Source organism: Paenibacillus sp. GYB004 (genome assembly GCF_036577605.1).
GTDB lineage: Bacteria > Bacillota > Bacilli > Paenibacillales > NBRC-103111 > Paenibacillus_AB > Paenibacillus_AB oceani.
Genome location: NZ_JARBDB010000008.1, coordinates 230,687 through 288,357, shown reverse-complemented (window position 1 = coordinate 288,357; position 57,671 = coordinate 230,687). Strand labels below are relative to the sequence as shown.

Annotated in this window: 58 protein-coding genes and 1 riboswitch (1 of these 59 cut by a window edge); of the genes, 49 read left to right on the top strand and 9 right to left on the bottom strand. The window is 53.6% G+C overall.

All coding sequences use genetic code 11. From position 1 onward, the window contains the following. Positions 1-721 precede the first annotated feature (721 nt). Positions 722-1,159, bottom strand: a complete 438-nt coding sequence (locus PV433_RS05330) for a peptidylprolyl isomerase (RefSeq protein WP_190925305.1) — start codon at positions 1,157-1,159, stop codon at positions 722-724. A 718-nt stretch (positions 1,160-1,877) separates the two neighbouring features. Between PV433_RS05330 and PV433_RS05325 the strand changes: the two genes are divergently transcribed. The 10 genes from PV433_RS05325 (at position 1,878) to ytfJ (ending at position 12,216) form a co-directional block, all read left to right on the top strand. Next, a complete protein-coding gene (locus PV433_RS05325; protein WP_332071135.1) occupies positions 1,878-3,545 on the top strand; it encodes a glycosyl hydrolase family 28-related protein in 1,668 nt (555 codons plus the stop codon). A gap of 84 nt (positions 3,546-3,629) precedes the next feature. After that, positions 3,630-4,685, top strand: coding sequence for an acyltransferase family protein (locus PV433_RS05320; protein WP_332071134.1), 1,056 nt, complete (start codon positions 3,630-3,632; stop codon positions 4,683-4,685). 467 nt (positions 4,686-5,152) lie between these two features. Continuing rightward, a riboswitch (FMN riboswitch) is annotated at positions 5,153-5,323 on the top strand. A gap of 271 nt (positions 5,324-5,594) precedes the next feature. Continuing rightward, positions 5,595-6,764 (top strand): bifunctional diaminohydroxyphosphoribosylaminopyrimidine deaminase/5-amino-6-(5-phosphoribosylamino)uracil reductase RibD, encoded by a 1,170-nt coding sequence (ribD, locus tag PV433_RS05315; RefSeq protein WP_332071133.1) that lies wholly within the window; start codon positions 5,595-5,597, stop codon positions 6,762-6,764. Next, positions 6,746-7,420, top strand: a complete 675-nt coding sequence (gene ribE, locus PV433_RS05310) for a riboflavin synthase (RefSeq protein WP_332071132.1) — start codon at positions 6,746-6,748, stop codon at positions 7,418-7,420. The genes ribD and ribE overlap by 19 nt, the downstream gene beginning before the upstream one ends. A gap of 61 nt (positions 7,421-7,481) precedes the next feature. Next, positions 7,482-8,714: a bifunctional 3,4-dihydroxy-2-butanone-4-phosphate synthase/GTP cyclohydrolase II gene (locus PV433_RS05305; protein WP_332071131.1), complete on the top strand. Its 1,233-nt coding sequence runs from the start codon at positions 7,482-7,484 to the stop codon at positions 8,712-8,714. Between the two features lie 72 nt (positions 8,715-8,786). Next, positions 8,787-9,254, top strand: coding sequence for a 6,7-dimethyl-8-ribityllumazine synthase (gene ribH / locus PV433_RS05300; protein ID WP_332071130.1), 468 nt, complete (start codon positions 8,787-8,789; stop codon positions 9,252-9,254). An 84-nt stretch (positions 9,255-9,338) separates the two neighbouring features. Further along, positions 9,339-10,121 carry a segregation and condensation protein A gene (locus PV433_RS05295; protein WP_332071129.1) on the top strand — a complete coding sequence of 261 codons (783 nt, stop codon included), beginning with the start codon at positions 9,339-9,341 and terminating at the stop codon, positions 10,119-10,121. Continuing rightward, positions 10,090-10,701 carry an SMC-Scp complex subunit ScpB gene (scpB, locus tag PV433_RS05290; protein ID WP_332071128.1) on the top strand — a complete coding sequence of 204 codons (612 nt, stop codon included), beginning with the start codon at positions 10,090-10,092 and terminating at the stop codon, positions 10,699-10,701. The genes PV433_RS05295 and scpB overlap by 32 nt, the downstream gene beginning before the upstream one ends. A 169-nt stretch (positions 10,702-10,870) precedes the next feature. After that, positions 10,871-11,545, top strand: a complete 675-nt coding sequence (locus PV433_RS05285) for a DUF2953 domain-containing protein (protein WP_332071127.1) — start codon at positions 10,871-10,873, stop codon at positions 11,543-11,545. 146 nt (positions 11,546-11,691) lie between these two features. Then, positions 11,692-12,216 (top strand): GerW family sporulation protein, encoded by a 525-nt coding sequence (gene ytfJ / locus PV433_RS05280; RefSeq protein WP_332071126.1) that lies wholly within the window; start codon positions 11,692-11,694, stop codon positions 12,214-12,216. A 54-nt stretch (positions 12,217-12,270) separates the two neighbouring features. Here ytfJ and PV433_RS05275 read toward each other — a convergent pair whose 3' ends face one another. Further along, positions 12,271-13,698, bottom strand: a complete 1,428-nt coding sequence (locus PV433_RS05275; RefSeq protein WP_442951478.1) for a (Fe-S)-binding protein — start codon at positions 13,696-13,698, stop codon at positions 12,271-12,273. Beyond that, positions 13,685-15,109: an FAD-binding oxidoreductase gene (locus PV433_RS05270; protein WP_332071125.1), complete on the bottom strand. Its 1,425-nt coding sequence runs from the start codon at positions 15,107-15,109 to the stop codon at positions 13,685-13,687. Before PV433_RS05270 ends, PV433_RS05275 begins: the two co-directional genes overlap by 14 nt. Before the next feature lie 254 nt (positions 15,110-15,363). Here PV433_RS05270 and PV433_RS05265 point away from each other — a divergent pair, with 254 nt between their 5' ends. Next, entirely contained in the window at positions 15,364-16,086 is a 723-nt protein-coding gene (locus tag PV433_RS05265) for a FadR/GntR family transcriptional regulator (protein WP_332071124.1), read from the top strand. A 135-nt stretch (positions 16,087-16,221) separates the two neighbouring features. Here the strand turns inward: PV433_RS05265 and murA are convergent, their stop codons facing one another. Further along, positions 16,222-17,526: a UDP-N-acetylglucosamine 1-carboxyvinyltransferase gene (gene murA, locus PV433_RS05260; protein WP_332071123.1), complete on the bottom strand. Its 1,305-nt coding sequence runs from the start codon at positions 17,524-17,526 to the stop codon at positions 16,222-16,224. A 390-nt stretch (positions 17,527-17,916) separates the two neighbouring features. On the opposite strand from murA, the gene PV433_RS05255 reads away from it, so the two are divergent. The 10 genes from PV433_RS05255 (at position 17,917) to PV433_RS05210 (ending at position 27,779) form a co-directional block, all read left to right on the top strand. Further along, complete coding sequence (locus tag PV433_RS05255; RefSeq protein WP_442951477.1) at positions 17,917-19,077, top strand: D-alanyl-D-alanine carboxypeptidase family protein; 1,161 nt, start codon at positions 17,917-17,919, stop codon at positions 19,075-19,077. A gap of 31 nt (positions 19,078-19,108) precedes the next feature. Continuing rightward, positions 19,109-19,708 carry a nucleoside recognition domain-containing protein gene (locus PV433_RS05250; protein WP_332071195.1) on the top strand — a complete coding sequence of 200 codons (600 nt, stop codon included), beginning with the start codon at positions 19,109-19,111 and terminating at the stop codon, positions 19,706-19,708. A gap of 6 nt (positions 19,709-19,714) precedes the next feature. Continuing rightward, on the top strand, positions 19,715-20,257 hold the full coding sequence (locus tag PV433_RS05245; protein ID WP_332071122.1) for a spore maturation protein: 543 nt from the start codon (positions 19,715-19,717) through the stop codon (positions 20,255-20,257). Between the two features lie 289 nt (positions 20,258-20,546). Continuing rightward, positions 20,547-20,888: a peptidoglycan recognition protein family protein gene (locus PV433_RS05240; protein ID WP_332071121.1), complete on the top strand. Its 342-nt coding sequence runs from the start codon at positions 20,547-20,549 to the stop codon at positions 20,886-20,888. Positions 20,889-20,907: 19 nt separating this feature from the next. Continuing rightward, positions 20,908-21,657 (top strand): pseudouridine synthase, encoded by a 750-nt coding sequence (locus tag PV433_RS05235; protein WP_332071120.1) that lies wholly within the window; start codon positions 20,908-20,910, stop codon positions 21,655-21,657. 75 nt (positions 21,658-21,732) lie between these two features. Then, entirely contained in the window at positions 21,733-22,257 is a 525-nt protein-coding gene (gene resA, locus PV433_RS05230; RefSeq protein WP_332071119.1) for a thiol-disulfide oxidoreductase ResA, read from the top strand. A 15-nt stretch (positions 22,258-22,272) separates the two neighbouring features. Further along, positions 22,273-23,958 carry a cytochrome c biogenesis protein ResB gene (gene resB / locus PV433_RS05225; RefSeq protein ID WP_332071118.1) on the top strand — a complete coding sequence of 562 codons (1,686 nt, stop codon included), beginning with the start codon at positions 22,273-22,275 and terminating at the stop codon, positions 23,956-23,958. Between the two features lies 1 nt (position 23,959). After that, on the top strand, positions 23,960-25,213 hold the full coding sequence (ccsA, locus tag PV433_RS05220) for a cytochrome c biogenesis protein CcsA (RefSeq protein ID WP_332071117.1): 1,254 nt from the start codon (positions 23,960-23,962) through the stop codon (positions 25,211-25,213). Positions 25,214-25,252: 39 nt separating this feature from the next. Continuing rightward, a complete protein-coding gene (locus PV433_RS05215; protein WP_317891146.1) occupies positions 25,253-25,972 on the top strand; it encodes a response regulator transcription factor in 720 nt (239 codons plus the stop codon). A gap of 1 nt (position 25,973) precedes the next feature. Beyond that, complete coding sequence (locus tag PV433_RS05210; RefSeq protein WP_332071116.1) at positions 25,974-27,779, top strand: ATP-binding protein; 1,806 nt, start codon at positions 25,974-25,976, stop codon at positions 27,777-27,779. A gap of 179 nt (positions 27,780-27,958) precedes the next feature. On the opposite strand, the gene serA is transcribed toward PV433_RS05210, so the two are convergent. Together serA and PV433_RS05200 are read right to left on the bottom strand one after the other, a co-directional pair. Then, entirely contained in the window at positions 27,959-29,551 is a 1,593-nt protein-coding gene (serA, locus tag PV433_RS05205) for a phosphoglycerate dehydrogenase (RefSeq protein ID WP_332071115.1), read from the bottom strand. 552 nt (positions 29,552-30,103) lie between these two features. Then, the gene (locus PV433_RS05200; RefSeq protein ID WP_332071114.1) at positions 30,104-31,024 is read right to left on the bottom strand and encodes a hypothetical protein; all 921 of its coding nucleotides are present in this window, start codon (positions 31,022-31,024) and stop codon (positions 30,104-30,106) included. 80 nt (positions 31,025-31,104) lie between these two features. Between PV433_RS05200 and PV433_RS05195 the strand changes: the two genes are divergently transcribed. Together PV433_RS05195 and PV433_RS05190 are read left to right on the top strand one after the other, a co-directional pair. After that, the gene (locus PV433_RS05195) at positions 31,105-31,713 is read left to right on the top strand and encodes a CPBP family intramembrane glutamic endopeptidase (protein ID WP_332071113.1); all 609 of its coding nucleotides are present in this window, start codon (positions 31,105-31,107) and stop codon (positions 31,711-31,713) included. After that, positions 31,700-31,894, top strand: coding sequence for a hypothetical protein (locus tag PV433_RS05190; protein WP_190925262.1), 195 nt, complete (start codon positions 31,700-31,702; stop codon positions 31,892-31,894). Before PV433_RS05195 ends, PV433_RS05190 begins: the two co-directional genes overlap by 14 nt. A gap of 91 nt (positions 31,895-31,985) precedes the next feature. On the opposite strand, the gene PV433_RS05185 is transcribed toward PV433_RS05190, so the two are convergent. Then, positions 31,986-32,882 carry a polysaccharide deacetylase family protein gene (locus tag PV433_RS05185; RefSeq protein ID WP_332071112.1) on the bottom strand — a complete coding sequence of 299 codons (897 nt, stop codon included), beginning with the start codon at positions 32,880-32,882 and terminating at the stop codon, positions 31,986-31,988. Positions 32,883-33,113: 231 nt separating this feature from the next. Between PV433_RS05185 and PV433_RS05180 the strand changes: the two genes are divergently transcribed. The 21 genes from PV433_RS05180 (at position 33,114) to PV433_RS05080 (ending at position 49,619) form a co-directional block, all read left to right on the top strand. Next, on the top strand, positions 33,114-33,428 hold the full coding sequence (locus tag PV433_RS05180) for a hypothetical protein (protein ID WP_332071111.1): 315 nt from the start codon (positions 33,114-33,116) through the stop codon (positions 33,426-33,428). A 396-nt stretch (positions 33,429-33,824) separates the two neighbouring features. Beyond that, a complete protein-coding gene (locus PV433_RS05175) occupies positions 33,825-34,424 on the top strand; it encodes a genetic competence negative regulator (protein WP_190925258.1) in 600 nt (199 codons plus the stop codon). A 130-nt stretch (positions 34,425-34,554) separates the two neighbouring features. Beyond that, the gene (gene prsW / locus PV433_RS05170; RefSeq protein ID WP_332071110.1) at positions 34,555-35,250 is read left to right on the top strand and encodes a glutamic-type intramembrane protease PrsW; all 696 of its coding nucleotides are present in this window, start codon (positions 34,555-34,557) and stop codon (positions 35,248-35,250) included. Between the two features lie 48 nt (positions 35,251-35,298). Then, positions 35,299-35,451 (top strand): hypothetical protein, encoded by a 153-nt coding sequence (locus PV433_RS05165; protein WP_190925254.1) that lies wholly within the window; start codon positions 35,299-35,301, stop codon positions 35,449-35,451. A 127-nt stretch (positions 35,452-35,578) separates the two neighbouring features. Next, positions 35,579-36,931 carry a germination protein YpeB gene (ypeB, locus tag PV433_RS05160; RefSeq protein ID WP_332071109.1) on the top strand — a complete coding sequence of 451 codons (1,353 nt, stop codon included), beginning with the start codon at positions 35,579-35,581 and terminating at the stop codon, positions 36,929-36,931. Positions 36,932-37,164: 233 nt separating this feature from the next. Continuing rightward, entirely contained in the window at positions 37,165-37,818 is a 654-nt protein-coding gene (locus PV433_RS05155) for a flagellar brake protein (protein WP_332071108.1), read from the top strand. 116 nt (positions 37,819-37,934) lie between these two features. Continuing rightward, positions 37,935-38,192: a hypothetical protein gene (locus tag PV433_RS05150; protein ID WP_332071107.1), complete on the top strand. Its 258-nt coding sequence runs from the start codon at positions 37,935-37,937 to the stop codon at positions 38,190-38,192. A 169-nt stretch (positions 38,193-38,361) separates the two neighbouring features. Continuing rightward, positions 38,362-39,045 carry a (d)CMP kinase gene (gene cmk, locus PV433_RS05145; protein WP_190925248.1) on the top strand — a complete coding sequence of 228 codons (684 nt, stop codon included), beginning with the start codon at positions 38,362-38,364 and terminating at the stop codon, positions 39,043-39,045. Between the two features lies 1 nt (position 39,046). Then, positions 39,047-39,622: a lysophospholipid acyltransferase family protein gene (locus PV433_RS05140; RefSeq protein ID WP_332071106.1), complete on the top strand. Its 576-nt coding sequence runs from the start codon at positions 39,047-39,049 to the stop codon at positions 39,620-39,622. Between the two features lie 122 nt (positions 39,623-39,744). Next, positions 39,745-40,971 (top strand): 30S ribosomal protein S1, encoded by a 1,227-nt coding sequence (gene rpsA / locus PV433_RS05135; RefSeq protein WP_332071105.1) that lies wholly within the window; start codon positions 39,745-39,747, stop codon positions 40,969-40,971. A 247-nt stretch (positions 40,972-41,218) separates the two neighbouring features. Beyond that, complete coding sequence (locus PV433_RS05130; protein WP_332071104.1) at positions 41,219-41,848, top strand: YphA family membrane protein; 630 nt, start codon at positions 41,219-41,221, stop codon at positions 41,846-41,848. Positions 41,849-41,972: 124 nt separating this feature from the next. After that, complete coding sequence (gene der, locus PV433_RS05125) at positions 41,973-43,295, top strand: ribosome biogenesis GTPase Der (RefSeq protein ID WP_332071103.1); 1,323 nt, start codon at positions 41,973-41,975, stop codon at positions 43,293-43,295. Positions 43,296-43,454: 159 nt separating this feature from the next. Then, complete coding sequence (plsY, locus tag PV433_RS05120) at positions 43,455-44,090, top strand: glycerol-3-phosphate 1-O-acyltransferase PlsY (protein WP_190925239.1); 636 nt, start codon at positions 43,455-43,457, stop codon at positions 44,088-44,090. After that, a complete protein-coding gene (locus PV433_RS05115) occupies positions 44,087-45,133 on the top strand; it encodes an NAD(P)H-dependent glycerol-3-phosphate dehydrogenase (RefSeq protein WP_332071102.1) in 1,047 nt (348 codons plus the stop codon). Before plsY ends, PV433_RS05115 begins: the two co-directional genes overlap by 4 nt. A 75-nt stretch (positions 45,134-45,208) precedes the next feature. After that, positions 45,209-45,490 (top strand): stage VI sporulation protein F, encoded by a 282-nt coding sequence (locus PV433_RS05110; protein ID WP_190925237.1) that lies wholly within the window; start codon positions 45,209-45,211, stop codon positions 45,488-45,490. 472 nt (positions 45,491-45,962) lie between these two features. Beyond that, positions 45,963-47,192: a fibronectin type III domain-containing protein gene (locus PV433_RS05105; protein ID WP_332071101.1), complete on the top strand. Its 1,230-nt coding sequence runs from the start codon at positions 45,963-45,965 to the stop codon at positions 47,190-47,192. A 191-nt stretch (positions 47,193-47,383) separates the two neighbouring features. Further along, positions 47,384-47,554, top strand: a complete 171-nt coding sequence (locus PV433_RS05100) for a DUF2768 family protein (protein WP_317891148.1) — start codon at positions 47,384-47,386, stop codon at positions 47,552-47,554. A gap of 19 nt (positions 47,555-47,573) precedes the next feature. Then, positions 47,574-47,867 (top strand): 2Fe-2S iron-sulfur cluster-binding protein, encoded by a 294-nt coding sequence (locus PV433_RS05095; protein WP_190925230.1) that lies wholly within the window; start codon positions 47,574-47,576, stop codon positions 47,865-47,867. Then, positions 47,830-48,483, top strand: a complete 654-nt coding sequence (locus tag PV433_RS05090) for a hypothetical protein (protein WP_332071100.1) — start codon at positions 47,830-47,832, stop codon at positions 48,481-48,483. The genes PV433_RS05095 and PV433_RS05090 overlap by 38 nt, the downstream gene beginning before the upstream one ends. After that, positions 48,480-48,821, top strand: a complete 342-nt coding sequence (locus PV433_RS05085; RefSeq protein WP_332071099.1) for a 2Fe-2S iron-sulfur cluster-binding protein — start codon at positions 48,480-48,482, stop codon at positions 48,819-48,821. Before PV433_RS05090 ends, PV433_RS05085 begins: the two co-directional genes overlap by 4 nt. Before the next feature lie 39 nt (positions 48,822-48,860). Then, entirely contained in the window at positions 48,861-49,619 is a 759-nt protein-coding gene (locus PV433_RS05080; RefSeq protein WP_332071098.1) for a hypothetical protein, read from the top strand. A 139-nt stretch (positions 49,620-49,758) separates the two neighbouring features. Here PV433_RS05080 and PV433_RS05075 read toward each other — a convergent pair whose 3' ends face one another. Beyond that, positions 49,759-50,661 carry a helix-turn-helix transcriptional regulator gene (locus PV433_RS05075; protein WP_332071097.1) on the bottom strand — a complete coding sequence of 301 codons (903 nt, stop codon included), beginning with the start codon at positions 50,659-50,661 and terminating at the stop codon, positions 49,759-49,761. Positions 50,662-50,932: 271 nt separating this feature from the next. On the opposite strand from PV433_RS05075, the gene PV433_RS05070 reads away from it, so the two are divergent. The 3 genes from PV433_RS05070 (at position 50,933) to PV433_RS05060 (ending at position 54,674) form a co-directional block, all read left to right on the top strand. Further along, a complete protein-coding gene (locus tag PV433_RS05070; protein WP_332071096.1) occupies positions 50,933-52,246 on the top strand; it encodes an ABC transporter substrate-binding protein in 1,314 nt (437 codons plus the stop codon). Between the two features lie 501 nt (positions 52,247-52,747). Beyond that, the gene (spoIVA, locus tag PV433_RS05065; RefSeq protein WP_190925221.1) at positions 52,748-54,226 is read left to right on the top strand and encodes a stage IV sporulation protein A; all 1,479 of its coding nucleotides are present in this window, start codon (positions 52,748-52,750) and stop codon (positions 54,224-54,226) included. A gap of 172 nt (positions 54,227-54,398) precedes the next feature. Then, positions 54,399-54,674 (top strand): HU family DNA-binding protein, encoded by a 276-nt coding sequence (locus PV433_RS05060; protein WP_332071095.1) that lies wholly within the window; start codon positions 54,399-54,401, stop codon positions 54,672-54,674. 145 nt (positions 54,675-54,819) lie between these two features. On the opposite strand, the gene PV433_RS05055 is transcribed toward PV433_RS05060, so the two are convergent. After that, complete coding sequence (locus tag PV433_RS05055; RefSeq protein WP_332071094.1) at positions 54,820-56,067, bottom strand: ROK family transcriptional regulator; 1,248 nt, start codon at positions 56,065-56,067, stop codon at positions 54,820-54,822. Between the two features lie 220 nt (positions 56,068-56,287). Between PV433_RS05055 and galT the strand changes: the two genes are divergently transcribed. Both galT and PV433_RS05045 read left to right on the top strand, forming a co-directional pair. Next, positions 56,288-57,271, top strand: a complete 984-nt coding sequence (galT, locus tag PV433_RS05050) for a galactose-1-phosphate uridylyltransferase (RefSeq protein ID WP_332071093.1) — start codon at positions 56,288-56,290, stop codon at positions 57,269-57,271. Then, on the top strand, positions 57,268-57,671 hold the beginning of the coding sequence (locus PV433_RS05045; protein ID WP_332071092.1) for a galactokinase. Its footprint extends 787 nt past the window's final position; 404 of the gene's 1,191 nt are visible here — the first part of the coding sequence; the start codon lies at positions 57,268-57,270; the stop codon falls past the right edge of the window. The genes galT and PV433_RS05045 overlap by 4 nt, the downstream gene beginning before the upstream one ends.

The following is a 57,671-nucleotide window of genomic DNA, read 5'->3' as shown; positions in this document are numbered from 1 at the left end:
GGGAGGCTTTTTTAAGTTCCTGCGGGCGAGCTGAGCTGGCTAGCTGCTTGGGTAGCTGTTTTACTAAGCTGTGCTAGACGCATATGGTCAGAAATCCTGAGTTAGCCGCAGACAAGCAGACATAACGGAAGAGTCATTTCCTCTATTCCAGCCGTGTACGTCATGATCGTGCGATAGCGGAAGATTGGTTTCCTTTATTTTGGATTTTTTAGAGGTTAGAAGGGGGATTGCTGGAAATAACGGCACAAAAACTTCCGCTATATGCCCATTTCCCGCTGATAGCAACAAATAACGGAAGTGAAACTTCCGCAAGAGCTTCACAGGCGGTATGGGAAGCCGGACATTGCGGCAGCTGGCGTAAGACGGTGCAGTCCATCATCGAACAGCAGGTACGGCTGATTGATTGGCGTTCACCTGCAAAGACCATCTCTTGCCGGACGGAGTACAACGTAATGGTAATTTGTACGGCAAGGAAGCTCCCGTCCTCGCATGCGATCGATCAACAGCGAGATAAGAGTTGTCCCCATAGGGTTCGCCTGATGCGGGAACGGCCCGATTTCCAAACGAAAAAACCTCAACTTCCACTGCAAAGCGGAGATTGAGGTTTTTTTCACAAGGAAAACGGTTGAAGCGGGGCTCAAACAAATAGAAAAACGGTTGGGACCGCCCCTCTATGATAAGAAAGAGCCGGGGAAACCGGCCCTTTCCTGAACTTGTGATTCTACTCGTCCCAAACTTTTACTTCTTTCATTTTGTCGCCCGGCTTGACCGCATCGATGAATTCCATCCCTTTGGCGACTTTGCCGAATACCGTATGTCCGCCGTCCAGATGAGGCTGCGGCTGGTAACAGATGAAGAACTGGCTGCCGCCTGTATTCCGGCCGGCATGGGCCATCGACAGCGTGCCGCGCTCGTGCTTGCTGACGTTCGTGGCCGTTTCGCAATCGATCGTGTAACCAGGTCCGCCGGTGCCTGTTCCGCTAGGGCAGCCGCCTTGGGCTACGAAACCCTTAATGACACGATGGAACGTCAAACCGTTGTAGAATCCGGAGTTTGCCAGCTTCTCGAAGTTGGCTACCGTGTTCGGCGCTTCCTCCGGGAAAAAATCGATCAACACTTTCTCGCCGTTTTCCAGCTCGATGCTTCCTTTTTTTGTCATGTCTAATGTTCCTCCCTTATCATGTCCAAGTGCTTTATCCATTGTACTGGAAAACTTGCCAATTATCAAAGCCGGATGGACGGAAACTCCCGATCGTGTTCACGGATGAACTGGGAAAACGGACAGGAGTAGGGGAATTCATTGATCAAAGCATCCGAGAAATCGTGATTGGTCTTTCCCCTATTCCCGGTTCCACATTGGATTTTTTGCTTTCGCGCCCTGTGCTTGAGTTAAGCAAGTGGCTAGAAGGTTCGAAACAGTCGAAAAACAAAGTCGGAAGCCTCAGCCAAACCCGAAAGGGAAGAGTGGAAAGGTGCGTAGATAATGGCTAAAAAGGTGTATAACATTTAAAATCAACGGACAGCTAAGTCCGACTTGTAGTAAAGTGACAAAACAAGCAGAACAGAGCGCTGTTTGCATGATGCCGCAAGTGATATCGGTAACGGAACACTTTTTGATGTTGCTGAATATAAAATAATAACCATCGAAATTACGGGGACGAGCACTTGCCGGACAATCCGTTTTTTAAAGGGGCAAGTGTGGACGGCACATACTATCCCATAATGGGTGTTAAGATGTCCGATTTTACAATGGGGACCAGCATGAACGGAAACGGAGAGGAATGGCGGTTCAGTGTTATTGGGTTTGTAAGCTTCCGCACCCGAATATCTGCTGTGGTAGATGGAAACGTGACAATAATAGGAGAGGCGGTGGCGTAATGTCAGATATGGATGTAGCAGCGATGGCAATGGCAATATCAGCCAAAATGGGGCAAGTGAGCGTTAAAGATTTCGGGGCAAAGGGTGACAAGGCGACGGATGATGCGAGGGCCATTCAAGCTGCTATCGATAATATTGCAGAGAACGGCGGCGGGGATATCGTTGTACCTCCCGGAGATTACACGGTAGGTGCTACCATACGCATAAAACCTAAAGTTCACCTAAAATTATCAAACGGAACAATTATTCGGCCAAAGTCTGACATAAACGTGGTGCAACTTAGCAAAGATGCGAAAATAAGCGGAGGAAGAATTGACACAAACAACTTGGCTGAATTTACAAAAGGCTGTATCTATCTCGACGGTGCAGATAGATTTGCCATGGACCATAATACATCAATTTCTGGAATTATTCTATACGGGAAAAAGGTAAGGAAGTCAGGAAAAGCCATACATTTCTTGGCAGATGGAACAGGGAACAATGTATGCTGGGTGCATGTTAAGGATGTTGTAATTTCATACTTTGATAAGGGTATACATCTACAAGCTATTAAAAATTACGAATCAGATGTTACTTTTGTAAATGGAAATCAATTTAGCCAAATTGGACTAAATGGAAACAACTATGACATCTACGTAGAAGGTGTTCAAGGAACTACAAATACGTCTGGAGGCATAGTTGAATCATCAGGCAATATGTTCAGTGACATACAATCTGAACCAGCAAAAAATACAACTCACTTTTATCTATCTTGCAGTTACAATAGGATAACGAGTAAATGTTGGGACTTAAAGGTTATTGAGTCTGGCGTCGCCGGACAATTTGCTCCATTATCAAGACAAAATATCGTAAGTTCCAATATAGGAACGGGATATATAATCGATCAAGGAACAAATAACCGTATTGACGCAATATATGATGCTCAAGCTAACTTGAATGAATGGATACATGGAGTAATACCCCCATCTGTTGTCGATGGAAAACTTTTTGTAGGAAATCAAGACGACTATTTAGCATTCGCAAACAAAAGATTTACCGTTAGTGTTAGTGGACCTTCATTGATAGGTGGTCAGATATCAAACATATTCGATCTAAACGGCGATCTGTCAGCTAAATGGAATGGTGACACGGCTACTAAAGAAAACCCTATAGTAGTAGAGATATTATTTCCATCGGCAATAACATATTTCAGCAATCTCGGAATAATGTTCGGACCTTGGAACGAAAGTGCCACTGCTATTAAAATAGAGGCAAAAGCACGCGGAACATGGTCTGTCGTGAAAAATAATGAGAATTTAACGGCTCCAAGAGAAATCTTTATTCACAATACTTTTCCATTCTACACAGAAGGCATAAGGATAATAATGAGTGGGTCGGCAAATAGCGTTAGTAAAATATTGAGGGTCGTAAGAATATTCGGTCAATCATCAACGTATTCCGGAGCAGCCTATCTACAAACCGGTGGCGGGAAAATGTACGGCAACTTAGATATGGGTAACTATTATCTAAGGATCGGGAACACCAACTCTTTACCCGTTGCTTCTGAGGGTAATCGTGGGCAAACCATAATTGTTCGTGGTGGGGCAGGGGTATCGGATATCGCGTATATTTGCGTAAAAACTGAAACCGATGTGTATCGGTGGAAAAAAATAAATTTGACCGATTGAATCGGAATGTATCGATCATTGTGGAAATGATACGAAAGGTATCATATAATGGGCTTAACACATTTTTACAGGAGGGAAATCGTTTTGAAATTGAAGGAAAGGATTCTTGAGCTTGATGCACTACGGGGAATAGCTGCTTTGGTTGTTATCCTGTACCACTACACAACAAGATACCAAGAAATATTTCAACACAAAGAACCAATGTTGTTCAGTTTTCCTATTGGGAATTTTGGAGTACAGTTGTTTTTTATCATCAGCGGCTTTGCGATCTACATGACGCTTAGTAATACAAAATCTCTAAAAGATTTTGCGATAAAGCGGATCATCAGACTGTACCCAGCCTACATCATAGCCGTTGTTTTAACTTTCACGCTGACTCATTTATATCAGTTACAAGGCAGGATGGTAAGTCTTATAAACGGAATCGTTAATATCACAATGCTGGGTGGCTTGCTAGGTGTACCCTACGTTGACGGGGTATACTGGAGCTTGCTGGTTGAAATGATTTTTTATGTACTAATCGGCATTCTGATGTTAATCGGGCTGTTAAAGAAAATAGAATATGCATCTATAGCATGGCTGGCTGTATGTGCGATAATAAATGTTGCTCAACTAATAACAGGTGGAATTAAGGGCGGTAATTTAATTGGAATGCTAGCGATTACGCAATTTTGCAATTTGTTTATCGCAGGAATTATGTTTTATAAGATTAAGCAGAGTATTTCCAAGCCCTTACATCATTTAATCGTCGGGGCGTGCCTGGTATACCAGTTTCTATTTCAAGGCATCTCTTCAGGATTGATTGTTGCGTTATTCTTCCTGGTGTTCTATTTGGTGGTGTATAACAAGCTGCAATTTATAGCAATCAATCCATTAACCTTTTTAGGGTTTATATCCTACGCTCTATACCTTGTGCATCAAAATATTGGATATATAGTCATCAACGCGCTCGAAAAAAATGGATTTACAAATCAAATATTTATCCTTGTTCCGATCACTGTATCAATCGTGCTCGCGTATTTGATCACTAGGTTTATCGAAAAGCCGGTACAAAGTTTTGCATTGAAGGCATATAACAATGTAAAATTCAGACCTTCCGTTGCAAAACCAGCAACGACCGAGAACAGCCTTGCAAAATAGTATAAGATTCGCGAAGCCCCGAGCCAATCGGGGCTATTTTATTGCCGAGTAATTGAAGGTAATTTAACCTGACCGTCGACCAACATCGGCGGGAGGGATTTTGTATGTATTTGGAATATATTGAAGAAAGACACAATTTGTTTGGAAGACGTGTTCGATTACATCAATCATGTTGGAATTAACATAATCACCAAGATTCGTTTATTAATTTGTTCGAGGGGCAAGATGCCGAGAAACAGGGATGATTATCCTTGCTTTTTTCATTTTTACTGTGGTACTATTCATATCAACGTTGATGTTTTCTTCACCTCAAAATCGGCAGGATTTTGGTAGGAAACTTGTTGTCACTTGAGGATACGAGTTGGCCACCAGATTAAACAAAAGATCGCCGAGTTCCCAATAGAATCAAGGTTTGGGGACATTTCAGGGAATGAAACGAGCATCAACGGAAACGAAAGGTTTCAGCGATTTTCCTTCGGGGCAGGGTGAAAATCCCGACCGGCGGTGATTCCGCGTCGATTGCGTTATAATCGACAGCTTGCGGATCAGTCCGTGACCCGTGCTAAAGCGCGTGCTTGGCCGGTGGACCTGGTGTGAATCCGGGACCGACAGTATAGTCTGGATGGGAGAAGGAATCGGGCAAATGGAATAACAGAACTGCCGCATTTGGCGTCGCTAACATGTGCATTTTTTCACATAAATCGACACCGGTTTGCTGCGCCCATTTCGTATGGATCGTTGCTGGAATAAGCTGCGGCTTTCCTTTCGCGTCCTGTTTGCGCTCGTGCGCGACCTCCGCCGAAAAGACGAGATTGGGTCGTCTGTTTGCGCATGTCTTCATGACGCATTACGCCCGTACTATCCGACTTCCCGCCCCTTTACGCTTGCGTAGAGGGCTTTTTGTTTGGAATGCACGTACGAAACGGGATAGGCGGTGAGATCGAGTTGGACCTGTTGAACGACGAATATTACATGCGGCTGGCGCTTCAGCTCGCGGAGAAATCATTGGGGCAGACCGGGATCAACCCTGTCGTAGGCTGCGTCATCGTCAAGGACGGCCGGATCGTCGGGTTAGGCTCGCATCTTCAGCGGGGCTCCCATCATGCCGAGGTGCATGCTTTGCTGATGGCCGGGGCGGAAGCCGAGGGCAGTACCGCTTATGTAACGCTGGAGCCATGCAGCCATTTCGGCCGGACGCCTCCTTGCGCGGACCGTCTCGTGACGGAGAAGGTGAAGCGGGTCGTCGTCGCCTGCACGGACCCGAACCCCCAGGTGGCCGGCACAGGGATCGAGAAGCTGAGGAGCCACGGGATTCAAGTCGACGTTGGCGTCCTGGAGCAGGAAGCGCGCGCGCTTAATGAAATATTCAATTCGTTTATTTCGACGCGCTTGCCATTCGTTACGATGAAATCGGCGACGACCCTGGACGGTAAAATTGCCACCAAAACCGGAGACAGCAAATGGATTAGCGGTACGGAATCCCGTTCGTACGTGCATATGCTGCGTCACCGTCACCAGGGCATCATGGTCGGCGTGGATACCGTTATCGCAGACGATCCGCAGCTCACCGCCAGACTCGACGTTCCTTCTATCCAGCCTGTGCGGATCGTCATCGATTCGAAGCTTCGCCTTCCGCTCGAGGCGCGTGTCGTGCAGGATAAGGAAGCGAAGACCGTCGTATTCACGACGAACCAGGCATCGATTGAGCAAATGATGCGGCTGAACGCCTTCGGCGTGGAAGTGATCCGATGCGGGGAAGGGCCGCGCGTAGATTTGCGTAAAGCGATGGGTATGCTGGCCGAGCGGGAGATCGGATCGGTGCTGCTCGAAGGCGGTGGCAAGCTGAACGGAGCGATGCTGGAAGCCGGACTGATCGATAAGATCGTACTGTTTCTGGCTCCGAAAATCGTCGGCGGCGCAGATGCGCCCGGCGCCTTCTCCATGGACGGTTTTGCCAAGATGTCGGAGGCCGTCATGCTGGAGCGTGTAAGCATCGAAAGATTCGGCGATGATTGTTGTATTACCGGATATCCGAAGCGGACGGAAGGGAGGAAGACCGAATGTTCACCGGAATTGTAGAAGAGATCGGACGGATGAAGCGGATCGGCAAGCAAGGGCAAGCGATGGTGCTGACGGTTGAGGCGTCAAAGGTGCTGGAAGACGTTCATCTTGGGGACAGTATCGCGATTAACGGCGTTTGTCTGACCGTTATCGCTTTTGACGGGGCTTCCTTTACCGTCGATGTCATGCCGGAGACGTTCCGGAAAACGACGCTGCGCCATATGCAGCCCGGAACGAGCGTTAACCTGGAGAGAGCGATGCCGGCGACCGGCCGGTTCGGCGGACATATCGTGCAGGGCCATGTCGATACGCCGGGGCGGATCGTATCTCGTCACAACGAAGAAAATGCGGTTGTGTTCCGGTTGGAGCCGGAGGATCAGGGCCAGATGAAGTTCGTAATTCCGCACGGCTCGATTACGCTCGACGGAATCAGCCTGACTGTAGTTCGGGTCGACGATCGCTCGTTTACGGTATCGATTATCCCGCATACGCTCGCGCAAACTGTTATGCAGCACAAACAGCCGGGCGATCTGGTCAATATCGAATACGATCTGCTGGGCAAATATATCGACCGTCTGCTGTCGTTCCGCGGTCAAGAAGCGGACGGTTCGCCGCAAGGAAAAAACGGCGGCGGGATGACGATGGAATTTTTGGCGAAGAACGGGTTTATGTGACGGACAGGCGGACAGACAGCGGAGTGTTATAGACTACGATGTATATAATGAGGTGAAAGCGATGCAGCAACCCGTAAAGATGCATACGATCGAAGAAGCGATCTATGATTTGATGATGGGGAAAGTGATTATCGTAGTGGACGACGAGGATCGCGAGAACGAGGGCGACTTTATCGCATTGGCCGATAAGGCGACTCCCGATGTGATCAATTTTATGATCAAGGAAGGCCGCGGGCTGGTCTGCGTTCCGATTACCGAAGAGCGTGCCGGGGAGCTCGACCTGCCGCCGATGGTCGCCAAAAATACGGATTATCACGGAACGGCGTTTACCGTATCGATCGACCATGCCGGAACGTCGACGGGGATATCCGCCTTTGAACGGGCGCATACGATCCGCGCGATGATCGATCCGCAGACGGGACCTGATGATTTCCGGCGTCCGGGTCATATTTTCCCGCTAATCGCGAAAAAAGGCGGCGTCCTGCGCCGGGCGGGTCATACGGAAGCGGCCGTTGATCTCGCCCGGATGTGCGGTTCTTATCCGGCAGCGGTCATTTGCGAAGTGATCAAGGAAGACGGTACAATGGCACGTGTGCCCGATCTCGCCGATATTGCCGCAAAACATGAGCTGAAGATGATCACGATCAAAGATCTGATCCATTACCGCAACGAGAAGGAGAAGCTCGTCAAGCGGGAGGTCGAGATCAAGCTGCCGACCGACTTCGGCAATTTCGCCGCTATCGCTTACTCCAACGAAGTGAACAGCCAGGAGCATGTGGCGCTGGTGAAAGGAACGATCGATCAAGACCGTCCCGTCCTCGTCCGGATGCACTCCGAATGCTTAACCGGCGATGTCTTCCACTCGCACCGCTGCGATTGCGGTCCTCAGCTGGCCGCTGCGCTCCAGCAGATCAGCGACGAAGGCAACGGGGTTCTTGTCTACTTGCGTCAAGAGGGACGCGGCATCGGCCTGATCAACAAATTAAAAGCTTATGTGCTCCAGGAGCAGGGATTCGACACGGTTGAGGCGAATATACAATTAGGATTTGCCCCGGACCTACGGGATTACGGAATCGGCGCACAGATTTTAAAAGATTTGGGCGTCCGGAAAATCCGCCTGTTGACGAACAATCCGAGAAAAATCCGCGGGCTCGAAGGCTACGGCATGGAAATCGTCGAACGCGTCCCGATCCAGATGGAAGCCAACGAGGACAACCGGCGCTATTTGCGGACCAAACAGGAGAAGCTTGGGCATATGCTGAACATCCAGCAGGATACCGGAGCCGGAATCTAATAGATTAGCCTATACCGAACCATACTACCGAACCGCCATCGGACCAACTTAACTTAAAGGAGATAACAGATCATGGCACATTTTGAAGGACACTTAATCTCGCAAGGATTAAAATACGGAATCGTAGTAGGCCGTTTCAACGAATTCATTACGTCCAAACTGCTTGGAGGCGCGCTGGATGCGTTTAAGCGTCACGGGGCGGCGGAAGACGATATCGATATCGCATGGGTTCCGGGAGCGTTTGAAATCCCTCTGATCGCGCAAAAAATGGCCGCAAGCGGCAAATACGACGCCGTAGTCACGCTCGGCGCAGTCATCCGCGGCTCGACGCCCCACTTCGATTACGTGTGCAACGAAGCCGCCAAGGGAGTAGCAGCGATCGGACTGAAAACGGGCGTACCGACGGTATTCGGCGTGCTGACGACCGATTCGATCGAGCAGGCGATCGAGCGTGCGGGAACGAAGGCCGGCAATAAAGGCTGGGAGTCTGCCGTAACCGCAATCGAGATGGCCAACCTGACGAAGCAGCTGGAAGGATAAGCAGAAGCGCGTAACACCGCTTCCGGAAGCCGGCGGCCGGTATTAGACTGAGATTCGTATTCGCAAGATGAGGTGGACCCGGGAATGAAGCCGCATTACAAATTGGAGACGTTCGAAGGTCCCCTCGACCTGCTGCTCCATCTGATCGATAAGTCGGAGATCGATATTTATAACATTCCGATCAGCGAAATAACCGAACAATATATGGAAGTGCTAGCCGCGATGCAAGAGCTGGAGCTGGAAGTAACGAGCGAATTTCTAGTGATGGCCGCTACGTTGCTTGCGATCAAAAGCCATATGCTGCTGCCCAAACCGCCGCCTCTCGAGCTGGAGGACGACTTCTACGACGACGAAAACTACGATCCGAGGGCTGAACTCGTGCAGAAGCTGCTCGAATACCGCAAGTACAAAGCGATCGCCGAGGAACTGCGGGATAAGGAGCTGGCACGCAGCCTGGTTTATACGCGGGAGCCGGAGGACTTGACCCCTTTTGTCCGGGAGGTCGAAGTGAATCCGGTGGAGGGGCTCGATATCGCCGATCTCGTAATCGCCTTCCAGCGTGCGCTGCGCAAGGCGAAGTCCCGCAGCACGGTCGCCAAGATCAGGCGCGACGAAGTATCGGTCAAGGAACGGATGCGCGAGGTGCTGACGCTGCTCGTTGATCGCGGAGGGAAAGTGCTGTTCTCCAGACTGTTCGATCATAGCGCGGAGCGGGAAGAGATCGTCGTTACGTTTCTGGCGCTGCTCGAGCTGATGAAGACCAAGCGGATCGTATGTTTTCAAAACCGGCTGTTCGACGACATTGTGATCCAGGCGAAAGAGGAGGGAGCGGCGGTTGAATTACCGTCAGATGAAATCGGTTATTGAAGGGCTGCTGTTTGCGGCAGGAGACGAAGGACTGGATGTGAAGCAGATCGCCGAGGTTGTCGAGCTGCAGACTCAGGCGGTGTCCGGCTTGCTTAAGGAAATGACCGAAGATTTCCGCCGCGAGGAGCGCGGCGTGCAAATCGTCGAAATCGCCGGGGCTTACCAGTTGACGACGCTTCCTGCGCACGCCCCGTATTTCGAACGATTGGCGCAATCGCCTACCCGTTCGAGCTTGTCTCAGGCGGCGCTCGAGACACTTGCTATCGTCGCCTACAAGCAGCCGCTCACCCGTATCGAGGTGGAGGAAATCCGCGGGGTGAAAGCGGATCGGGCGCTGCAGACGCTCGTAGCCAAAAATCTGATTATGGAAGTCGGCCGCGCCGATGCGGTAGGCCGGCCGATTTTATACGGAACGACCAAATCGTTTCTCGATTATTTCGGGCTGGCGGGCCTCCAGGAGCTGCCGGAAGCGACATTGTTCCAAAATCCGGACGATCTCGAGGAAGAAACGCGCATGCTGTTCGAGAAGCTGGACAATCATCAGCAGCTTACGATCGACGATGTGGAGCGCAACGGCTGATCGTAAACGGGCTGTCTGTTGCTGCATGACCGACGGAGGCGCAAACCCTGATTCGGCCATACCGGCAATCCGTCGTTCGACGCATACGGTCCGATGGAAAGGTCATACTAAACTTTGACACGGGCGCATTTGACGCCCAGAGTTTTAGGATGACGGGGGATCGGGCGCCATGTTATGGATATGGCTTGTCGCGGGCATTCTCGTTGCGGGAATGCTCTTGTTCGTTTTCAGCGATATTCATATTCGATTCCGGTATTCGCGGGTGGAAAACGACGATACGCTGGCCGTCGATATCCGGGGAATGTTCGGCCTGCTCCGGCTGCATTACAAAGTCCCGTTGATCGAATGGGAAGGCAGAGGCTTCAGACTGCGCTTGGAGCAAATGAACCGCAAATTAAACGAACTGCTGGACGAACACAAAACCGTTATTACCCGGGAGAAAATCGAACAATTTTTTCATAAAACGAAAATACTGCTCGCTCATACCGCCGAACTTGTGGAATGGACCAAATCCGTATTGTCCCGTACCGTTTGCACCGAGTTAAGCTGGGTGACGCGGATCGGACTCGGAGACGCGGCGGATACCGCCGTGACGACCGGCGTCGTATGGGGAATCAAAACGTCGATACTCGGCTATTTGCTGCGTTTTGTCCGTCTCGAAGCCAGACCGTCGTTAAACGTTCAGCCCCAGTTCAACCGGACGATGTTCTCGACGGAGGCGGTATGCAAATTCAAGCTGAAGGCGCTGTATGCCGTATATGCGGCATTCCGGCTGCTGGTGCGTATATTGCGGGCTAAGGGCGGGCTGCGGACTTGGAGGAAGATCTGGTTCAAGCCGTCTTGATGGAAGGCCGCGGTCTGGCCATAATGTCGGAAGAGGAATGAATTAATAAGGTTTCCGGGTACATAACCGTTACTCCATTGGGTAACCTATACCTGTATGAGAAGTCGTCATCCATCAGCATAGAGCCAACCGGAGGAGGAATACGTGTGAGTGAACATCCGATTCAAGGTCTAATGAAGACCGCGATGGAAAATATCAAAGAAATGGTCGACGTGAATACGATCGTCGGCGATCCGGTCGAAACCCCCGACGGCAGCGTCATAATGCCGATCAGCAAGGTTGGATTCGGCTTTGCCGCAGGCGGAAGCGAGTTTTCCGTCGAACCCACCGACAACCAGGATCATCACCATGCAGGCGGACAACACCAAAATGGCGGCCAAGGCCAGCAGCACCGCACCGATTCGTACGGGCAGCCGGCGCTTCCGTTCGGCGGCGGTAGCGGCGGCGGCGTATCGATTACGCCAATCGCGTTTCTTGTCGTCGGCAAGCACGGAGTGAAGGTCGTTCCGCTGGATAACCAGACTCACCTGTATGAACGGCTGATCGATTCGGCTCCGCACGTAGTGGACAAAATCCAGAGCATGCTAAAAGCGAACAAAAACACGATGAGCGGCGTAATTCCGCAAAGCGACAACGGAATCATTTCCAACGAGACGAACGTGATCGTGTAATTCATGGCTAATTAGTAGCAAAAAAAAGCTGCCCGCAGTGGGCAGCTTTTTAGTTTATTTCGTAGAGGAGTCCGTAGAGCGGTCATCCGATTTCAACCGGTCATACAAAAAGTCGACGATATGAACGGCTTCCATCTGATCCGACAGCTTCTCGCGTTCGATCCCGAGCTTCATCTGCAGCAGACAGCCGGGATTGCTCGTAATCATAAGATGGGCGTTCGTTTCCTTGACATGCTCCATCTTGTGCTCCAGAATCTGGTTGGCCATCTCGGTCTGCACAATGTTATAGATGCCTGCAGAGCCGCAGCAGCGGTCGGAGCCCTGGAGCTCGACGAATTTGACGTTGGCGACCCGGTTCATCAGGTTGCGGGGAGCTCCCGATGACCGCATCACGTTGCGCAGATGACAGGAATCCTGGTACGTGATCGTAAGCGGCTTGCCGTCGTCTTGTGCCGTTTTGGGTTCCTCGAACGAAGGGAGCCGGCCTTTTTCGAGCAGCAGCAAGCTGATGTCCTTCACACGCGAAGCAAACCATTTGCCGTCGTCGGCATATTCAGGCTCGTCATGCAGCAGGTGATCGTATTCGACCAGCAGCGCTCCGCAGCCTCCCGCATTGGACGCGATATAATCGACGTTCGCTTCGCGGAATGCGCGCACGTTTTTTTTCGCCAATTCCTTGGCCTGGCTCATCTCGCCGGCATGAGCGTGAAGCGCGCCGCAGCAGTTTTGCGTCTCCGGAATAATGACCTCGAACCCGGCTTCGGTCAGCAGACGAACGGTGTTCAGATTCGTTTCCGTGAACAACACGTCCATCAGACAGCCGCGGAACATGCCTACAGTGCCGATTTTCTCGCCTTTGGCAGGGACGCGCGTTCCGAACGTCTCGAATACGCCGCGGCCGGACGCTACCGGCAAGATCGGCTCCATTTCTCTCATATTTTTCGGGAACAGCTTCATGACCCCGACGCCGTGCGCGACTTTTTGCAGACCGGACGTTTGGTACGTCCGCAGCAGCTTGCCTACCAGCTTCATCCGGTTTTGTTTCGGGAATACTTGCTTGAAGGCAACTTTGCGGGCTGCCTTAATGAACCAGCGGTGTTCGACGTGCTGCTCCACCGAATCGCGCGTCGCCTCCAGCAGATGGCCGTATTTGACGTCGGCGGGACATACCGGCTCACAGGCGCGGCAGCCGAGACACAGATCCATCTGATTCTGGAACTTCTGGTCCGGCTCCATAATGCCGTCGACGACCGCCTTCATCAGCGCAATCCGGCCGCGCGGCGAAGCCGCCTCAAGCCCTGTCTCGATAAAGGTCGGGCAGGCCGCCTGGCAGAAGCCACAGCGCATACAGTTGGTCAGTTCGTCATAGCTGAGCTGCATTTTCATCGTTTGGGCAAGCGGGTTTAACGGCTTTATCTCAGGGGTCGAACCGGACGGCGCCGGATGATGGGAATGATTAGCGGTTTCTTTAACGGCTGCCATTGTCAATCACCACTCTTTTCCGGGTATGTTTGGCAAATATTTTGCCTGGATTCATGATGTTGTTCGGGTCGAAGGCATGCTTGATCGCCTTCATCACCTCGATGCCTGCCGCACCGACCTTCCATTCGAGATAAGGCGCCTTAACGACGCCTACGCCGTGCTCTCCGGTAATCGTGCCGCCGAGCCGGATCGCAGCTTCGAAAATTTCTTCGAACGCCTGCTCTACGCGATGTATCTCCTCGGTGTCGCGAGCGTCGGTCGTGCAGGTCGGATGCAGATTGCCGTCTCCGGCGTGGCCGAACGTACAAATTTGCACATTGTATTTTTTGGCGATCTCGTTAATGGCGATAACCATGTCGGCGATTTTGGAACGAGGGACGGTGGCGTCCTCCAAAATCGTCGTCGGACGGATGCGCGCACAAGTAGACAAGGCGCTTCGGCGGGCAAGCATCAGCTTCTCGGCTTCGGATGCGTCAGCCGCCATCTTCACTTCTACAGCGCCCTGCTCCTTGCAGATCCGCACGATTTCTTTAATGTCGTTCTCGACGACGTTTTCGTCCAAGCCGTCCTGCTCGATCAGCAGAATCGCTTCCATGTCGATGGGCAGTCCGATTTTGTTAAAGCCTTCTACGACCCGGATCGTGGCGTTATCCAAAAATTCGAGCGTAGCCGGGATGATCCGGTTGCCGACGATCGCCGATACGGAGCGGGCGGCCGCATAGATGTCGCTGTACATCGCAACCATCGTTTTCCGGTACTTGGGCGCAGGCATCAGCTTCACCGTCGCTTCCGTGACGATCGCAAGCGTCCCTTCCGAGCCGACCAGCAGCTTGGTTAAGTCGTATCCCGCAACGTCCTTGTACAGCTTCCCGCCGGTACGGATAATCTCGCCGTTCGGAAGTACCGCCTCGAGGCCGATGACGTGATCTTTGGTCGTCCCGTATTTCAGACCGCGCAGCCCTCCGGCGCACTCCATTATATTACCGCCAAGTGTCGAGATGATCATGCTGCTCGGATCAGGCGGGTAAAACAGGCCGAGCTTCTCGACCTCCATATGGAACATTTTCGTATTCAGACCGGCCTGAAACGTTGCCGTCAAATTTTCGGTATCGATCTCGATCAGCTTGTTCATCCGGTTCATCACCATGACGATCCCGCCCTCCAGCGGCACGGTGCCGGCGCACAGGTTGCTTCCCGCGCCGCGGCCCACGATCGGAATGCGATGCTCGTTGGCAACTTTCAGAATGCCGGATACTTGCTCGGTAGTCGAAGGGAAAATAACGCCGTCCGGCAGCGCCTGCTGCATCGGCGTAGCGTCGTAAGAATAGCTGACCAGCGCTTCCATATCGTCCTTAAACCACGATTCACCGACGATCTCGATAAGCTTGGCGCGGATTGATTGATTCAGCATTCCGAATCCTCCTATTAATGTTAAATTGATCAGGTCATCAGATGACTTTTCTCTCATTATAGCTTACTATAGAATGTGTGTATATCCTTTTTCGTCATGAAGTGAAGGGAAACACCGAATTTTTCGCTGTATCAGCTTTGCAACGTTTCCTGTGAGACTGTTTGCAGCGATTGCCCAATAGATGTGGAAGTTTCCCCTTTTGACTCCGAACCGGACACGGGCCGTATAGTCAAAGGAACAGGAGGACCGGACCGATGGCATTTGACCAGGTAAAACCGCTTAAAGGTTATGAGCTCGTCATGGAGCAAATCAAATCGAGAATTAGAAACGGGGAATTCGCACCCGGCACGAAGCTGTCTTCGGTCGTTGATCTGGCGGCGAGCTTTGGGGTCGGTCGATCGACGATCCGCGAAGCGTTAAGCGCATTAAAGGCGATGGGACTTGTGGAAATCCGCCAGGGTGGGGGGACGTACGTCAGTACCGAGCTTCCGAAGGAACAGACGGCGGGCGAAGGCAACTCTTTATTTGCCAGTGCGGAATCGATTCAGGAGCTGCTGGAGGTCCGCAAAATATTGGAGACCGGCTGTGCTTCGCTAGCCGCCCGCAACCGGAGCGCCGAGGACTTGCAGGCGATCGGGCACGAGCTGAAGCTGATGGAGCTGTACCTGAACGACGAAGCGAAAGGCGAAGAGGCGGACGTCCGGTTTCATCTCAAGTTGGCGGAAGCTACGCACAATTCGCTGCTGATCCCGATGATGGAATCGTTGTCGCAGCGTCTTCACGACAGTATGAGAGAATCGAGAAAGCTGTGGTTTTACGGGGAGCGGGCGGAAGCAAACCGGCTGCTGAGGGAACATTCCGATATTTACGAGGCGGTGCGGGAGCAGGACGAGAAGAGGGCGCATGAGGTGATGCGGACCCATCTGCTTAAGGTTGAAAATGTCGTGCGCCGGGCGTTATCCGAATCGAGTATATAAGAGCGCACTGCATTAAGGCTGGCCGCCTTGAGCAGTTCGATGCGAAACCCAAAAAGAACCTTGCATGTTCCCTTTCGAAGCCGAAAGGAGCACGAAGGTTCTTTATTTCGTATGAAGCGGTAAAAAGGAATCGCGTTACAGCTTGGCATTGCCGATGCGAAGCTTCTCTTCGGCGTGGGCAGCGTCGACTTGCTCCAGACTCATAAGCGCGCCGAGTGAGCGGAACGCGGTGAGCGCATCCTCATAACCCCGCTCGATATGATCGACACCGGTAAGGAACGTCGTTCCTTCGGCGGCCATTCCGGCCAGCAGCAGACAGGTTCCGGCCCGGATGTCGGTAGCGTGCACCCAGCTCCCGGATAACGGCGCACCTCCGCGAATATAAGCCGTGTTGCCGCGCACGTCGATGTCGGCTCCCATCCGGCGCAGCTGAGCTACGTGCTGGAACCGCTTCGGATAAATTTTCTCGGCGATTATGCTTCTGCCCGAAGCTTGGGTAAGCAGAGCGGTCAAAGGCTGCTGCAGGTCGGTGGCGAAACCGGGGTACATAGCTGTACGCACGCGAACCGCCTTCAGCTTGCCGGCTGAACTCGCGGTAATGCTCTGATCCCGGTAGTCGATCTCCATGCCGATTTCCGTCAGCTTGGCGAGGCACGAGCCCAGATGGTCCGGAATTACGTCGGTGACGGTAACGGACCCGCCGGCGACCCCCGCCGACATGAGAAAAGCGCCGGCGATCAACCGGTCCGGAATGACCGTATGGTGCCCGCCTTCGAGCGACCGCACCCCGTCGATGCGGATCGTATCCGTGCCGGCTCCGGATATTTTGGCGCCCAACTCGTTAAGAAGAATAGCCGTATCTACGACTTCCGGATCTTTGGCCGCTCCGCGCAGTACGGTGCGTCCTTCGGCAAGCACGGCGGCAAGCATGCAGTTAATCGTGGCGCCGGATGTGATCATATCGAAATAAATATCGGCGCCCTTCAGCTTCTTCGCTTCTACGGTGTAATGATCTTCATGAAACGAGAACTCGGCGCCCATCGCTTTCAAGCCTTTAATATGCTGGTCGATCGGGCGGGAGACGAAATTGTCGCCCCCGGGAAACCCGATGCTTACTTTGCCGAACTTGGCGAGCAGCGCGCCGACGAAGTAATAGGAAGCCCGGTAGGACGAAGCTTTGTCCTTGTCGATGTTGGCGTTATGGATCGTTCCGGGATGAAGCCGGATATCGCCGTTCGCAAGCCGCGCCGTACCCATCCCGATGTCGCTGGCGATGTCGCAAATGATTCGGATGTCGTAGATGTCGGGAATGCCCGATAAAGTAATCGGCTGGTCGGATAAGCAGCACGCGGCCATCAGGGCGAGAGAGCTGTTTTTGGAGCCTTGTATTTTGACGGAGCCGCTTAACGGCCCGGAGCGTTCGATGCGTATGATGTTCAATGGGGTTCCCACTTTCCGGTAAAGTCGTCACCATACTATTTATTCATGTTTGGGGAGGAAAGTCAATAAGTAGAAGGATGTGAAACCATTATTTTTCATCTGACAGAATATACTCTGTCGGAACGTGCCGGAAAGCGCGTAATCACGCATAAACAAGTCCGATTGAACCGTTTTTACATCGGTTTCGAAAGGTGTCTTTTCTCCGGGACATGATTCATTTTAACTATTATAAGCCGCGCCGGGCGGTTGTGTGCCTCCGTCTCACCATACCTTTCCCGTGATTGTCCGGACAATCCGTTCATATCCGAATCGGATAAGCATATACTTGTACCAACCGGCGGATAACGCCAAGATCGGGGTGAGAAACGGAAGATGGAGGGGTATTGCAAAATGTTGCGGCGTTTCGCCTTAGGGTCGCTCGCGCTGCTGCTTATATGGCCGCAATGGACCATGGCCGCGCCGACCGGCGTGCAGACGAGTGCGGAAGCGGCGGCGCTGGTCGACGTGACGTCGGGCCGGTTGATCGTATCCAAAAACGGTGACAAGCAGATGCGGATCGCAAGCTTGACGAAGATTATGACGGCAATCGTAGCGATCGAGCACGGAACGTTGTCCGATCAGGTCGAGGTCAGCGGCAGAGCCGCCGGCAAGGAGGGCTCGTCGATCTACCTGAGGGCCGGGGAGAAGATGAGTCTGGAAAATATGCTGTACGGGCTTATGCTCCGTTCGGGCAACGATGCGGCTACGGCGATTGCCGAACATGTCGGCGGGTCGCTCGAGGGGTTCGTTTATCTAATGAACGAGACAGCGGAGCTGGCCGGTATGACCCGGTCGCAGTTCAAAAATCCGAGCGGCCTGGACGAGGAAGGCCACTACTCGACAGCGTCCGATATGGCCAAACTGACCGCTTATGCGCTCCGCAATCCCGTATTTCGCGATATCGTCAAAACGAAAACGAAATCGGCGCCGAACCCGCACGAGGATTGGGACTATACATGGATGAACAAAAACAAGATGCTGTCGATTTATGAAGGCGCGGACGGGGTGAAGACCGGGTATACGAAGCTGGCCAAAAGGTGTCTCGTCTCCTCCGCTACCCGCGACGGCCAGCAGATTGCAGTCGTCACCTTAAACGATCCGAACGATTGGCTCGACCATAAGAAGCTGCTGGACTACGGATTTGCGAATTATCCTTTGCGCGATCTCGTTCGCAGAGGGGATAAGATCGAGAATCTGCCTGTGGCGGTCGGCCGGACGTTCTCCTATCCGCTGTACGAGGAAGAGTCCGGCTTGATCCGCAAAGAGGCGGTATTGCTCGATCCGGCGGCGTCTGAGTACCGGCTTGGAGAGCGCGGAACGTTGTTCTTTTATTTGTCGGGCACGCCGATCGGATCGGTTCCGCTGTATGCGGAAGGCAGCCCGCGCCTGGAAGCGAAAGACCGGTCGGCCTTCAGCTTCAGGGAAAGCGACAAGTACAGGGTCACCCGGCTTGGGTTGTGGCAGCAGACGCTGAAGGAGACGGTGCGTCGGCTGTTCGTCTTATCGGAATAAAGGTGGCCGTCTCTACTGGGAGGGGATCGGTATCGTTAACTGGATATGGCTCTTTTTTATAGCTGCCGGGTTTGCCGTCGCCGCTGCGCAGGGTAACGTCGAAGCGGTCACGAAAGCGGTGTTTGACGGGGCCAAAAGCGGAGTGACGATCAGCTTCGGTCTGATCAGCATTTTAGTGTTCTGGCTCGGCATGATGCGGATCGCCGAAGACTCCGGCCTGCTGCGCAAAATCGCCGTGCTGCTTCGTCCTGTCGTGCGCCTGCTGTTTCCGGACGTTCCTAAAGATCATCCGGCTGTCGGCTACATCATGTCCAATATGAGCGCCAATCTGTTGGGACTGGGCAATGCTGCGACTCCGATGGGAATCAAAGCGATGCAGGAGCTGCAGACGCTGAATCCGGACAAGGACACGGCGAGCCCGGCCATGTGCACGCTGCTTGCGCTCAATACGGCGAGCATAACACTCATTCCGACTACTTTGATCGCCATCCGGATGAACTACAATTCCGCCAATCCGGCTGAAATTGTAGGGACGACGCTTCTCGCTACGGCGATCGCCACACTGGCTGCGATCGTCGCCGACAGATGGTGCCGAAGGCGGCTGCTCGCCAAAACTGTCCCGAAAGGGTGAATGCGCTTGTATACGTTCGTCTCCGTATTGTCCGCCTGGGCGATTCCGGTATTGATTGTACTCATTCCGCTGTATGCGGTATACAAAAAAGTGCCCGTCTACGAATCGTTCGTCGAGGGGGCCAAGGACGGATTCGATACGGCGGTCAAAATCATTCCGCACCTGGTCGGGATGATGGTGGCCATCGGCGTCTTTCGCGCTTCCGGGGCTATGGACGTCATGCTCAACTGGATGAAGCCGATGCTTCAATATATAGGGGTTCCCGGGGAGGTGCTGCCTCTCGCGATTTTGCGCCCCATTACCGGCTCCGGCTCGCTCGCCTTTACGGCTGACCTGATCGGCGAGTACGGGCCCGACTCGATGATCGGCAGAATCGCCTCGACGATCCAGGGCAGCACGGATACGACCTTGTACGTCCTGACGGTTTACTTCGGTGCCGTAGGCGTACGGAAGGGACGATATGCGTTAAAGGTCGGTTTGTTTTCCGATCTGGTCGGTTTTGTGGCGGCCGTCGCCATCTGTTTGATTATTTTCGGTACGGCGGGGTAACAAGCAGGGGGATTCCGGGCTCGTCTGCGAAGCGGAGATTTCCGTTTCAGCGGCGGGCTTTTTTAGAGCTCTAGAATCAAAAATCCATCACCTCCCCGCGCTAACGTGCGGGTTTGCACGCGATAAGGACCTTCCGGACGTTACCGGACGGTTTCGCTTAATAGCTTTTTCAATAAAAAGTTTGCTGCCGGAAGGTTTCCCTCATCCACCCTGTCCCGGGCCGCATCCGCGCACCCCTTCCTTCCGCCTACATATAATAAGGTAGCACGAGAAGGCGAGGTGAGGCCGGATGCGGCCGACCGGCATTACGATTCATCATTCCGTTTGCTCCGCGATTAACGGAAAGGGGTACGACTTTTATATTACGCGCCGTGGAACGATTATCCCGGCATCCGAGGCGACCGATCCGGCGATGATTCATATTTGCGTAGAGGGGGACTTCTCCCGACCGGAGGAAGCGATGTCGGGACTGATGGAGGAACAGTTTTTCGTTTTGCAGAAGCTGGTGCTCCGACTCGCCGAAACGTTCGGGTTCGATCCGAACCATTCGCTGTCGCACAGCGACGTTTGTCCCGGCTCGTTTTTTCCATGGTCCGAGCTTGTGATTTCGCCAAAGGATGGTTATCATTAGGTTTGAGGTGACCATTATAATGGAACGATTGCAAAAAGTGCTGGCCCAAGCGGGCGTAGCATCGCGCCGGAAGTGCGAAGAGATCATTACGGCGGGTCGAGTGGAAGTGAACGACGAGACGGTAACGACGCTCGGGGTGAAGGTCGACCCCGCCGTCGATGTCATAAAAGTGGACGGGCGTCCGATCAACCGTCAGCAGATGACGTATTTGCTGTTCAACAAGCCGAAGGGCGTCATTACGAGCGCCTCCGATCCGGAAGGCCGCAAGGTCGTCAGCGATTACATACATGACGTGAAGGAACGGATCTATCCGGTCGGAAGGCTCGACTACGACAGCGAGGGCGTGCTGCTGCTGACCAACGACGGGGAGCTGGCCAACCTGCTCACCCATCCGAGGCATCATGTGGCGAAAACGTACCATGCGACCGTCAAAGGCGTGCCGCACGGAGACTCGCTGGACAAGCTGCGCCAGGGCATTCAGCTGGAGGACGGGATGACGGCGCCGGCGGAAGTCGAATATGTAGATATCAACCCCGACAAAAACGAGACGATCGTATCGATCACGATCCATGAAGGCCGGAACCGGCAAGTGCGCCGGATGTTCGAGGCGATTCATTTTCCGGTGGAACGGTTGAAGCGGGTTCAATTCGGGTCCATTCAGCTGGACGGATTGATGCGAGGGAAATACAGGAAGCTGACGAATGCGGAAGTGGAGGAGCTTCGCAGAACCGCTCTCCAGTCACATAATGTTCAAAAAGGGCGGCCATGACGCCCCTTTTTCAGCGTCAAGTTTCGCTATAATGTGAGTAGTTGGATTGACAATACGAAGCGAAGGTGATCCGCGATGAAACAACATAGGAGATGGATTCAGGCCATCATATTAACCGCGGTTCTACTGGTCGGCGGGTACACGATCGGGAGCAGCCTGTTCGCCGAGGACGAGATTCCGCGGGAAGGGAGCGCTGCTCCTGATTTTACGTTAACAGGGCTTGACGGCACATCGTACACGCTATCCGATTTCAAGGGTCAGCCGGTCGTGGTCAACTTTTGGGGGACCTGGTGCGAGCCGTGCGTTCGGGAAATGCCGGCGATCCAGCGGCAATACGACAAGTGGAAAGACAAAGGGCTCGTCGTGCTCGCTCTGAATCTGGATGAAAGCAAAGTGACGGTGCAAAGTTTCGTCCGTCAGTACAACATGACGTTTCCCGTCCTGTTCGACAAGGAGCTTCGTATGCGGGACCGCTATGCCGTTCGTTCGTATCCGACGACATTTTTCGTTGACTCGGCAGGAAAGATCGTGAAAATTGCCTCCATTGAGATGGACGACAATTTTATCGAACAGACGATCCAGCCGATGCTGAAGCAATAAAGGAGCGATAACCCCGTGATTGCGAACACAAAATGCGAGTGCGGTCACCAAAATCATGTGGGGACTGTCTTGTGCGAGGCGTGCGGGAAACCGCTGTTTGAGAACGGCGCCGACAATGAGCCGTTAGAGATGCGGTACGACGGAGTAGCGAGGCGTTCCCAGAAGGCGAATCCGTCGATTCTCGACAAAGTGTGGAATTTCTTCTCTTCGGTCAAGATTGCGATTTATTTGATCCTGGCCACCTTGCTCGGCTCGATGCTGGGCACGATTTACCCGCAGGAGAACACGTTCGTCAACGTCGACCCGGCGAAATATTACAAGAGTACGTACGGCTGGTCCGGCGATCTGTATTATAAGCTCGGATTGTCCGACACGTACGGCTCGTGGTGGTTTATCGCCCTGCTGGTGATGATCGGCACGTCGCTCGTCATATGCAGTCTCGACCGCGTGCTGCCGCTGTACCGTGCGCTTAGCAAGCAGCAGATCCGCAAACATCTGAGCTTCCTGCGCAGGCAAAAGGTCGTCTATGAAGGAACCGTCCCGATGGGAGAAGGGCAAGCCGCTTCCGATCCGGAGGCTTGGGTCGCCGGCAGCGCCGAGAAGCTGCGGAAGAAGGGCTACAAGGTGCATACCGACGGTTCGGCTCTGCTGGCCGAGAAGCACCGGTTCAGCCGATGGGGACCGTACGTCAACCATATCGGGCTGATTATTTTTTTACTGGCGCTGCTGATGAGAGGGCTTCCGGGCTGGCATTTGGATCAGTATTCCGAATTTCTCGAAGGCGAGCCTACCAAAATTCCGAAGACGAACTACTACTTAATGAACGAACAGTTCAACGTGTCGTTTTACGACGAGACGGAGATGACGGAATCGTTCCGCGAACAAGGCAAAATCGTCGCCAAACTGTACGAAACGAAAGCCATTTTGTACGAATGCGAAAGCAATTGTGACAGTCCGGACAAGCCGCCTCAGCTCAAGGAAGTGTCGAGGCAAAATATTACGGTCAACCATCCGTTATCCTACAAAGGTCTGCTCGTCTACCAGTTCGATTATGCGGAGACGCCCAAGCTGCTCGCCGTTAATCCGAAGCTCAAAAACAAACAGACCGGGGAATCGTACGGGCCTTTTGAAGTGAGGATGAAAAATCCCGCGTTGTCATACGAGGCCGGGCCGTACAAGCTGGAGCTGAAGGAGTATTTCCCCGACTTCTCCGTTAATGACAAAGGAATGCCGATTACCGTATCGAACGAACCGAATGCGCCGGCATTTTTGTTTATGATTACCGGGCCGCAACTGCCGGAGAGCGGACAGCCTTACTTCTATTTCCCGAAGGAAATCGATAAGGTGAAGTTCAGCCAGGACAAAATTAACGGCGCTTTCGCCGAAGCCTGGGACATCTCGGTTGACTCGATGGAAGACGTCGAGATTGCCGCCTACACCAGCTATTTGAATATTCGCAAAGACATTGCGCTGCCTTACATTTTTACGGGAGCAGCTATCTTCATGATCGGTGTCGTCATGGGCATCTATTGGCAGCACCGGCGCATCTGGCTCCGATTTGACGAAGGCAACCGGTTGACGCTCGGCGCACATACGAATAAAAACTGGTACGGGCTGCGCGGCGAAACGGCGGGAATGCTCAAACAGATGGGCATCGACGTCGAACCCAAGCAGCTGGCCAATGAGGTGAGCAAAGCTTAATATGGAAACTGTCAGCGGAACTTTTTTATTGATCGCCCTAATCTTGTACACCTTGTCGTTTTTCGGCTTCGTTATCGCGGTCACCGGGAAGAAGTGGAGCGAGCGCGACCCGGAAGGACATACGAAGCGATGGGGGAAGATCGGTCTAGCGACGACCATTACCGGATTTGCCGCTCAGCTGGTTTTCTTCATTACAAGATGGTATGCGGCCGGATATATTCCGACGAGCAACATGTTTGAATTCATGACCTTTTTGGCGATGATGATTGTACTTGCATTTATCATCGTCTATCTGATCTACCGTACAGCGATTCTCGGCATGTTCGCCATGCCGGTCGGCGTAATCATCCTCTCTTACGCGCTCGTATTTCCTCCGGATATTCAGCCGCTCATTCCGGCTCTGCAGAGCTACTGGCTGAAAATTCACGTGACGACAGCGGCGCTCGGAGAGGCGTTCTTCGCGGTCGGCTTTGCTGCCGGTCTGATGTACCTGATCCGTGTCATCAATTATTCCGGGCAGTCCAAGTCGGACCGCCGGGAGCGGCGGGGAGTCGAAATCGTCATCTTCGTCGTTTTGATGATCGTTTCGTTTATCGTCAGTGTGTATGTATTTAAAGGAATCAATTACGAAGCGTCCTTCATGCAGGAAGTAACGAAGGTCGACCAGACCGGCAAGGAATATGTCGAAACGAACAAGGTCGATTATGTGTTGCCTCCGATCGTGAAACCGTTCAACAGTACGACTGAGAGCATGCAGCCGTTCCTCGGCATGAAAGAACCGTTATTTACGGCGCCGTCCTGGATGAACGGGGTTAATGCGGGAAGGAAATTGAATACGTTCGTCTGGGCGCTGCTGGCCGGATTCATCGTATACATGCTGCTCCGGCTTATTCTCCGCAAGCAGATCGGTGCGGCGATTCATCCGGCCATGAGCGGAATGGATGCCGAAGATTTGGATGAGATCAGCTACAGGGCGATTGCGATCGGATTTCCGATCTTTACGCTGGGCGCGCTTATCTTCGCCATGATCTGGGCGCACGAGGCATGGGGCCGGTTCTGGGGCTGGGACCCGAAGGAAGTATGGGCTCTGATCACCTGGCTGTTTTATACCGCTTACTTGCATTTCCGTCTGTCCCGCGGATGGCAGGGTCGCAAATCAGCCTGGATGGCGGTTATCGGATTCGTCGTCGTGATGTTTACGCTGATCGGCGTCAATCTGATCATAGCCGGTCTTCATTCGTATGCAGGCGTGTAATGGTTTCAATCGATGCTCCCAAAGGAGAGTGAACGGTTCATGATGGATATGAAAGCGAGCATTCTGGTAGTTGACGATGAGGAGCGGATTCGCAGACTGCTGCGGATGTACCTGGAGAAGGAAGGGTACACGATCGACGAAGCGGAAGACGGGGAGACGGCGCTTGTGAAAGCGCTGGAGGGCGATTACGACCTGATCCTTCTGGACGTCATGCTGCCAGGCATCGACGGGACCGAGGTGTGCGCGAGACTGCGTCAAGTGAAAGCGACCCCTGTCATCATGCTGACGGCCAAAGGGGAAGAGGCCAACCGGGTGCAAGGCTTCGAGGTCGGAGCGGACGACTATGTCGTCAAGCCGTTCAGCCCGCGGGAAGTGATCTACCGGGTGAAGGCGATTCTGCGCCGTTCGTCCGCGACCGCTTATCTGGCCAAGGATGCGATTCATGCGAGCAACAACATCGTATTCCCGCATCTCGTCATCGAACATGACGCTCACCGCGTAACGGCGGGCGGACAAGAGGTGGCGCTGACGCCCAAGGAGTACGAGCTCCTTCACTACTTGGCGACTTCGCCGGACAAAGTGTTTTCGCGGGAAGATTTGTTAAAAGACGTTTGGAATTACGAATTTTTCGGCGATCTCCGCACCGTCGACACCCACGTCAAGCGGCTGCGTGAGAAGCTGAACAAAGTTTCGCCGGAGGCGGCCTCGATGATTACTACGGTCTGGGGCGTAGGCTACAAGCTCGAGGTGCCGAAATAAAGTGAAACTGTGGAAAAGCGTCGTCGGCAAGCTGTGGATGACCATTATCGGATTAGTCGCCGTTGTTCTTTTGATCAACGGCGTTTTTATGGGGCAGTTTCTCACTACCAACTTCGCCAACTCGAAGGATCAGGAACGAAGCCTTCAGAAGATGGCTTACAAAGTATCGGCCGACCTGTCGCTGCATCGCGAAGACATCCATTATATTACGGCGGTGGCGGAGCTGCTGGACGCCCAGGATGCGGCGGTGCTATCGTTAAATTCCAGGTTCGAGGAGAGCCTTCCGCCAGCTTCGGGCACCCAGGTTCCAAAGCTGCAGGCGTTCGACCTGTTCGGCAAAGATAAGCTGGAGCAGGTTTTGCAGGGAGGAACGTTTCCTTCCATTTATTACGATCCGCAGTCGGGCAAACGATTTTTGGCCGTAGCCGTCCCGCAGCGCGAGAAAAACACCGAGACGATTAACGGTGTCATCATTTTGTACCAAGCCCAAATCGCGCTCGATTATACGCAGGCGTATTTTCAAAATCTGTTCGTCATCGCCGGCGTAATCGGTTTTCTGCTGACGACACTGTTCGCCTTTTTCCTGTCGAGCCGAATTACGCAGCCGCTGCTGCAGATGAAGAAGGCGGCGGATTTCATTACGCTCGGCGAATACAAAAACCGGGTGCCGGTCACTTCCTCCGACGAGATCGGCGAGCTGGCCGTCGCCTTCAATCATATGACCGGCCGGCTGGACGAGACGATTCATGCGTTGAATCATCAGAAAGAGCATCTGTCGAGCGTGCTGCGAAGTATGACCGACGCCGTTATCACTCTGGATGCCGACGGCCGGCTGCTGCTGGCCAACCCGCAGGGCGAGAAGCTGGTGGCCGAATGGAGCGAGATCGGCTGGGATCAGGCCGGGAGAGATGAAGGAGCGACGGTTCCGCAGCCGCTTCAGCCGCTGTTCGAAGAAGTGGTTAAAGGCAACAAGGACATGATCTCCAATATTCACGTCCGCAACAACGTGTATTCCGTCGTTATGGCTCCCCTGTATTCGCCGGAGGGGTTAAGGGGAACGGTTGCGGTATTGCGGAATGTGACGGAGGAGCACCGGCTGGACAAGCTGCGCAAAGATTTCGTGGCGAATGTATCGCATGAGCTGCGGACGCCGCTGTCGATGCTGCAGGGTTACAGCGAAGCGCTGCTCGACGATATCGCGGCGACGCCGGAAGAACGCCGCGAGCTGGCGCAGGTCATTCATGACGAGTCGTTGCGGATGGGGCGGCTGGTCAAAGATTTGCTCGACCTCGCCCGGATGGAAGCGGGACATATCGAGCTCAGCTTCCGGGAGTTCGAGCTGGAGCCGCTGATCCAGCGGGTACACCGCAAGTTTTCAGCGTTGTGCAAAGACCGGGGCCTCGCCTTGAAGCTGGAGATGCCGGCGGAGCCGATCACGCTTTATCTCGCCGATGAAGACAGACTCGAACAAGTTTTGACGAATTTGCTCGACAATGCGGTGCGCCATACGCCTTCCGGCTCGTGGATCGCTATCTGCGTGTCCCGGGCAGGCGGTAGGAAGGACGAGATCGTGCAGATCGAGATCCAGGACGGAGGGCAAGGCATTCCGCGCGAAGATTTGCCTTACATTTTCGAGCGGTTTTACAAAGCCGACAAAGCGAGAACCCGCGGCCCTTCCGGCGGAACGGGACTCGGTCTCGCGATCGTCAAAAATATTGTGGATGCTCATCAGGGCACGATTTCTGCCGAAAGCGAGCTTGGAGAAGGCACGACTTTTACTATAAAACTGCCCAATAAGCACGTATAAGACGCACAAAAGGCTATCCTCGGTGAAGAGGATAGCCTTTTGTGCGTGAAGCGGTATGGATCGAACGGAGGCGAATCGTACCGAATCGGCGGACCCGACTTTCCGCGCTTTTCAGTAGAACGTGTTGAATGACCGCGACAAATCTTGTTGTACGTGAAACAATCACGAATATACGGCGATTATACGAGGCCGATCTCACGCACCCGTTTAATTTCGGGCAAGTTCGACAATTGCTCGAGAACGGTCTTCGGCGCCTTCTTGTCGATCGTCAGCACCATAATCGCCGAGCCGCCGATATCGGTACGTCCCACCTGCATCGTAGCGATGTTGACATCGTTGCTGCCGAGCAGCGTGCCGACGCGGCCGATGATTCCCGGTTTATCCGAGTGCGAGATAAGGAGCAGATGGCCTTCTGTAGGCACGTCGACCGGGTAAGGTCCAATCTGCACGATCCGTTCGCCGAACCCGGCCAGCAGCGTACCCGACACCCAGCGCTCCTCGTCTTTCGTCTTCATGCTGAGCGTGATCCGGTTTGTAAAACCTTTGGTTGCGGACGACTTCTGAATGACGATGTTGACGTCACGTTGTTTGGCCAGATGCATCGAGTTGACGGCGTTCACCTGCTCGGCCCCGAGGTGGTGGGACAAGATGCCCTTCAGCACGTAACGGGTGAGCGGATTCGTATCCAGATCCGCCAGCTCGCCGGAGTAGTTGATCGTAATCTCGCGTACGGCGCCTTCGGTCATCTGGGCGAGCGAGCTGCCGAGCTTCTCGCACAGCTTGAAGTAAGGCTGGATCTTATTCAGAAGTTCAGCCGGAATCGGCGGCATATTCACTGCGTTTTTGAACGGCTCGTTGCGCAAAATATTAATGACTTGCTCCGAAACGTCGATCGCTACATTTTCCTGCGCTTCGATCGTCGATGCGCCCAGGTGCGGAGTCACGATAATTTTAGGATGCTTCAGGAACGGATGGTCCGGATTCGGCGGCTCGTGCTCGAATACGTCGAACGCGGCGCCGGCCACGATCCCTTCGTCGATCGCTTCTACGAGGGCAAGCTCGTCGATGATGCCGCCGCGGGCGCAGTTCACGATACGCATCCCTTTTTTCATAACCTCGAATTGAGGTTTTGCGATCATATGATGAGTTTCTTTCGTCAGCGGCGTATGAACCGTCATGAAGTCGGCGCTGCGAACGATCTCGTCGACCGATGCCAGCTTAATGCCGAGCTTCTCGGCACGATCTTCCGTCATAAACGGATCGTACCCGAGGACGTTCATGCCGAAGGCGATCGCACGTTTGGCAACTTCCGTGCCGATGCGGCCGAGTCCGAGGACGCCGAACGTTTTGTTGCGGAGCTCGACGCCGACGAACGACTTGCGATCCCATTCGCCGGTTACGGTTTTCATATACGCTTGCGGGATATGGCGGGCGAGCGCCATCATCATTGCGAACGCATGCTCGCAAGTGGTAATCGTGTTGCCGTCAGGCGCATTGATCACGACGATACCAAGGCTGGTAGCGGCTTCCAGGTCGATGTTGTCGACGCCTACGCCGGCGCGCCCGATCACTTTCAGATTCGTCCCGGCTTCCATAATCCGGCGGGTTACCTTCGTCTGCGAACGAACGAGAAGCGCATCGAACTGGCCGATGATGGCCACGAGCTCGTCCTCGCTTAGTCCGGTATTCTTTACTACTTCAACATCGCTTGCGTCCGTCAACTGCTGCAGTCCCATATCGCTGATCGGATCGGATACTAACACCTTGTACATGTTCAGGTTCCTCCCTCTGTCTGCTTGCAAATAATGATGCAGGAAATGCAAAAAACTCCCGTCCACATACGGAAACCGTATATAGGGACGAGAGTCTGGTTCGCGGTGCCACCCTAATTCGCCGGACGCTCACGCGCCCAGCCTTGCTTGGTCGATTGACCTGGATTGATAACGGGGTCCGGCCCGGCTGCGCTTCGTTACGGCTCATTTCGCGCATCGACTCGGGAGTGGATCACATCACGACCGCCACCGGTTCGCAGCGGCCACCGGCTTTCTGAAGGGATCGTAGATGCTATTCTCCGTCATTGTCGTTCCATCATTTCATTGCTCCTAATGTATCACGACCGCCTGAGAGTGTCAATCATTTAGAGACATATTTGTGACGAGAGGGGCAGGCCGACATAAAATAGACACAACTGGCAAACAGGGTTTTCACCGCCCGATCCCTTGAACTTGCCGGTGTTTTTCGTTATCTTCTAGTAGAGACAATCCGTGCGGGCAGACGAACTGCCAGATCGCGATTGACCTGGCAGCGGAAGGGTGGAACCGGTCTTATTTGTTTTCGTAAAAGAATGGAAGCTGGGGCATCGTCTCGCCGCCGTACCATCTATCCTTGCGGGACAAGAAGTCGCCTTTGCGTGCCGCATTCGTATCGCCGAGCAGATCGACGATCGACTGGACGTCGCTTAGGTTCAGCTTCTTGACCTGACCGCTTGAGATCATCTCATCAATCCGTACCGTAAGATCCTGCGGATACAACGGCATGAAACGGATATCTTTCCACAAGATCGAGGATATGTAGCTGTTCTTCACGTTCAGGCTCATCTGCAACCAGTCCTGCGGAGTGAGGGCCGGCTGATCGAGCAGCGAGACCCCTTTCACCTGCTTATCGACGGTTTCGTTCCATTTGACGATGGCTGTATAGTATTGCTGCTGGCCTTGCAGCGAAAATTTCTTCGCTTCCCGGATGAAGGCATCCTTATCGAGCTCGGTAAGCAGCACGCTCGGGTGCATCGAATTCGCCTTGGATTGAAATTTCTTCGCGCTGTCGGCGAACAGCTTCAGCCCTTTCATCAGGTTCTGATGAGCTTCGCCGAGCAGAGGGGACGTCTCGGATGTCGTCGATTTGGCGATTTCGCCGTATTTATCGTCGGCCGCCTTGGCCAGTTCCTTCATGACCGCGGAGGCGTCCACCGAAGACTGATCGAGCTCTTTCAACTGATCGAACCAGCGGTTCGTAAATTCGCGATAAGGGGAGTAGATCGTATGATAAAACGATACGAGATGCTGCTGATCGTACGCTCCGGGTTTCTTGGAGGCTTCCTCCTGACCCGCCAGGAGCGAGGCGAACCGGGCTTCGGCACGGCTGGTTCCGATATTGACGCCGAAGAAGAAGGCGCCTGAGACGCAAACAAGTAAAAAGACGATTAAAAGCGATAAAATGTAGTCCGAGCGGTTAAGACGCTTATTCATGTCACGACTCCTTGTCCAGTTTCCTCCCTAAAGTATAGGGGAAAGTACCCAAATTGTGAACTGCATAGGCCGGAGGAACTATGAAAAAAATAAACTTCAGAAACATCCGCATCCGCAAAGTCGATCCCAGCGAATTGGACGACCGGATGCTCCTGGTCAATTTGTATATCACCCAAGCCATTACTCTCTTTATCGGCATATTGATCATTTTTTTTCAGTCCCAGACGCTTTTTCAGGTGATGAAATTTCCGGGCGGCATCTCGGTGCTGGGATGGGGTGCGGTTTTTGCCGCAGCGGTGCTCGTATTTGACTGGCTGATCGCCAGATGGGTGCCCGAGGAAGTGACCGACGACGGGGGAATTAACAAAAAACTGTTCGGCAACCGGCCTTTGTGGCATATCGGCGTTATATCGCTTATTGTCGCCATTTGCGAGGAATTGCTCTTCCGCGGAGCGATTCAGCATGCCTTCGGCCCTTACTGGACCAGCATCCTGTTCGCAGCGATCCATGTCCGTTACTTGCGTCATTGGCTGATGACGGGGATGGTTTTTCTGATCAGCTACGGTCTGGGCCATTTGTACCTGTTTACCGGATCGCTCTGGGCTCCGATCGCTGCGCATTTTATAATCGATTTTGTGATGGGATGCATCATACGTTATCGGAAGGATGAGGTAGATGGAGAACGCTAAATCTTCAAACGACACGACGCACTCGCTTCCTGATGAAGACGACATGCGGCTTCCGCCCAGACGCGTGATCCATTCGTCGGACAACGCCAAAGCGACGAAAATATTTCAGGCCAGTCTGGTCATCCTGTTAATTTTATTGACAATCGGCATCATTTTCTGGTATCAGATGTACGGCCAATAAGACGAATATTCCAAATTATACGAAAACCTTCAAGCTCCGTCCGGACGGAATTTGAAGGTTTTTTCCAAATGCGTATTGCCGCATACATGACCTACGGCTCCAGTCCGGTATTGATCTGTCCCGGATCGACAAACGAGTAACCCCGTTCCTCCAGCTTGGTTAAAAGATCGTCAAGCGCATCGGCCGTCCAAGGCAGCTCGTGCATCAGGATGTTGCTTCCCGGATGCAGCTGTTCCAAAACCCGCTTAATGACGCCTTCGGGCTTCTGGTTCGTGGAGAGCCAATCTTCCGAGCCGTTGGACCACGTCATGAACAGCATATTTTCCTTGGCGGCCTGTTTTTTGACGTAATCGTTCGCGGAACCGAACGGCGGGCGGAAAAACGCAGGGGCCGTCCCGATCGTCTCTTTTACGATGCGCTGAACGTCTCCGATCTGGCTGTTCACCCGTTCCTCCGGTTCTTTTTTCAAATCGATATGATCCCACGAATGATTGCCGATCGTTTGCCCTCTTTGGTGAATCAGCTTCAACAGCTCCGGATTTTTCTGCACCCGGTAACCGTTGACGAAAAATATCGCTTTGGCGTGATGGTTGTCCAGCGCGCCCAGCAGCTTCTCCAACTGATCTTTGTCCTTCGGCCCGTCGTCGAATGTCAGCAGGACGACCTTTTTGTTGCTGTCAGGGCCTATCGGCACGATATCGTAATTTTTGTTCATCTTATACGTTTTGCTGACGGCGTCGGGAGCTGGTACGACAGAAGTATCCGCTTCCCCGGCCGGCTCGCCTGGAGACGGTTCGGCCGCCGGGGGAATAGACGCAGGTTCATTCGCCGGCATCCCCGTCCGGTCCTCCGTTACTGTGCCATCTGCCGAAAGAGCAGGCGAGGGCGGTTGTTCCGGACCGGGCGCCTGCCGGCAAGCGGCCGTGGACAGCAGAAGCGCGGACAAGGCCGCAATCAGCAGTGGTTTGCTCCAGATTCGTATCGTCATGGTGCGTATCGACTCCCTGTTTTGGATTGTGCAGCATAACGCTGCCCGTCAAGCCTTCCTGAGACAATATGGACAAGCCCGGCCGAATGTCGAATACAGATGTACTGACTTATTGTACCATAGCGGATTCGTTCCTAAACGGAGCGGTCTTCCTATTTTTTCACGGATGCCGGCGAAGCGGTTCGGACAACCTATAAACGATTCTTCATCACAACAACGGGAGGGACAGCAATGAGAATGGGCGCATTCCTGCTGGGCGGCGTAGTCGGGGCAGCAGCCGTCGTTTATTATATGCGGGGCAAACATATGCCGTTTGCCGGTCTTACGAGCCAGACGAGCGACATGTTCAGCAAACCGACCTCGTCCAAGCCGGTTAAATTTGCCTCAAGCAGCAGTCATTCGGATAAGTTTTCGTCTTCGTCCAATTCCAGCCGCAGCGAGTCGGGTCTCGGTCAGGTCGAGGAACTGATCGCGCAAGATGTGGCCGTAAAAAGCCAAGTGGACGAAATTCTGAACAAATCCGAGAGCAGCTACATGACCCAATAACACTTTCGGACAGGCAGGCACATCGCTTTTATAAATTAAAGCAAACAGAAGAAAAGTCCGGCGTCCCAGAGGGAGCCGGATTTTTCACTATATTCGGTTTACCGGATGGAACTGTAAGCGCTTCTTTCCAATATACATAAGAAAACTTCTATTCAGGGCGATGAAAAGTGTGAAAAACGGGGTTATTTTACTCCGTCTCCGACTATATTGATAGTAGCCGAAAACGGCTTCCAGCAAGCCCGGAACGATTGCATAAAGCCAACTTTATAGTGCATCCTCCTTGAAAACATGGTAACATGATGATACAAGCCAGCATTCGAGGTTCACCATTCGTTGCAAGGCGTCATACTCTGTTATCACAGAAGTGGAAGTGGGAGTGGAAGGGGAGGTCCTGTCATGAAAATTGAGCGCTTGAGTTTAGATAAGATTAGGATTTTCCTGACATTCGACGATCTGACGGAACGCGGCATACAGAAGGAAGATATGTGGCGCGAAATTCCGAAAGTCCATGAACTGTTTAGCGAAATGATGGAGCAAGCCTATACGGAACTCGGATTCGACGCTTCAGGCCCTCTGGCCGTAGAAGTATTTCAGCTGCCCGCTCAGGGCATGGTCGTCATCGTGACCCGGGGCAAGGTACAAAGCACCGATGCGGTCGACGAGGAAGAGGCTGAAGAGGTATACGAGATGGAAGTGACGCTTGAGCAGAGCGACGTGATCTCGTATGCGTTTCACGATTTCGAGCACTTGTTGAAGGCGTCTCATATAGCATTTGGAATAGGGATTACCGACGGTGCCCTCTACCACTATAAAGATAAGTATATCCTGCAAATTCTTCCGAGCGAATCGGATGAGTCGCGCGATCAGGCGCTTATCGCCATATTATCCGAATTCGGCGAAGCGACTTCGGTCACGACGGCAGTTCTGGACGAATACGGCAAACGAATCATTGCCGAGTCCGCGGTAAAGAGTCTGTGTGAACATTTCCGCCAATGAGACGACCGGATGCACAAGACGAGTTTCGTGACGCTGCCCCGGCTTCGGATAGAGCATCTTCAAAAACGGATGTTTTTGCGGATGCTTTTTCCCGTGTTCACGAAAATCGAATGGAAAGGAGGGACGCCGTATGGAATGGTTGGCGGTCATCACAGCTGCCGTAGCACCGGGCATCGCTTTGCTCGTTTATTTTTATTTGAAGGATTTATACCACTCGGAGCCGATTCATATGGTCGTACGCGTATTTTTGTACGGCGTCCTGCTCGTTTTTCCGACCATGGTCATTCAGAGAGCCATCGTCCTCGGCATAGGCGAGAATTCGTTTATTTTCGCATTTGGCATCACGGGTTTCGTCGAGGAATTTATCAAATGGTTTATCGTATATTACGCGATTTACAAGCATACCGTATTCGACGAACCGTATGACGGCATCGTGTACGCGGTATCCGTATCGCTCGGTTTTGCCACGCTCGAAAATGTCATCTATGCGCTGCTTAATCCGTTCTCGTTCTCGACACTTTTGTTCCGCGCGTTTCTTCCCGTATCGGGCCATGCGCTGTTTGCGGTCGTGATGGGGTATTATATCGGGAAGGCGAAGTTTGGAGACCCCTCCCAGGAGAGGCTGCTGCTGTTCAAGTCGCTGGCGTATCCGATCTTTTGGCACGGGTTGTTCGATTATATTTTGCTTCAGGTTAAGACCAATTGGATCTGGTTCATTTTGCCGTTAATGATCTATTTGTGGATTCAAGGCATGGGGCGGGTTAACCGGGCGAACGCCAAATCCCCGTTTCGCGCCGTGCGCCGGGAAGAAGAGATTAATTTGTAAAAGATTGGGTATACTGAAGATAGAGCTAATTTGCTATCGGAGGTTCCCATGAACGGTACGCGAGTAAAGGTAACGATTCGCTGCAGGCTTTGCGGAGAGCGGTTCGTGTTGCGCGGCAAAAAGGAGAAGGAACGGATCGAGACCGGATTTAAGCAATGTTTGTGCAGCAACAACAGCGATTTCGATATCGATACGGAGTAGAGGCGCCCTTGCCAATGCCTGACGGGGCGTCTTTTTTTTGCCGATTATTCCACAACCGGATGCATAAAGCGTTCTCCTTCAACGAAAACTAATCTCAGTTTTGGTAAAGGAAAGGAGCCGACAAAGCATGTATAGAAGGCTGAGCGCCGTTATGTTCCCGATCATGACCCTGCTGCTGATCGGAGCGGTTGTATGGGGATACCAGGTGAACCAGGAGAAAAACTCGATTCTCATTAAAGCGGAAAATCAATACCAGCGTGCGTTTCACGATTTATCGTTCCACCTAGACAAGCTGCATACGGAGCTGGGCAATACGCTGGCACTCAACACAACCTCCGAAGCGTCGCAGCGCAAAGGTCTTGTCAACGTATGGCGGCTGACCAGCCAGGCGCAGAGTGAAATCAACCAACTGCCGCTGACGCTGCTGCCGTTTAATAAGACCGAAGAATTTCTAAGCAACATGTCCAACTTCTCGTACCGGGCGGCGGTGCGCAACTTGACGAACGAACCGTTGAACGACGATGAGATGAAAACTTTAACGGCGCTGTACGAGCATTCCAAGCAAATTACAACCGACCTCCGCGACGTGCAGTCGAAAGTTATCGCCAACAGCCTGCGCTGGATGGATGTGGAGGTGGCGCTTGCTACAGAGGCGAAAGCGCTGGACAACACGATCATCGACGGCTTCCAGACGGTCGACAAAAAAGTAAGCGAATATGAGGAAGTCAACTGGGGCCCGTCGATGGCGGCGATGTTCGAGAAGCGGACCTACTCAGCGCTTGCCGGAAACGATATGACCGCGGAAGATGTGAAGCAAAAAGCGGTTCAATTTATGAGCGGACATACGTTAAACGATATTAACGTCGTCGAGAACGGTGCGGGAACCGAATACAGCTCTTTCAGCTTGTCGGCCAAAAACGAGAACGGTACCGATGTGTCGATGGACTTCGCCAAAAAGGGCGGGGGACTGATCTGGTTCATGGCGCCCCGTGACGTAGCCGAAACGAAGCTGGGACCGGAGCAAGCCCGGGATGCGGCGCAATCGTTTCTTGATTCTCACGACTATCCGGATATGACCGCAATCAACTATGACACCTATCAAAATGTGGCGAACCTGACGTTTGCGGCCAAGCAGGGGGACGTTACGATTTTCCCGGACAAGCTCACTGTTATGGTAGCGCTCGACAACGGCGAAGTGACGGGCATGCAGGCGAATGATTATTTGTTTGAGCACAGGAAGCGCGACATAAAGCCGCCGGCCTTGACGCTCGAGCAAGCGAAACAATCGTTGAATCCGAATTATGTCGTCGAAGACCAGTCGCTTGCGCTGATTAAAAACGACATCGATAAAGAAGTGTTGTGTTATCAGTTCACCGGCCGCGTCAACGGCTCCATCTACCGGATCTACATTAATGCGGATACCGGTTCCGAGGAGAAGGTCGAGCAGTTGAAGCAGGCGGACGCGAATGTCGCAACCTGAACGCGAACCAAGAGCAGACACCGAGGAGAAGGCCGCTTGACGGCTTTCTCTTTTTTGCACTATGATGATTACTGCTGTAAGAGCTGGAGCCGGTGCGCATGTTGCCGGATTGTCGGCTTTCGTCGATTAATGAACATTATTTCTTGTAATTGTTCGGTGTCTCCATGTTATAATAGGACTAATTGATATTATAATGGGTATAAAGAACTACACATGGTTGGGAGGTCCTGAATTTGCTTCCGAAAGTGAACCAGATTTTATATTTACAGGTAAATTCCATCGACCCTGAAGAAGCCATGCAAGAATACAAGTCGCGGATTGCCGATATGACTCCGAATTACATATCGCTTGAAGTTCCTATACATGCTACGACCGGCAAGCTGAAACGATTGTATGCGGGCGACCAGATCAACGCTTATTTTATGACGGAAGGCGGGGTCAAAAACTACTTTAATACCGTCGTGCTCGGATTCAAGGAAGAAGTGATCCGGCTCATTCTGATCAAAGCCCCCGAGGAAGAGCAGATTACGAAAGTGCAGCGACGCAATTTCCTGCGGGTTCCGGCCGAGCTTGAACTGGCTGTCAAGCTGAACGATCAGCTGATGTTTACGGCTTTCACCGATGACGTTGGCGGCGGAGGCGTCTCCTTTCTGTGCGATAGCCGGGTTCCGGTCAAACGGGGCGATATGGTGGGCTGCTGGCTGCTGCTTCCGCTTCGCAACGGGCAGATCGAGCATGCTGGCTTCAAAGGCGAGATCGTCCGAATCAAAACGCTGGAGAACGGCAAACTGATCATAATGGTGCAGTATACGGAAATAGCGGACAGCGAGCGGCAGCGCATCATCCGGTACTGCTTCGAGCGGCAGCTCGATGTCCGCAAAAGATAACTTCAGGCGCGGCTGCATAAAAGAGGGAGCTGTTGGACACACTTCAAGACGTCAGATCCGAATGAGCCGATTGCGACATGGTGTCGCCAACGGACTTAACAGGAAGGTGCCGGAGTATGATCAGCCGCAGCGAATCGCGCAAGCGGAAGGCAGAAGCTCAGGAACGGGACGTTACGGAATACGAGACCGTTTTCATCGAAGTGTCGAACCGGATCGAACGGCTGTTGCGCATAGCGGTATGGACAGGCTTGGCGGCGCTGCTGCTCGCGCAGCTTCTGCTGTTGTCTCCGGCGGTGCGCAAATGGGCGGTCAAGGTAGAGAAGCTGGAGGGCGTTCCTTTCGAGCGGAGCTATGGCCGCAATTCCGGATCTTGAAAGATTCCCGCTCGGGGCCGCCGGGGCGTAGTTAAGGGGCCGGAGCGTGCATCTAACTTTGCAACGTCGGATCAGCTATGGTATAATTTACAATGGATGCAGGCGCGGCCTGCTTTTTTTCACTCCCTTCACGATCGACCCGCAAAGGATACAAGGAGGACGCTTTCCGTTGGACAAATTCAATATTGCGATCGACGGTCCCGCAGGCGCAGGGAAGAGCACCGTTGCACGTCTCGTAGCAAAGGAGCTCGGCTTTATTTATATCGATACGGGAGCGATGTACCGTGCCGTTACCTGGAAAGCGCTTCAGTCGGGCATTACGGCGGAAGACCGGGAACAGCTTGTGGAGATAGCATCGAAACTGCGGATCGAGCTGCTTCCGGGCGAGCATGGCCAGCAGGTGCTGCTGGACGGAAGCGATGTGACCGGCCTTATTCGTTCTCCTGAGGTCAATCAGAACGTATCGGCGGTATCGGCAATCCCGGAGATCCGGACGCTTCTCGTAGCCAAGCAGCAGGAGATGGCGGAGGCGGAAGGAGTCGTGATGGACGGCCGCGATATCGGCACGCACGTGCTGCCTGACGCCAAAGTTAAAATATTTCTGACTGCCAGCGTGAAGGAAAGAGCGGAGCGCCGCTACTTGGAGATGAAAGCCAGGAACGAAGACGTATCGCTCGAGAAGCTGGAGCGGGAGATCGCCGAAAGGGACAGAATGGACGAGCAGCGCGAAGTATCGCCGCTTGTGCGCGCCCGTGACGCGGTCCTGCTCGACACGACCGGTATTGCTATACCACAAGTCGTGGAACGGATATTGGAGCTTACTAAATCGGCCGAAGGCAAGGGGACCCGATAATATGCAGTTGTACCGATTCGGCAGATTCGTATGCCGCGTCTTTTTCAACACGTTCTTCCGGCTGGAAGTTTCGGGCACGGAGAACGTGCCGGAGCAAGGGGCGGTCATACTGGCCTCCAACCATATAAGTACGCTTGATCCTCCGCTCGTCGGCACCCCTCTTAAGCGGGTCGTCCGTTTTATGGCGAAGGAGGAACTGTTTAAAGTTCCGGTGCTGGGTACTATTATCCGCAATGTCGGCGCTTTTCCGGTCAAACGGGGCGGCGTCAGCAAGGAGTCGATCCGGCACGCCCTGCAGCTGCTTAAAGAAGGCGGCGTAATGGGGATTTTTCCCGAAGGAACCCGGGGCGGCGGTATGGGCAAGAAAGGTGCCGCCAGTCTGGCGCTGCGTTCCGGCGCGGTTGTGATTCCGGTGGGTATTATTGGAAATTATAAGATGTTCAGCAAAATAAAAATTGTGTACGGAAAGCCGGTCGACTTGTCCGCTTACCGGGAATCGACCAGTTCGGATTCGCTCGAACAGGCTACCGAGCATATTATGTCTTCCATACGGGAGCTGCTAACCGCTCGGAAGTGAGCGTGCGGCGCTTCAAAATGACTCGCACGTTGCTTCGGGCGTATGGAAATGGTATCTTGGAATTATACTAAAGTTATGGTTTGATGATCAGTTTGTGGTTGTCAGTCGAGGAGGGTATTCAAATGTCAGAAGAGATCAACGTACAAGAAAATGCAGAAAACGTCAGCCAGGATATGTCAAGCGTAGTGGCCTACAAGAAAGGCGACGTCGTTAAAGGCAAAATCGTAAAAATTGAAGATAATCAGGCAATCGTCGATATCGGTTATAAATACGATGGCGTCGTTCCTCTGAAAGAGCTGTCCAACGTCGCTTTGGACAACGCCGCTGAAGCGGTGGAAGTCGGACAGGAAATCGAACTGAAAGTGCTGAGCCTGGACGACGGCAAAGAGAAGCTGCTTCTGTCCAAGCGCGCCGTAGACAGCGAGCAATCGTGGACTGACCTGCAGTCCAAGCTGGATCAGGGCACGGTTATCGAAGCACAGGTGAAGGAAGTTGTCAAAGGCGGTCTTGTCGTTGACGTAGGCCTTCGCGGATTCGTACCGGCTTCGATGGTAGAGCGCCACTTTGTAGAAGATTTCTCCGACTACAAAGGACGCACGCTTCGCCTGAAAGTGAAAGAACTGGATCGCGAGAAAAACAAAGTCGTCCTGTCCCAAAAAGACGTATTGGACGAAGAGTTCGAAACAAACAAGAAAAAATTGATGGGCGAACTGCAAGTTGGCCAACAGCTGGACGGAACGGTTCAACGCCTGACTCAATTCGGCGCATTCGTAGACATCGGCGGCATCGATGGTCTCGTTCATATTTCCGAGATGGCCTGGCATCATGTCCAGCAGCCTTCCGAAGTCGTAGCGGAAGGCGACAAGGTGAAGGTTCAGATCTTGAAGCTGGACCCGGAGAACGACCGGATCAGCCTCAGTATTCGCGCAACCCAGCCGGGTCCTTGGCAGCAAGCTGCCGATAAGTTCCAGACCGGCGAGATCGTTACAGGCACCGTCAAACGTCTTGTCGGCTTCGGCGCATTCGTTGAAATCGCTCCGGGCGTCGAAGGTCTCGTTCATATTTCGCAAATTGCCCACCGCCATATCGGCACTCCACATGAAGTGTTGAAGGAAGGGCAAGAAGTGAATGTGAAAGTACTGGATTTCAATCCAGCCGAGAAACGCGTTTCCCTCAGCATCAAAGAAACGGAAGAAGCTCCGGAAGCGCCTGCTAAGCCGGAACGCGAGCGCAAAGGCGATCGCGGCGGTTCCCGCGGCAGCAACCATAACGAACCGATTCCTCCTAGAGAAAGCCTCAACATGACGCTGGGCGAGCGTTTCGGCGACAAGTTGAGCAAGTTCAAGTAAGACCTGCAAAACCTGAATGAAATGACAAACGGCTTCTTCACAGAGGCCGTTTTTTTGTTTTTCTGCGTCAAAATCAGCCTCTTCATGGCGGGGGTCTTCGTTTGCGAATAACTTATTAAAAAGGGTGAACTCTACAAATACTAAACAGACGCGAGCTGCTGTATGAAGGTTTGGCAACGCGGCACCGAGCAGACGAAAGGAAGCGTTTTTTCGTAAGGCGAGCATTGGAGACGGGGGAAGATGCGGCATGAATGCAGGCTTTCTGAGCTGGATTCTTATTTTGGTAACGTTTATTTTGCTGGCGAGCGGCTGGAAAACCTTCCTGCTTCGGGGCGTGTCCGACCGGGCCATCCTGACTTTTTTTGCAGCCTGGTGTGTGGCGGGCCGATTCGATGTATTCATGGGAAAAGGCTGGGCGGTGAACGGGGTGATCGTGCCGCTGCTGATTCTCATTGGAGCCGCTTTGCGGAGGCAGCGTTCGTTTCTGGGCGGGCTGCACGGCTTGTCGTTCGGCCTGTTCCTTGCATCGGTTTATTATTTGCTTAAGCATATGGGCGACATCGACCCTTTTTTCCTTCCCAGCCGTGTCACATTCGGAGCGGCGTTGATTTTGGCGCTTCTAGCTGCGATACTTGTCCGCAGACCGGCGGATCAGATCGCATGCCTCAGCTTTGCCCTGCTGTGCGGAAGCGCCTTGTACGGATATGTTCACAAAGGACAAGCCGCTATGCCTTTTGCAGGACTTCCTTTCCAGGACGAATGGTGGCTGGCTGTCGGTTCCGCACGGTTGATGTCGTCTGCTGCCGAGACGGTCGTCGGCTCCGTCCGCGAAGTATCCAAAAGCTTGGCGGACCGCTGGAGGGAAACTAGAAAATAGAAAGGCTGCCAATATGCAAAAAGGAATTGCGGCATATCCTGCGTCAAGAGCAACTTCACTTTGTTGGGTGAATTTGTTATGATGGTTATCGTGAGTAATTTAGGGATTAGGGAGTTGAAGCTGCATGGCACGTCCCATCGTGGCGATCGTAGGCCGTCCGAACGTCGGCAAATCGACAATCTTTAATAAGATTATCGGAGACCGGCTCGCGATCGTGGAAGATAAACCCGGCGTAACCAGGGACCGGATATACGGGGTCGGGGAATGGATGGGCAGATCGTTCAGCGTCATCGACACCGGCGGAATTGAAGTGTACGGAGAGGACGAGATTTTGAAGTCGGTCCGTATGCAGGCGGAGCTTGCCATCGAGGAAGCGGACGCCATCATTTTCATGGTAGATGCCAAAGCAGGCATTACGCCGTCGGACACGGAAGTGGCGCAGATGTTGTACCGCGCGCAAAAACCGGTCATATTGGCCGTTAATAAAGTGGACAACATGAAACGGCAGGATGATATTTACGAGTTTTATTCGCTCGGATTCGGAGACCCGATCGGCATATCGGGGGCACACGGCATCGGTATCGGAGATATGCTGGAGGCTGTGATGAACATCCTTCCCGAACAAGATGACGAGGAGTACGGTGAGGATACGATTCGTGTTGCCGTCATCGGCAGACCGAACGTCGGTAAATCATCGCTCGTCAACGCGATTCTGGGCGAAGAGCGCGTGATTGTAAGCGATCAGGCCGGAACGACGCGGGATGCGATCGACACGCCTTTCGAGAAGGACGGACAGAAGTTCGTGCTGATCGATACGGCGGGGATGCGCAAGCGCGGCAAAGTGTACGAATCGACGGAAAAGTACAGCGTCATGAGAGCGATGCACGCGATCGAGCGGGCGGACGTTGTGCTTGTCGTCATTAACGGCGAAGAAGGCATTATCGAGCAGGACAAGCATATCGCCGGATATGCGCATGAAGCCGGAAAGGCCGCGATTTTCGTAGTCAACAAGTGGGACATCGTCGACAAGGACGACAAGACGATGCAGCAGTTTACGGAAAAAATACGCGACCACTTCCTGTTTATGACATATGCGCCGGTCGTATTCGTGTCCGCCAAAACCAAGCAGAAGCTGCACCGCCTGCTGCCGGTCGTGATCGATGTAAGCGAACAGCATTCGATGCGGGTACAGACGCATCTGCTGAACGATGTCGTCTCCGACGCGGTAGCGTTTAATCCTCCTCCGACCGACAAGGGCAGACGGCTGCGCATTAATTACGCTACGCAAGTATCGGTCAAGCCGCCGACCATCCTACTGTTCGTCAATGATCCGGAGTTGATGCATTTCTCGTATGAACGGTATTTGGAGAATCGCATCCGCGCGGCCTTCAGTTTTGAAGGTACGCCGATCCGATTATTTACGCGCAAGAAGACGGACGACGAGTAGGGACCTGCGAAATAGTGTCCCTGCTTTTGGCTGCGAACGTTTGTCCGCCCTGTCAAGCTGTTCGCCCAGGCGGGCTGTAATTTCGCAGGCACGGAGCAGAGTCCGAATAGTTAGAGCGGGCAGACTCGCTCGAATCGGGGTTCATGAGGGAGAGATTGGTTGGTGCACACGTTTGTTCCGGTAATCGTAGCTTATTTGCTCGGCTCGATCAGCTTTAGTTTTTTGTACGGAAAATGGTTTAAAGGAATCGATATCCGCAAGCATGGAAGCGGCAACGCGGGCGCTACCAATACGCTGCGCGTCATCGGCGTCGGGCCGGCCATCGCTGTTCTGCTGCTGGATGCGGCTAAGGGCATCGGGGCGGTCTGGATCGGCAAATGGCTGGGAGCTGGCTCCGATGTATCCTATATCCCGATATTAGCCGGCTTGGCGGCAATCGCAGGACATAACTGGCCGATTTATTTCGGATTCAAAGGCGGCAAAGGAATTGCCACTACGATCGGTGTCGCCGCTACGCTGTGCTTTATCCCGGCGCTTATTACAGGGATAGCCGCTATTTTACTGATCGCTGCAACTCGTTATGTCTCCTTGGGCTCGCTGGTGTTTACCGGCCTGATGCCTGTTCTCGTCTGGCTTATGGACTATCCGGTCGACGTGTTCTGGGGGATTTTGTTAATCGCTATATTCGCTTTCGTTCGTCACCGGACCAATATTGTGAAGCTGGTGAAAGGCAAGGAAAGCAAGATCGGACAAAAAGCAAGCGGAACGGCCGCAGGAAAGGGGAAAGCCGGATGAGTCTGCGCAGGGCGGCGGTTCTCGTCGCAGGAAGTATGGGAACGGCGCTGGCCTCTCTACTGGCGGACAATGAATACGACGTAACGGTATGGACGAGAAAAGAAGAGCAGGCCGAGCAGATGAACCGGGAGCGGAAAAACCGGAAGTATACGGGAGATTTCGGGCTTTCGGAGCGCATCACGGCTACCGCTTCGATGGAGACAGCGCTCACCGGCGCGACAGCAGTTATTTTCGCCGCCCCGTCTCATGCTACGCGGGAGGTCGCTCGTCTGGCGCGGCCGTTTCTCGATTCGGACGCGATCGTCATCCATGCGACGAAAGGGTTTGAACCCGAGACGATGAAGCGGATGACGAAGGTTCTCGCCGAGGAGCTGACGCAAATCGATCCGGGACGTCTGGTGGTAATGTCCGGTCCTTGTCACGCCGAGGAGCTGATTCAGCGCTCGCCGACTACCGTCGTCGTGGCCGCCGATCAGCTGGAGGCCGCTCAGCGCGCGCAGGATGTTCTCATTAGCCCGTATTTTCGGGTGTATACGAATCCGGACGTTACAGGTGTCGAACTCGGAGGCGCCCTGAAAAATATTATCGCGCTCGGAGCCGGCATGTCGGACGGACTCGGGTTCGGCGACAACGCCAAAGCCGCTTTGCTCACAAGAGGGCTGGCCGAGATCGCCAGACTGGGCGTCGCTTTGGGCGGTAATGCCCTTACGTTTGCCGGGCTGGCCGGCGTAGGGGATCTGGTCGTAACGTGCACCAGCAAGCACAGCCGGAACTGGCGTGCCGGCTATATGCTCGGACAAGGCAAGCCGCTGCATGAAGTGCTGGAGACGATGGGGATGGTCGTAGAAGGCGTCAAAACGACGAAGGCGACCTACTCCTTATCGCAGCAATATGAAGTGTCGATGCCGATCACCGAGCAGCTGCACGAGGTGCTGTTTGCCGGCGTAGAGCCGCAAATCGCCGTCGGCCGACTGATGGGACGTCTGCGCACCCATGAGATCGAAGATATCGCCCTGGAATCGGCGGAGAAATGGACGCTCTAATCGTTGCGTCCCGCCTACACGCTCTAGCCTCCGGCCTCATACAATACGGTAAGTCACCGTTTAAGGAGGTCAGGCATGAGCGGGAAAAATATTTCCAAGGACGTTCTGAACACCGTCAACAAAAAGACCGGCAAATCCGTCTCGGAAAAGGACATCTACAAGCTGGCGAGCGGAGTGAAGCCGTCCACGATGCAGAATGAAAAGCAGCTTCGGCAGCTGATCAAGCAAGTTTCCGGGATGGTGAACGTACCGGTTTCGGAATCGACCGTCAACGAGATTATTAGTGCCGTACAAAAGAGCGGCTTGAATCCGAACAATATGGAGTCCTTGATGAAAATGATCATGGGCAAAAAGTAAGGTCGCCGCAAAGAAAACGCAAATCCGGTCATCCGGGTTTGCGTTTTTTTGTCGAGAAAGTATAGAGAGGGGGCTGTTTCCAAAAGGGGCGCATGTCTCGGGGACATGGCGATTTCCAAACGCAAGGACCTCCCATGCAGCGTTATTAGCTTAGCCCGTAGACATTTCGTTAGAGCGAAGCCGAACGCGTTCACGTTTTAGTGAGGCCCGTATGCATATCGTTTGAACAGGCTCATGCGCATTCCGTTCGAACGAAGCCGGGTGCCATCCGGACGCTAGAAAGCATTTTATGAGCCGGGTGCTGTCAACAGGTCGAGGTGTTACTATAATGGCGAAGGTTTCAATAGAAAGTTTTCTTATCTAAAATGTAAATTTCGTCTATTGTGACAAGTTGTCCGCTTTCGTCGATCTCCTTACAATGAGAACGTACGTTCTTAGTGCGTGCGAATACTCATAAAAGGAGAGAAAACTGTTGAAAAAAGTTTGGTTGCTGCTGCTGCTGATCGCAAGCCTGTTATTTGGAGGGACGAACGCGTTTGCGGATTCCGGTGCGCCGCTTCAGGGGCTCTTGAGGGGCAAACCGGCAACTGCCCCGGGAATGGTTTTGTACAAAATGACCGACGGGTTGATGCAAACGTACGAAACGGTGGGAGGGATCGCATACAGCTGGACCTTTGCCCGGCCGGTCGATGTGAACGGATTTTTGTTTTATGCCGACTCGCCTCATGCCCAGCTCCATCTGTACGACGAACGCGGGGTAGGGGTAGCCGGTTCGGGAGCGACCACGACGGAGCCGACCGCTCCTTTCCCGATTCAAGTATCCGGAGTCAAGACGGTCCGCCTGACGTCGGCCGACCCGGGAACGCTGGTCAAGGTATATGAGCTGGAGCTGTACGGCTCGCCTTCGCCGATCGTCCCCTCCACTCCGACGGGGCTAACCGCTGCCCCATCCGACAGGGCGGTTGATCTCGTCTGGAACGCCGAACCGTATGCGACGGGATATCATGTAAAAAAATCGCCCTACTCCTATGACGGACCGTATTCGGTTGTACAAACGGTGTACGGAACCAGCTACCGCGACACGGCAGTCGCTAACGGCATTCCGTATTATTATGTCGTCTCCGCCTTTAACGAGTTCGGAGAGAGCCCGAACTCGCAGCCGGTCTGGGCGGTGCCGTCGCTTCGGCCCCCAGCGGCTCCGCTTCATCTGACAGCCGTGCCCGGTGACGGCAAGGTGATGCTGCAATGGGAGACCGTAACCGGCGCCGTATATTATAACGTGAAGCGGACTTCGGGCGTCGGCGGCACTTATACAACTGTGGGCAGCAGCGTATACGGTTATTATACGGACTTGACGGCGACCAACGGGACGACATACTCTTACGTCTTTACCGCCGTTAACGGGGCCGGAGAAAGCGCGCCAAGCACATCGGCCGCCGCGACTCCTTACGCCCCCGCCCCCGACCGGGCCTTGCTGGTTATTCTATTGAACACCGGCGCGATCAAAGAGTACGATCTGACGCTGGCGCAAGCGAACGCATTCGTTGCCTGGTACGACAACCGGGCGAGCGGCTGGGGAGCGCCGGGCGTATATCCGCTTAATCGCGGAGACAATAACCGCGGTCCGTTCGCCCAAAGAACCGACTATATCGCCTTCCCGAGCATCGTATCGTTCGAGATCAACGCTTATTCTTCCGAGTAATCCAACGTATGAATACTGTGCTGAACCGTATGCGGATCGACCGCAGCGGTTCTTTTTCATTGTATCGTTTTTGTTCCGAACGGCCGGAAAGCCGGAAATGTCGGGAAATCGTCAATTTCACAAACGACTGACGGAATGCTATAATCAGGGACGATAGAACTAATGGCATAGGGTGATATTAATTGAGCAGCATGGATAAAATGTGGGCCTCCTTCATCGGGATGGGGCTGATGATTTTGGCTTCCTTTATTATTACATTCGCCAGAATCAAAACCAAAGGTTTCGTACGCATCATACTGACGATTATTGCTTTCGTCATCTTGCTTGTGTCCGTCGTGTACATGATACTATCGATTCTATGAGTAGACGGAGGGAATGAAGTTGATTGAGCTGATAGGCCGAAGCAGAAAAAAAACGGTGGAAGCCGAGGTGGGCAAGACGATTTTGGAGCTCGCCCTCCAGGCGGATGTCGATTGGGGTTTCAATTGCAAGCGGGGGACGTGCTCGCGCTGCAGATGCCAGGTGCTGGAAGGGATCGAATATTTGAGCGAACCGAACAAGGCGGAGCTGCTCGGGCTCGACGATGAGGAGTTAGAGGAAGGATTCCGGCTGGGATGCCAAACGAAGGTGAATAGCGATGGAGCGATTACCGTCCAAAACAAGCCTTACTTTTGAGCCCAGACTGGAGTCCGTTCCCTCTCATGTGACAGCAGCTATAGCCGTTCTTGGACAAAAGCTGGCAGGCTGCGAGGCGGCATGGCTTGTGGGAGGCAGTTGCGGCGCTTTGCTGCAGGGCGTGCTGCTTGATGCCATCCCGCGGGACCTGGACGTGTACGCGGACGCCGGCTTCGCTGTGGAGCTGCACGGCCGCCTGGCGGATCTGGCGACGGACGAGCAGGCTTACAGCGAAACCGGCATGTACGGCTCGATGCTGAGCCATTACTCGATAAAAGGTTTGCAGGCCGAGCTCGTATGCAGCCTTACCGTCCATAAGGACGACGCGGAATATACAGTGCAGGTAGAAGAATTGCTGGCCGATTATGCCTGGGCCGGCCGGATCGGCGGCGTCCCGGTGAAGTTTATGCCGCTTGCCCATGAACTGCTGTTTAACGTGCTTCGTAACCGGGCGGACCGGTATGAGCCGATTGCAGATGCCATGCGGGAGCAGCCGGAAGCCCATCTGCCGCTGCTTGCAGTTATGCTGGGCCGCAACCGGATCGGTCCGGCCTATACGGAACTGATCCGCAACCTGCTTCAATTGCCCGCAGACTGGGAGGTACGCACGCCATGACCTTCGACATCCGTTTTTTGCCTGATGACAAATCGGTTCGGGTCAAGCCGGGCACCTCGGTGCTGGACGCCTCGAGGAAGGCGCGCGTGCTCATCCGCACCCGCTGCGGCGGGAATGCGGCCTGTCTCATGTGCAAAGTATCGGCGGCGTCCGGCGAGGGATTGTCCGCGCCTTCCGATAACGAGAAGCACAAGCTCGGCAATCAGCTCACGGAAGGCGTCCGGCTGGCATGTCAGGCGAAAGTAACGGGGAACTGCACGGTGAACATTCCGGAAGATCCGTTAAAGGCCGCGGTAAGGGCTCAACTGGCCAAGCAGCGCGAGGACGACCTCTGGTAACCGTACGACGACAGCCTACTTTCAGAAAGGATAGATCAGATGCAAGCGATGGATAAAGCCCGGCGCAATCTGCTGGGCAGACTGGCCGGTCTTCTTGCTGTGGCGATGCTGCTGACGGTTGCGGCGGGATGCATGTACCCGAAAGAAATGCGTAAAGAAAACCAGACGAACGTCTCCGATAGTGTGATGCTCGTGCAAAACGCGGTGAATCAATACAAAGAAAAAACCGGCGTGTTGCCGATCAAAAACTCGGTTTCGGATACGCCGCTGTACGAAAAATATGTGCTGGATCTGAAAAAACTGATTCAAGGCCCGTATTTGGGGCAAATTCCTACGATCGCTTTCGAAAATGGAGGATCGTACTTGTTCGTTCTCGTCCATCCGGAACAAAAGCCGGAAGTGAAGCTGATCGATGTGGTTGCGTACCAGAAAACCGGCGATTTGCAAAAGCGCGTAGATAGCTACAAAACGGCGAATAACGGCGCGGTGCCAACCGGCGAACCGGCCGGCCAGGATGTGTTCCGGCTCGATTTCACCAAGCTGGGCATCAAGGCGGAGCAAGTGCAAAGCGTCTACTCGCGCCAATATGCCGGCTTCGTCATCGACAAGCAGGGGACGGTCGCGGTGGATTATGCTGCCGATATTATGCAGGCGATGCAGCGCAAAGGAATGAAGTCGGCGGACGCCGGCTCGGATCTTCGCGAAGTACTGGTGACGGAATCGCCTTTCGTGCCGGCCAAATCATTTCCTTATTATTGGGTCAACAACGAGCCGCAAGCTTCCTCGGCCGCTCATTGAACCTTCCATTACCGAAGAACCGTCCGGATGTTTGCCGGATGGTTCTTCGGTATGCCCGCACAAGCATCGCACAAGCATCGCACAAGCACCGCTGCCGCTTAAGCGCATACATATCGCCGCAAAGCCGCTGAGCCGCTGACTACAGCCCGGACTGCGAGCGATGCCGAAATTCCCGCGGGGTGATCGCGGTGACGCTTTTGAAGATGCGGCTGAAATGCGATGAAGAGGCGAATCCGAGCGTATAAGCGATATCGGTGAGCGAGATGTCACTGCGGGCGAGCATCAGACGTTTGCTCTCCTGGATGCGCTGCAGCAGTACATACTGGTAAAAGGCGACGCCTTTTTCACGTTTAAAGGTACGGGTCAGATGCTCGGGGCTGACGTGGAACAACTCGGCTACGCTTTGCAGAGACAAATCCTCATGCAGATGAGATTCGATATACTGGCAGCACCGGTCCGCCAAATCCTCGGGCAGGCAAGGCCCCCGCGATTGTTGGTAAGCGGCGAGCTGCTCGTCGACCATTCTCCCGATCATGACGCTCAAGCTGGTCAACTGGGCCATCATCATCTGCTCCCAGCCTCTTCGTTGCTCCATCAGCTCGGTGTGCATCAGCTGTACGATCTGTTTAAACAGCGCGAACATATTCATCGATAGACGGATATGGTGGCAGGGGACGCTGCCGAACCATTCCAGCGAATGGGCCGGTGCCGGACTGCCCGCCATCGCCTGCAACATGGCATCGTCGATGCAGAGGACGACGCGTTTGTACTTGTCGGCGTTGTCGACGAACACCTGGTGTGGAACGTGGCCGGGAAACAACAGGATATGCCCTGGCGACGTTTTATAGATGCGGCTGCCGACCACGTATACCGCCGTTCCCGCCAAGCTCAGATTAATCTCGATGCCCGGCTGAACGTGCATTTTGTATCTATGATACCTCAACGATTCATTTCTCAAATAAATGGGAAACCGACGGAAATTGTTCTCGACGATCGGATTCGATACGGGCAGTTGATTGATTAGGACTCGATCTAGTTTCACGATACATCCCCTTTTCCCGAACAAAATAGTTCCCGCTTGTAATGAATTATAGAATATGAAGATGTTGGTAGGCAACTCGGGTATGGGAACGGTCGAACGGTCAAAACGCACGAACGGTTGGAAGGAGTGAACGAAGCGAAGGGGGCGCGCAAAGGCCGCGATCAATATTGTGACATTCATTTGATCAAAGATAGACAAGTATATAACGGCAACCCGGGTTACAATTGAAAGCGCAAACAACATAGGAGAGCAATCGAAAGGGGAGAGGAAGATGCTTAGGAACAGGAAAAAGAAAAAAGCCAAGCTGCTGCCGGTTGCCGCGGCGCTTCTGCTATCGGTCGCCGTATCCGCATGCGGAGGCGCGCCAAGCTCGGGAAATGAGGCCGCCCCCGCTGATCCGCAGTCCCAGAAGCGTGATCCGGTTACGCTGACTTTTTTGTACAACGGTTATTCCAAGGAACTGGTTGACGAGTTGAAAAGCAAAATTGAGACGAAGTTCCCCCACATCAAGCTGAATGTGATGATGGAAGCCAAAGGAGCGATGCTCGAAGACGTTATCGGGTCGGGAACGGAGCTCGACGCGGTGGCGCGGACAGCGGGCGGCGTATTCCAGGCGATGAAGTTTCAAGTGATGACCGACCTTACGCCTTATATCGAGAAAAGCAAATTCGATCTGAACCGGTTTGCTCCGGGCGTGCTGGAATCGATCAAATCGTATTCGCCGAAGGGCGAAATATTGTTCATGCCGTATGAGCTGAACAATACGACGCTGGTGTACAATAAATCGATCTTCGATAAGTTCGGCGTGCCGTATCCGAAGGACGGTATGACCTGGACGCAGATCTACGACTTGACCAAGCAAATATCCCGGATGGAAGGCGGTACGAAATACAAGGGGATTAAGCTGAACGCGCTCAACATGATTTATCGCAACCAGCTCGGCCTTACGTTTATTGATCCGAAAACGTTCGCCCCGACCGTCAATACGGAACAGTGGAAAAAGTATGTCGAGACGATGACCAGCTTTTACACGATCCCGAATAACGAGCCGGCAAGTGACGACGACGTCAATTTCTTCAACCGCCAAACGCTCGCGATGCGGGTCGGACCGAGCCCGCTGGATCTGCTCCCGGCCGCGGTGGAGAAAGGGCTGGACTGGGATGTCGTCACACTGCCGCACTTCGATGGCATGAAGGACGTCGGCTCGCAGATGAACGCGCCGTTCTTCTCGATGGTGCCGACCAGCAAGCATAAGGAAGAAGTGTTTGAAGTGCTCGCGTATTTGGTATCGGACGAGATTCAAGCGGCTAACTCCCGCAAAGGGCGCGTATCGGTTCTGCGCAGCGAGCAAGTGATGGCGGAATTCGGCAAAGATTTGCCGATTTTGCAAGGCAAAAACATTAAGGCGTTTACGGCGGAGAAAATCGCCAAGCCGATCGTCAGCACGTATTATGACGGCGGAGCGCGCTCCCGGATGAGTCAGTTGGTGGACCGGCTCGTCGGCGGGCCGGACGATCTGAATACCGCCTTGCGCAAAGCCGAGGAAGACATCAAGAAGCAGATCACGGACGATCCGATCAAATAACGAAGCCTCACCCCCGTGCTCAACCCCCCAAACCTGTCGGGGGTTTCTTTTTTTTGCCGGGCCGGCGGAGCGGGCGGGGAACGGCGGGAGATACGGGCGAATTATTGCCGGGCGAAGCCAGTTGTTCCGAATAACTGTCCGGCAGGCTACATATAGTGGTTGAAGGGTAACTTTACCGCAGAGGAGCTGGAAGAAGATAGTTTTGTAGACTATTTCTGTCGATCTATGCCTATGCATCATACCGACTTGATAGCCGGGCGATTGATAGTTTGGCGCAGGCAATGGCTTGGAGGAGGGGCATTGTGAGCGGTCATCCGGCAAACAGGACGGAGTGAAAAAACTTTTCTTCCGTTCCTGTCATAAAGCGAATCCTAGTACATATATTTTTTACTAGTTCAAAAGCATGTACGAGTATCGTCGCACTGTGATTCGGCCGGCAGCCGTCAACAATCGAGGTTGCGACATCTGCTTCGTTCATCATCCTGCTGGGAGGGGATCTCATTGGAGAAAGTGGATATCTTTAAGGACATTGCGGAGCGCACGGGAGGGGACATCTATCTCGGAGTCGTAGGCGCGGTCCGGACAGGGAAATCTACGTTTATTAAACGGTTCATGGAAACATTGGTGTTGCCAAACATCCAGAACGAAGCCGAACGGGTCCGGGCTACCGACGAATTGCCGCAAAGCGCTGCGGGCCGGACGATCATGACGACGGAACCGAAATTCGTGCCAAACAACGCGGTTCGGTTGAACGTGGCCGAAGGGCTTAACGTGAATATCCGGGTCGTCGACTGCGTCGGTTATGCCGTGCAGGGAGCGAAAGGGTATGAGGACGAAAACGGTCCCCGCATGATCACGACGCCTTGGTTCGAAGAGCCGATTCCGTTCCAGGAAGCGGCCGAGATCGGCACGCGCAAAGTCATACAGGAACATTCGACGCTCGGCGTCGTCGTGACGACCGACGGTTCGATCGCGGAAATTCCCCGCTCCTCTTATGAAGAGGCGGAAGAACGGGTGATCAACGAGCTGAAGGAAGTCGGCAAGCCGTTCATTCTGATCGTCAACTCGATCAAGCCGACAGCCCCGGAGACGATCGAGCTGCGCAACGAATTAGCCGCCAAATACGATATCCCGGTTATGGCCACCAGCGTGGCGGCGATGACCGAAGACGATATTTTGCAAGTGATGCGCGAAGTGCTGTACGAATTCCCGGTGCACGAAGTCAACGTCAACTTGCCAAGCTGGGTGATGGTGCTGGACGAGAACCATTGGCTGCGTTCGCACTTCGAGAATTCGGTCCGCAATACCGTCAAGGACATCCGCCGTCTGCGCGACGTCGACCGGGTCGTCGGACAATTCGATACGTACGATTTCATCGAGCGCGCCGCTCTTGCAGGGATGGATATGGGGCAAGGGGTTGCCGAGATCGACCTTTACGCTCCGGATGAGCTGTACGATAAAATTTTGATGGAAGTCGTCGGCGTGGAAATCCGTGGCAAAGACCATCTGCTCCAGCTGATGCAGGACTTCTCCCACGCGAAGCGCGAGTACGACCGGTTCGCGGAATCGCTTGAGATGGTCAAGACGACCGGTTACGGGATCGCGCCTCCGAGCCTCGAAGATATGTCGCTTGACGAGCCGGAACTGATCCGCCAAGGCTCCCGATTCGGAGTCCGGCTGAAAGCGACGGCGCCGTCGATCCATATGATCCGCGTCGACGTCGAGTCGGAATTCGCTCCGATTATCGGCACGGAAAAGCAAAGCGAAGAGCTGGTCCGTTATCTAATGCAGGATTTCGAAGACAATCCGCTGAAAATATGGGAATCCGACATCTTCGGAAGATCGCTGCACTCGATCGTCAGGGAAGGCATCCAGGGTAAGCTGGCGATGATGCCGGACAACGCGCGCTACAAGCTGCAGGAAACGCTCGGACGCATTATAAACGAAGGCTCCGGCGGCTTGATCGCGATTATTCTCTAAATTCCAAAACGCGCAGTTTCTCCGTATGGAGAGACTTGCGCGTTTTTGTTGCGGGATCGGCTGGCCTTGCTGCACCTATTTTCGAATATTTTCGCGCCGCACGTATAATTTCCGCCGAAACGGTGAACACAGAGAATACAAGCATTAGAACGCGAAGGGGGAGGTGAATGGCATGAATAAATCGGAGTTGATCGCGAAGGTGGCGGAATCGACCGACTTGTCCAAAAAGGATATAACGAAAACGGTTGATGCCGTGTTCGATGCGATTACAGAAGCTTTGCAAGGCGGGGACAAAGTTCAACTTGTGGGCTTCGGCAATTTTGAAGTTCGTGAACGTTCTGCGCGCAAAGGGCGTAATCCGCAAACAGGCGAGGAAATCGACATTCCGGCGAGCAAGGTTCCGGCATTTAAGCCCGGCAAGCAATTGCGGGATGTATGCGCCCAATAACGGAGTCGTCATACGGTATCGCTTTGGCGAGGTTCCTTATAACTTCGCACTGATCCGATATAAGGCTGCAACTATAAATAAGCGTCGGCACGATTCGTGCCGGCGCTTGTTCGCTTTTGCGGCAGCTTGTCCGTGCAGCGTGCGCTTAACCTTCCGAATGAATGACGGCTGTTTCGCCCTGAAGCTGCGGCAGCTCGAAAATCCGGCTGAGCACCGCCGTAACGGCTCCGATCGCCGTGGCTCTGTCTCCGAGCCGGGAAGTTTCGATAACGAGGCTGCTTACAGACGACTCGAGGGCGCGCAATCGCACCGTTTCGTTAAGCGGACCGGTGAGCAGATCTCCGGCTTGGGCGACGCCTCCGCCCAATATAATTTTTTGCGGATTCAGCGTATGGATCATGTTCGTCAAGCTGATGCCGAGCAAACGGCCGGCTTTGCCGAACGCTTCCAGCGCCAACTCGTCTCCTTGCAAGGCCGCCTCGTAGACGTGCTCGCCGGTAATCGAAGCGAGGTCCGAAGGAACCGGCGGAAGCAGCGCGCTTTTGCGCCCGAGAGCGATCTCGTTTTGCACGCTTTCCGCGATGGCCGGTCCGGATACGAGCGCCTGCAGGCAGCCGTAATTGCCGCAGCTGCAGCGGGGACCGTTCAGATCGACCGTCGTATGGCCGAGCTCGCCTGCGGAGTAGCTGCTCCCTCTAAAAATTTGCCGGTTCAGCACGATGCCGGCCCCCACGCCGACTCCGATATTGACGCATATAAAATGATCAGTCAACTGCCCGCCCCCGAACCATAACTCTCCGAGCGCCATGGCGACTACGTCGTTTTCCACATACACCGGCAGTCCGAACTCGCTTTCCAACGCGGCGCGGATCGGGACTTGCCGCAAATTCAAATTCGGGGCAAAAATGGAGACGCCTTCCTCCGGATTGACCAGCCCGTGCATGCCGACGCCGATGCCAAGCACCGTCTGCTCCGCTGCGGCCGATGCGATCAGCTCGGCTACGGACCGGGACAACAACTCGAGAAACGTGTCCGCATCGGGGCGGGGGGGCAGCGGACAGCGCAGCTCGCGGATGAGGCCGGCGTCCAGATCGGTCAATACCGATTTGATCGACGTAATTCCGACATCAACCCCGACGATCGCGAACGAGCGGGAATTCAGCTTGAGCAAGATCGGCTTCCTGCCTCCGCTGGATGCGCCGACCTCGCTTTCTATAATAAATTTTTGTTCCAGAAGCTCGCTTACGATGTTCGTTACCGTCGGCGGAGTCAGCATCGTTTTCTTGGCGATGTCCGCCCGCGAGATCGGTCCGAGATTGCGTATAGTGGTCAGCACGAGCGTGCGGTTGAGCGATTTCATCAGCTGGAAGCTGCCGATCAACGGCTTGATCATCGGATTCATCCTGTCTGCGAGATAGAGTAGTGTAAAGCTCTCTTTATTAGAATAACTAATTAAGTTTTGGAAATCAATTGCGTGATAAGGACGTTCTGGCGAAATTTCGAGGGATATATAATTTTTCGATTGTATTTATACGGTTGTGTGAGTATTATAGGGTATAGTTAATTAAAATAATTAATAAAGTCTAACCGACTTCGCTTAAGGAGGATGTTCCATGGCCGAACTGCGCTACAATCCGCTGCTGCGGGATTGGATCATGGTGGCTTCAAACCGGCAAAACCGGCCGCACATGCCGAAAGGGTATTGTCCCTTCTGCCCGGGCTCCGGCAAAGTGCCGGATGATTACGACGTGCACATGTACGAAAACGATTTCCCAGCGCTAAGCCCCAATCCGCCGGAGCCCGATCCGGTCGCAACGTCGCTGTATAAAGCGGAGGAGTCTTACGGGAAATGCGAGGTCGTGCTTTACTCGCCGGACCACACGAAAACGCTGCCCGAGCTGTCGGTTCCGCATATCGGCAAGCTGATCGATTTATGGATCGAACGTTTCACCGAGCTGTCCAAAGACCCGCGCCATCAGTACGTGATGATTTTTGAAAACCGCGGCGAGGAGTGCGGAGTGACGATGCCGCATCCGCACGGGCAAATTTACGCGTATTCGCATATGCCGCTCAAGCTGAAGACGGAGCTGGCTAGCTGCAAATTGCACCATGAGGAGAACGGTACTTGCCTGTTCTGCGACATGAACCGGGAAGAAGCGGCTTTCCGTCAACGGGTCATCATCGAGAACGATCATTTCTTATGTTATTTGCCGTATTTTACGGACTATCCATACGGCGTCTTTATCGTAAGCAAACGCCATATGACGGCGCTGCCGGACTTTACGCCGGAAGAGAAGACGGCGCTTGCCGAGATACTGCGGGATACTACCGGAGCGATGGATCAGCTGTTCGACAAGCTGTTCCCGTACATGATGGTGATCCATCAAAGACCGGTTAACGGGGACGATGCGGAATCGTATTATCATTTTCATATCGAGTTTTACCCGCCTCTAAGAGACAAAGATAAAATGAAGTGGTACGCTTCCTCGGAAATGGGTGCCTGGGCGGCCGCGAACCCGATGGCGGTGGAGGAGACGGCGCCGAAAATGCGCGAGGCGTATGAACGCTTCCTGAGAAAGGACGGTAGATTGCAATGACGGTTGTGACTTACGATATCGGCTTGCTTCAGCAATCGTTCGCAGAGCGGTTCGGCGATCGGGAGGGAGCCGTTCTGTTTTTTGCCCCGGGCCGGGTTAATCTGATCGGCGAGCATACCGATTACAACGGCGGTTATGTGTTTCCGGCGGCTTTGACGTTCGGCACGTATGCGCTGGTCAAGCCTCGCACCGATGGGTTGTACCGTTTCCGTTCGATGCAGTTTTCGGCGGAAGCCGACGTCCGGACCGCTAATGTGCGGTTCCGTCAGGAAGACGATTGGGCGAATTATCCCAAGGGTGTGCTGTCGGAGCTGCTCCAGCTGGAGGGAGGAGCGCACGCGCACCGGCTCCAGGGTGCGGACGTCCTGTACGACGGCAACGTCCCGAACGGAGCGGGGTT

Excerpts from the sequence above, each read along its gene's own strand:
- PV433_RS05070 (WP_332071096.1), top strand. The coding sequence starts at position 50,933 with ATGCTTAGGAACAGGAAAAAGAAAAAAGCCAAGCTGCTGCCGGTTGCC.
- PV433_RS05180 (WP_332071111.1), top strand. The coding sequence starts at position 33,114 with ATGAGAATGGGCGCATTCCTGCTGGGCGGCGTAGTCGGGGCAGCAGCC.
- ribE (WP_332071132.1), top strand. The coding sequence starts at position 6,746 with ATGTTCACCGGAATTGTAGAAGAGATCGGACGGATGAAGCGGATCGGC.
- ccsA (WP_332071117.1), top strand. The coding sequence starts at position 23,960 with ATGGAAACTGTCAGCGGAACTTTTTTATTGATCGCCCTAATCTTGTAC.
- galT (WP_332071093.1), top strand. The coding sequence starts at position 56,288 with ATGGCCGAACTGCGCTACAATCCGCTGCTGCGGGATTGGATCATGGTG.
- PV433_RS05165 (WP_190925254.1), top strand. The coding sequence starts at position 35,299 with ATGAACGGTACGCGAGTAAAGGTAACGATTCGCTGCAGGCTTTGCGGA.
- PV433_RS05190 (WP_190925262.1), top strand. The coding sequence starts at position 31,700 with ATGGAGAACGCTAAATCTTCAAACGACACGACGCACTCGCTTCCTGAT.
- PV433_RS05130 (WP_332071104.1), top strand. The coding sequence starts at position 41,219 with ATGAATGCAGGCTTTCTGAGCTGGATTCTTATTTTGGTAACGTTTATT.
- PV433_RS05080 (WP_332071098.1), top strand. The coding sequence starts at position 48,861 with ATGCAAGCGATGGATAAAGCCCGGCGCAATCTGCTGGGCAGACTGGCC.
- PV433_RS05110 (WP_190925237.1), top strand. The coding sequence starts at position 45,209 with ATGAGCGGGAAAAATATTTCCAAGGACGTTCTGAACACCGTCAACAAA.
- PV433_RS05100 (WP_317891148.1), top strand. The coding sequence starts at position 47,384 with ATGGATAAAATGTGGGCCTCCTTCATCGGGATGGGGCTGATGATTTTG.
- ribD (WP_332071133.1), top strand. The coding sequence starts at position 5,595 with ATGCACGTACGAAACGGGATAGGCGGTGAGATCGAGTTGGACCTGTTG.
- PV433_RS05240 (WP_332071121.1), top strand. The coding sequence starts at position 20,547 with ATGCGGCCGACCGGCATTACGATTCATCATTCCGTTTGCTCCGCGATT.
- PV433_RS05295 (WP_332071129.1), top strand. The coding sequence starts at position 9,339 with ATGAAGCCGCATTACAAATTGGAGACGTTCGAAGGTCCCCTCGACCTG.
- ypeB (WP_332071109.1), top strand. The coding sequence starts at position 35,579 with ATGTATAGAAGGCTGAGCGCCGTTATGTTCCCGATCATGACCCTGCTG.
- PV433_RS05215 (WP_317891146.1), top strand. The coding sequence starts at position 25,253 with ATGATGGATATGAAAGCGAGCATTCTGGTAGTTGACGATGAGGAGCGG.
- PV433_RS05185 (WP_332071112.1), bottom strand. The coding sequence starts at position 32,882 with ATGACGATACGAATCTGGAGCAAACCACTGCTGATTGCGGCCTTGTCC.
- PV433_RS05325 (WP_332071135.1), top strand. The coding sequence starts at position 1,878 with ATGTCAGATATGGATGTAGCAGCGATGGCAATGGCAATATCAGCCAAA.
- PV433_RS05285 (WP_332071127.1), top strand. The coding sequence starts at position 10,871 with ATGTTATGGATATGGCTTGTCGCGGGCATTCTCGTTGCGGGAATGCTC.
- PV433_RS05195 (WP_332071113.1), top strand. The coding sequence starts at position 31,105 with ATGAAAAAAATAAACTTCAGAAACATCCGCATCCGCAAAGTCGATCCC.
- ribH (WP_332071130.1), top strand. The coding sequence starts at position 8,787 with ATGGCACATTTTGAAGGACACTTAATCTCGCAAGGATTAAAATACGGA.
- PV433_RS05235 (WP_332071120.1), top strand. The coding sequence starts at position 20,908 with ATGGAACGATTGCAAAAAGTGCTGGCCCAAGCGGGCGTAGCATCGCGC.
- PV433_RS05060 (WP_332071095.1), top strand. The coding sequence starts at position 54,399 with ATGAATAAATCGGAGTTGATCGCGAAGGTGGCGGAATCGACCGACTTG.
- PV433_RS05085 (WP_332071099.1), top strand. The coding sequence starts at position 48,480 with ATGACCTTCGACATCCGTTTTTTGCCTGATGACAAATCGGTTCGGGTC.
- PV433_RS05265 (WP_332071124.1), top strand. The coding sequence starts at position 15,364 with ATGGCATTTGACCAGGTAAAACCGCTTAAAGGTTATGAGCTCGTCATG.
- PV433_RS05090 (WP_332071100.1), top strand. The coding sequence starts at position 47,830 with ATGGAGCGATTACCGTCCAAAACAAGCCTTACTTTTGAGCCCAGACTG.
- serA (WP_332071115.1), bottom strand. The coding sequence starts at position 29,551 with ATGTACAAGGTGTTAGTATCCGATCCGATCAGCGATATGGGACTGCAG.
- PV433_RS05055 (WP_332071094.1), bottom strand. The coding sequence starts at position 56,067 with ATGATCAAGCCGTTGATCGGCAGCTTCCAGCTGATGAAATCGCTCAAC.
- der (WP_332071103.1), top strand. The coding sequence starts at position 41,973 with ATGGCACGTCCCATCGTGGCGATCGTAGGCCGTCCGAACGTCGGCAAA.
- PV433_RS05270 (WP_332071125.1), bottom strand. The coding sequence starts at position 15,109 with ATGCTGAATCAATCAATCCGCGCCAAGCTTATCGAGATCGTCGGTGAA.
- rpsA (WP_332071105.1), top strand. The coding sequence starts at position 39,745 with ATGTCAGAAGAGATCAACGTACAAGAAAATGCAGAAAACGTCAGCCAG.
- PV433_RS05255 (WP_442951477.1), top strand. The coding sequence starts at position 17,917 with ATGTTGCGGCGTTTCGCCTTAGGGTCGCTCGCGCTGCTGCTTATATGG.
- PV433_RS05150 (WP_332071107.1), top strand. The coding sequence starts at position 37,935 with ATGATCAGCCGCAGCGAATCGCGCAAGCGGAAGGCAGAAGCTCAGGAA.
- PV433_RS05140 (WP_332071106.1), top strand. The coding sequence starts at position 39,047 with ATGCAGTTGTACCGATTCGGCAGATTCGTATGCCGCGTCTTTTTCAAC.
- PV433_RS05305 (WP_332071131.1), top strand. The coding sequence starts at position 7,482 with ATGCAGCAACCCGTAAAGATGCATACGATCGAAGAAGCGATCTATGAT.
- PV433_RS05330 (WP_190925305.1), bottom strand. The coding sequence starts at position 1,159 with ATGACAAAAAAAGGAAGCATCGAGCTGGAAAACGGCGAGAAAGTGTTG.
- prsW (WP_332071110.1), top strand. The coding sequence starts at position 34,555 with ATGGAATGGTTGGCGGTCATCACAGCTGCCGTAGCACCGGGCATCGCT.
- PV433_RS05275 (WP_442951478.1), bottom strand. The coding sequence starts at position 13,698 with ATGGCAGCCGTTAAAGAAACCGCTAATCATTCCCATCATCCGGCGCCG.
- PV433_RS05115 (WP_332071102.1), top strand. The coding sequence starts at position 44,087 with ATGAGTCTGCGCAGGGCGGCGGTTCTCGTCGCAGGAAGTATGGGAACG.
- PV433_RS05200 (WP_332071114.1), bottom strand. The coding sequence starts at position 31,024 with ATGAATAAGCGTCTTAACCGCTCGGACTACATTTTATCGCTTTTAATC.
- PV433_RS05175 (WP_190925258.1), top strand. The coding sequence starts at position 33,825 with ATGAAAATTGAGCGCTTGAGTTTAGATAAGATTAGGATTTTCCTGACA.
- resA (WP_332071119.1), top strand. The coding sequence starts at position 21,733 with ATGAAACAACATAGGAGATGGATTCAGGCCATCATATTAACCGCGGTT.